Below are 57,361 nucleotides of genomic sequence, written 5' to 3'. Positions count from 1 at the left end.
GGTCCAGCAAAATATCGAGGGGCATAAGCGCTTCATTGAGGCTGTTAGACCTGACTTTATTAAGCTGATGAGTGATGGTTTTTTTACCTATCCGAATGGTCTGATTTCAACCAAGGTAAGATCTGTCAAAGAGCTTGCAGGCATTCAATCCATCGGTGCAGACCATCCTTGGTTTCAACAACAAGTGGATCTCATCAAGCATATCAAAAGTACCTTTGTTGAGGATATTTTAGCAATTTATAATATCTTCTCTCCAGCAACCTATCTCAAATGGCAGCTTTCAGGAAAAGTTGCTGACGGGGATCAAATATTGGCAGATTTTTTAAAAGAAGATGCCCAGCTGCTTAGACAGGTATTGCAAGTGATTGCCGATGACATCGCCATTCTTGTTAAGAAAGTCATCCAAGAAGCTGATATTGAGGGGATTTATCTGAGTGTTCAGTCTATTCAGGACAATCGTATAAGTTCCAAAGATTATAAAGAAATCATTGCGCCAAGTGATGTGGCATTGATTGAGGCTGCTGCAGAAGCTGGCGGTTTGACGGTCTTGCATATCTGCGGTTATGAAGGTGCAACCAATGATGTTAGTCTATTTAAAGATTATCCTGTTCAGGTTGTTAATTGGGCAGTTGTCCCAGAAGGTATTACATTGGCTGAAGGAAGGCAGCTTTTTGATCATAAAACTGTTTTAGGCGGTTTTGTCAACACAAAAGAAGGCCTATTGTATAAAGGCAATAAGGAAGCTATTCAAGCAGAAGTCCATCGTCTGATAAAGGAAGCAGGAGATGAGGGAATCATTATAGGAGCTGACTGTACTATCCCAAGCGATATTGATCCTCAGCGGATTCTCTGGGTCAAAGAAGCAGTAGCAGAATAAAAGGAGATTAGGATGACAAAGAAAAAATGGATTATTGCAGGCGGAGTACTTGTTCTTCTTGTTGGTGGTACCATCATTGGTCGGCAGCTGACCGGCAAATCAGGAGGAACAACAGATGTGAAAACCTTGAAGGTGGCGCATACACAAAATTATGTCCCTTATGATTTTGTCAATGACAAAGGGGAGAGCGATGGTTATGAGGTTCAGGTTTTAAAGGCTGTAGATAAAAAACTTAAAAACTATAAATTTGAATATACTGGAACAAGTGACGAAGACTTGCTGATTGGTCTTGAATCTGGCAAGTATGATGTCGGCACTAAAGGTGCCTGGTATACGGCAGAACGGGCTAAAAAATTTCTTATTCCTAAAGAAGCTGTCGGCGCCAGCGTTATCGGTTTTACCATCCGTAAAGACGAGGCACAAACGATAACAGACATTGACTCATTTGCAAAATCCGGCGGCAAATTAGTCCCGATTTCACCTCAGAATGCCCAATATAATGTCATCCAGGATTATAATAAAAAGCACCCCGATACCCCTATTGCCTTGGAAACAGCTGAAAGTTTCACAGTAGCAGATGCTTATGCTTGGGTATTGGAAGGGCGTTATGATGCTTATTTTGATATTAAATTGTCCTTTGAAGAAGCAGTTAAAAATGAGGGCGGTGCTTATCACAAGTATGCGGATAAGCTGACTTGGTTTCCTTACAAAGGTATCAAAACCTATCCCTTGATTCACCGTAATAAGAGCAATAAAGCATTTGCAGATGCTTACGATAAGGCAATCAAAGAACTTGAAAAAGATGGAACTTTAGAAAAGTTATCAAAAGAATATTTTGGGGAAGATGTCTTTACTTATGTGACAGATTAGGAGAGGGTTATGGTTTCTTATACACCATCTTATGTCTTAAAATTCTTGCCTCACATTCTCAGTGCCCTGCCTTTAACCTTGTGGATTATTGTTCTGACCGTCCTCTTCGGGTCTTTTCTGGGGCTAGGTCTTGCTTGGGCACAGTTGGGACAGGATTCATTTTTAATCAAGGCTGCAAGGGGCTATGTCTTTATCCTGCGCTGCACACCCCCTATTGTTCTCTTATTTATGGTTTTTTACGGATTGCCTGAATTTTTTTCCTGGTGGCTGGGTCTTGACTTGGACCATTGGTCTCGTACAATTTTTGTCGTTGTCACCATGGTTTTACTCTTTGCAGCATCAATCTCTGAAGTCTTCAAAGCGGCTTATCTAGCTGTTCCCAAAGGACAGACAGAAGCTGCTCTGAGTATCGGTCTTACAGATGTTCAGAGTTTTTACCGTATTGTGATGCCGCAGGCTTTTAAGATTGCTTTACCCAATATGACAACAGCGATTTTAAACCTTATGAAAGATACTGCTTTAGCCTATACCATTGGACTTGTTGATGTTATGGGAGCGGGCAATTTATTGATTGGAAAGAACCTAGGCAATTACTCTTTAGAGACCTACACAGCGGTAGCAGTTATTTACTGGGGCATAGCTATTGCGCTGTCACTGGTTTCGTATGTCCTAGAGGGCTATTTAGACAGAGGAAGGAGTTGAAGCAGAGCGAATGGCTATCGATTATATTATTAAGACCTTTGTTCTTTCGCTGAAAGGGATTCCTGTGACATTATCTATTATGGTTGTCTCTATCCTGCTCAGTTTGTTTCCTGCTCTTTTTCTTGCTTTGGGGAGAATCTACAAGATAAAAGGGGTGACGGGTTTTTCCTTGCTTTATCTTGCTTTTATGCGTGCGACACCGCCAATCCTCTTTATTCTCTTTTTCTATAGCCTTCTGCCAAGTGTTTTGAATACGATGTTAAAATCCAGCGGGTTAAATGTTTTTGAGCTTAATCCCATCTATTATGCCTTTATTATTTTTAGTCTGATGACTACTGGTAGTCTCTCGGAGATTATCCGATCGGCTATTCTGACCGTTGACAAAGGGCAGATGGAAGCAGCTCAAGCAATCGGACTTACTGCCAGTCAAGCCTATCGCCGGATTGTTTTTCCGCAGGCGCTGAAAGCTGCGCTTCCCAATCTATGCAATCTGGTCATCAACTTAATCAAAGGAACATCCTTAGTTTTTGTCATGACGGTCAGAGATATTACTGCAATTGCTAAGATAGAGGCGGCTTATGGCTATCAGTATTTTGAATCCTATCTGGTTATTTTTATGATTTATCTTGTCATTTGCGGTGTGATTCAGCTTTTGTTTTCGTACGCTGAACGCCGTTTGGCATAAGGAGGAGAGATGTTAACAGTAAAAGAATTAAGTAAGAGCTTTAATGGGAAATCCGTTTTAGAAAAAGTTAGTCTGGAAGTCAGCAAGGGGGATGTGATTGTTATTCTGGGCCCCAGCGGATCGGGAAAAACTACTTTTTTACGCTCTTTAAATCACTTAGAAAAAGCGGATTCGGGGATTTTGGAACTAGAAGGCAAGACTTATGATTTAGCTAAAATCGGACGCAAAGATGTTCTGGAACTCAGGCAGAAAACTGCTTTTGTTTTTCAGCACTATAATCTATTTGCCAATAAGACTGCCCTAGAAAATATTTTGGAGGGACTTGTCATTGCCAGAAAAATCCCAAAATCAGAGGCAGAAAAAATCGCTTTAGAAGCTTTAGAAAAGGTTGGCTTACTGAGCCATAAGGATTATTACCCTAATCAGTTATCGGGCGGTCAGCAGCAGCGTATTGGTATAGCCAGAGCTATTGCGGTTAAGCCCGAACTAATTCTCTTTGATGAACCCACTTCAGCGCTTGATCCAGAACTCATTGGTGATGTCTTGGGGGTCATGAAGCAGCTGGCAGAAGAGGGAGTCACCATGATTGTTGTAACCCATGAAATGGCTTTTGCGCGAGACGTAGCGACTCATATTGTTTTTATGGATGAGGGGCGTATTATTGAAGAAGGTAAACCCAAGGACTTTTTCTTACATCCCAAGGAAGAAAGGACACGGAAGTTTTTGGCGAGAATTCTTGTGGATGCTTCCTACACCGAAAATTATATTTTATAGAGAAAGACGGTCAGATAAGGTATTTTTCTGACCGTTCTTCTTGTCCAACCTATAATTTAAACTTATAGCCCAGCATAAATAAGATAGATTATGCAAGGGAGCTTGGAGGTGATAAGATGGTTTTATGCTTACGTTAAAGGAGAAAAAGATGAAAAAGATTTTATTGCTAAAAGGGTTTAGCCTCGTTAGTTTACTCTTACTGACCGTGATAGCTTTGGGGGCTTCTAAGACTGAGACAGTATTGGCAGACAAGAAAACGGTGACCATTACTGCAGCAACAGGCGGTGAACCTAAACCCTTTACTTATGTCAACAGCAAAAACCAGCTGACTGGCCACAATATTGAATTGCTAAAAGCCATCTTTAAAAAATTGCCTCAGTATAAGCTGAAAATTGAAAAGGCAAAGTTTGAGTCCATTTTTTCAGGTCTGTCATCAGATCGCTATCAAATCGGTGTTAATAATTTTGCCAAAAATGCCGAACGGGAGAAAAACTATCTCTTTACGGACCCCATCTTTAAGAATTCCTATGTTGTTGTTTATCCAAAGGAAAGTCAGCTTGCCAAGACCGTTAAGTCCTGGTCGGATTTGGAAGGTCTTTCGACAGTTGGCGCGACAGGGGTCAATACCACAACAGCCATTGAAGCTTATAATAAAGCCAATCCTAATCATAAAATTGATTTCAATTATTCGGCTGAAGACTTGGCCTCCCAGCTGAGGAGCATTGAAAACGGCAAATATGATTTTCTCTTAATGGATAAACCCATGTTTGATTATTATCAAAAAGAATTTCATTTCGACCTAGAAGCAAAGGCTGTGTCAGGCACTTTGAAAAAAGAACTGCTGCCAGAGCCTTACAGCTATTTGATTGTTTCGAAGGATAATGATGCATTGGTCAAGGACATCAACAAGGCACTAAAAGAAGTTGTTGATGAGGGGACGTCCAAGAAAATCAATCTGAAATATTTCGGGACAGATTACTCACCAACTTATGATTAAGAGGCGATTGGATTATGGCATTTAAATATACCATCAACAGCAATACAGAAACGATTGATTTTCAACAGGTGGCCGAACTTCTCGAAAAGGTCGGTTTAGTGAAGACGGTCGATGCTGACTTACAGGAAAAAGTCTTCAGAAATAGTGATGAAACGATTTTTGTTAAAGATGGCGACCGTATTATTGGTGTGGGACGTGCCTTGAGTGACGGCATCGCACAGGCTGCCATCTATAACATCGCAGTTGATCCGGACTATCAAAGACAGCAAGTCGGCCATACCATTATCAGTCTGCTTCTTGACCGTTTGCGAGGCCTAAATATTATCCTATACACACACCCTAAAACCCTAAGGCTTTATGAGAAATACGGTTTTAGACGCAACAAAACAGCCTTTGCCAATTTTCAGGCTGTTGATCAAGAGGGCTTTCAATGGATGGAAGACGAGGGCTTCTTTTTACCAGAACATTTTCGTTTTGACGATGAGAAAGGCCGCTACTAATGATAAGAATAATTCAGATTTTCAGAGGACAGACAGACTTGCCAAATCAGGCTGTTTGTCAGCGACTAAACTTCCTGCGTCTCAATGGCTTTCCCTATGAAAGCAGTGACTTCTATGCAGGTTTCGACTGGGAAGTGCAAAGAGAGGAAAAGTGATATGCCAACAGAATTCGTAGCACAAGAAATGGATCATAAAGGCCGGTTTATCCGTCAGAAAAATCGCTTTACAACACCTTTTGGTCATCGGGAAGGTCAGCTGCCCATTGAAAAGCATCGCTATCGTTTGCTGGTATCCTATGCCTGTCCTTGGGCTCATCGCCAGCTTATCGTGCTTAAGTTATTGGGTCTAGATCAGGTGATTTCGATTGGTTTTGTTGACCCAGTCCGACCGACGGGTCTAGGACGGACTGATTGGGCCTTTACCCTTGATAAGGATAAGAAAGATCCTGTTTTAGGGATTCCGTATCTTAGTGACATCTACCTTCAAACAGATCCTAATTATCAAGGACGCTTTACTGTTCCGGCAGTTGTTGACCTTAAGACAGGAAAGTTGGTCAATAACGATTACTTTAACTTAACCCGTTACTGGGAGACAGAGTGGACGTCTTTTCATAAGATAGGAGCTCCCGATTTATACCCGAAAGATTATCGGCAATCGATTGACGAATTAAATGAGATTATTTTTGAGGATGTCAATAACGGTGTCTATCAAGCAGGTTTTGCGACAGACCAAAAAGTCTACGAAGAGAATTTTGACAAGGTGTTTAATCGTCTGGAGGAGCTTGAAGATCGTCTTAGCAGGACGCGTTATTTATTGGGGAACCAGATAACAGAATCGGATATCCGTCTTTATGTCAGTTTGGTTCGATTTGACATCGCTTATTATAACGGTTTTAATCTGAATTGGAAACGGCTTGTGGACTTTCCCAATCTCTGGCATTATGCGCGAGACTTATACCAAATCCCCGCTTTTAAAGACACGACCCATTTTGATCATATCAAGAAACACTATCATCTCAGTGCAACCATTAACCCCCATCAAATCCTGCCCAAGGGGCCGGATACCAGCATCTGGCTAGAACCACATGATCGTGCCAAATTTGAAAAGAAGGAGAACTAAGATGACAAAGCCGAGATTAAGACCGAGAGAGACCAAGGTAGAAATTGACCAAACAGGAGCTTTCCAGCGTCAGCCGAATCATTTTACCACCCCTTTTGGACAGGGAGAAAAGGAGTTGTCAGCAGAGATTGGCCGCTACCATCTGATTTGGGCTAAGGGCTGCCATTGGTCAAATCGTGCTTCAATTGTTCGACAGCTTTTGGGACTTGAAGAGGTCATCAGCATTAACCTAGTCGGTCACAGTCGGGAAAATGAGAAGTACGGCTGGGAATTCGTCTACGATAAAGACCGCAGAGATCCTGTGACTGGAGATCAGTTTCTTAGTGAACTATATGATAGAGCCGATCCCGATTATAAGGGGCGTGCCACGGTCCCTGCATTAGTGGATACCCAAAGCCGGAAAGTGGTGAACAATGACTACCATAGGCTGACCAACTATTTGGAAGTGGCTTTTAAACCCTTTCACAAGATAGGCGCGCCAGATCTGTACCCTGAAGACCTGCGTGACCAGATTGATGATTATAATGACCATGTTCTTTTCCCAAACATCAATAATGGTGTTTACCGGATGATGTTTGCCCAGTCTCTGATAGCTTACCATCAAGCTTTTGAGGATTTTTATCGGACCTTGGACGAGATTGAAGAACGATTAGCCGACAGGCGGTTCTTATTCGGTGATTATGTAACGGATTCAGATGTCCGGCTTTTTGTCACCCTAGCACGCTTTGACACGCATTATTACCGAAACCTAGGTCCCATAAAACATCGGATAATTGATTATCCCAATATTTGGGGCTATGCACGTGATTTATATGCTATTCCTGCCTTTAAGGAGAATACCTATTTCCATTCCATTGCGCATGGGTGGGACAAAGACAAGCAAAAGCTTTTCCTTGATTTTAATTCCCGTTTTGCTGACCAAATTGACTATGATGCTATCTGGTCGCAGCCTCATCAGCGTGCCAAACTTTCAAAAACACCTGACCAAAAATTCTTGACTCCTAGCTAATTTTGTTTAGCTAGTTTTTTTTCTCTCAGTTTGACAGTCGCAATTTTTGAATAATTATATTAAAATAGGAAGGTGAATGAAACGTTTTTGAAAAGATTGAGTAAAGAATAATAACCTTATGAAGAAGATTGGAATTGGAAAGTCGCACAGCAAGATTATCCTAATGGGAGAGCATTCGGTCGTTTATGGGTATCCGGCCATTGCCCTTCCCTTAAAAAATATAGAGGTCACCTGTTCGATCAGACCGGCTCAGGAAAAGTTAAAGCTGGATATCAAGGATCCCTTGTCAACAGCTATTTTTGCAGCTCTGGAATATCTTGAGATCAAGGATCACCCGATTACTTATGCCATTGCATCAACGGTCCCTCAAAAGCGGGGGATGGGCTCCTCAGCAGCTGTCAGCATTGCTGCAGTTCGGGCTGTTTTTGACTACTTTGAGGCGGAATTGGATCAGGCAACGCTGGAAATGTTGGCCAATCAAGCTGAAATTATTGCCCACAATAATCCTAGCGGACTAGATGCCAAGACCTGCCTAAGTGATAAAGCCATCAAGTTTATTCGCAATATCGGTTTTTCAGAGCTTGACATGGACTTGAATGCTTTTTTGGTCATTGCTGATACAGGAATTCATGGTCATACCAGAGAGGCAGTAGCCAAGGTAGAAGCGCTTGAAGAAAAAGCCTTGATTTTGCTTCATCAATTAGGAAGATACACCAGTCAGGTGGAGGATGCTATTGCTGACAAAAACCTTGAAGTGATTGGCAATCGAATGCTTGAAGCGCATAAGGTTCTGATGCAGTTAGGCGTTTCCTGTCCGCAATCAGACCGCCTGGTCGATGCTGCAATGTCCTTTGGTGCCTTAGGGGCTAAAATGAGTGGCGGCGGTTTAGGTGGCTGTATTATAGCCCTTGTTAAGAAAAAAGAGCAGGCAGAACGGCTTGCCCAAACACTAAGAGAAGAAGGAGCCATCAATACATGGATCGAAAACCTGTGAGCGTTAAGTCCTATGCGAATATTGCTATCATCAAATATTGGGGGAAGGCAGATGCGGAGAAGATGATTCCTGCCACAAGCAGTATTTCATTGACCTTAGAGAATATGTTTACGCAGACACGTCTAAGCCCCTCAGAGGATGGTGAATCAGACCAATTTTATCTCGACGGCTCTTTGCAAAGTCCAGCGGAACACCAAAAGGTTAAACAGATTTTAGACCTTTTTCGTCAGGATAATCAAGAGTTTGTCAAAATTGAGACGACCAATAACATGCCAACGGCAGCAGGCTTATCATCAAGTTCAAGCGGTCTGTCTGCCCTGGTGAAAGCTGCTAATGACTACTTTGGCACTCATCTAAATCAAAAAGAACTAGCTCAGAAAGCAAAATTTGCTTCCGGTTCATCAGCCAGAAGTTTCTTTGGCCCTTTAGCTGCTTGGGATAAAGACAGCGGAGACATCTATCCCATTAAAACGGATTTAAAATTGGCCATGATTATGCTGATGATTGATGCCCATCAAAAACCAATTTCGAGCCGAGAAGGCATGAAGCGCTGTGCAGAAACGTCAAGCTCTTTCGACCAGTGGGTGATGCAGTCTGAGCTTGATTTCGAGGAGATGAAAACCTATTTGGCCGCTAATGACTTTGAAAAGATTGGGGAACTGACGGAGGCCAATGCGCTTCGGATGCATGCTGTTAATGAGGATGCCAATCCCCCCTTCACTTATTTGACAGATGCTACTTACAAGGCTATGGACGATGTGAGACAGCTTCGTGCTCGAGGTGAGCGCTGCTATTTCACCATGGATGCGGGTCCGAATGTTAAAGTCCTGTGCTTAGAGGAAGATTTAGAGAGACTTGGCGCCATTTTCCAAAAAGATTATCGGGTGATTCTTTCTAAAACCAAGGAGCTCTAGACATGTCTTTATCCGTTAAAACACCTGGAAAGCTTTATATAGCTGGTGAGTATGCTGTCCTTGTTCCTAAGCAGGGGGCCATTTTAAAAAATATCCCGATTTATATGACAGCCGAGATCAGCAGGAGTAGAGAGTATAATATTCGCTCGGATATGTTTGATTATGCTGTAGACCTGACACCAGACGGCAATTACAGGCTCATTCAGGAAGCGATTCAAACCTTCGCCTTATTTTTAGAAAGCCGGCAGCAGTCCTTGAGTCCTTTTCAGTTACTTATTTCTGGAAAAATGGAAAAAGATGGCAAAAAATTTGGTCTTGGTTCTAGTGGCAGTGTGCTTGTTTTGACTTTAAAAGCTCTATCAGCCCTTTATGAACTTCATTTGAGCGATGATTACCTCTTTAAATTGGCTGCTTATACGCTGATTCGGCTGGGAGATCAGGGATCTATGGGAGATATTGCCTGTATTGTTTCCGACCAGCTCATCTACTATCAGTCTTTTGACCGACAGCAAATCGCCCGCTGGGCAGAAGAGATGCCGCTAGATGACCTACTGGAGAAGGACTGGGGATATGTTATTGAGCCAATCCAGCCTGCTGTCTCCTTTGATTTTCTAGTGGGCTGGACCCAGCAGCCTGCCATCACTAGCCAGATGATTGATGAGGTTAAATCCTCAATGACACCTGCTTTTCTGAAAGAAACTCAAACAGAGGTAGTGCAACTCTGCCAGTCTTTGAAAAAAGGAGAAAAAGAAGCTGTCAAAAAGGCTCTTCATCGGATTACTTATTTGCTGGAAGACTTGCATCCGGCTATCTATACGAAACCTCTGAAGAGACTGAAGGCAGCGGCTGCAGATTTAGATGTCGTTTGCAAAAGCAGCGGTTCAGGCGGCGGTGACTGTGGCATTGCCCTCTCCTTTAGCGAGAAAGATAGTGCTGCCTTGATAGACAGCTGGCAGCAGGACGGAATTACCTTACTTTATCAAGAAAAAGGAATAAGAGATGACCAATCGTAAAGACGACCATATCAAACACGCCCTCTCCTACCAATCTGCCTACAATAGTTTTGACGATATGGAGCTAATCCATCACTCTCTTCCGGATTATGATGTATCGGAGATTGATTTATCGACTCATTTCGCCGGTCAAGATTTTGATTTTCCCTTCTATATCAATGCCATGACAGGTGGCAGCCAAAAAGGCAAAGCCATCAATCAAAAACTGGCTGAGCTGGCTGAAAGCTGCGGTCTCTTATTTATCACCGGCTCTTACAGTCCAGCCTTGAAAAATCCAAGGGATGACTCGTTTCACGTTAAAGACCGTCATCCCCAGCTCTTGTTGGGAACTAATATTGGTCTTGATAAACCCCTTCAAGCTGGTCTCAAGGCGATTGATGATTTGGATCCCGTCTGCTTACAGCTTCATGCCAACCTTATGCAGGAACTCTTAATGCCAGAGGGAGAGCGAGAGTTCAAATCTTGGAAAAGGCATTTAGCCGACTATGTTAAGGAACGCCCTTGCCCGCTTATCCTGAAAGAGGTGGGTTTTGGTATGGACCTTAAGACTATTCAGGAAGCCTATGAACTTGGTATCACCACTTTTGATATATCAGGACGTGGCGGGACTAGTTTTGCCTATATTGAAAATCGTCGGGGCGGCAATCGTCCCTATCTGGATGACTGGGGGCAGTCAACTGCTCAGGCCCTCCTTAACGCACAAGCTATGATGAACAAGGTTGAAATCCTAGCTAGTGGCGGTATCCGCCATCCGCTTGATATGATTAAAGCCCTTGTTCTTGGGGCGAAAGGCGTCGGTCTTTCCCGTACGATGTTGGAATTGGTCGAAAATCATCCACTGGAAGACGCCATCGCAATCGTTCAAGGCTGGAAGGAGGATTTGCGCCTCATTATGTGTGCGCTGAATGTCAAAAACATTGAAGAACTGTCGACGGTTGACTATCTGCTCTATGGACGGTTACGAGAAGGACAGAATCCATCTAGCCAAAAATAATAATACTCATAGCGCAAAGCGCTATGAGTATTTGTTTGCTCGTATTTTTTCCAGAATAGATTGAACCTTATCAAGATTAACGTGCTTTTCTTTGCTTAGGAGGGGCAGCAGCAAGGGGAGTTCAGACTCAGTTGCTCCTGCCTGAAGTGCCAATGATTTTGTTTGAAGTTTCATGTGGCCAGACTGGATGCCTGTACTGATTAGCGCTTTTAGGGCTGCGAAATTTTGCGTGAGTCCAATAGCTACAATGAGAGAAGCGAGTTCCTTAGCGTTAGGCTGCCCCAGAAGATCAAAAGCTACCTGAACCATAGGATTCAAGCCGATAGAGCCACCTTTCGTCGCGATTGGCATCGGTAAGGTTAATTGACCGATAATCTCATTCTGCTGGGAATCAAAAGTCCAAGTTGACAGTCCTTTATATCCTCCATCCTTACTGGCATAGGCATGACAGCCCGCCTCAATAGCCCGCCAGTCGTTGCCGGTTGCTAGGACAAGAGCGTCAATCCCGTTAAAAATACCTTTATTATGCGTGCTGGCCCGAAAAGGGTCGGCTTGAGCCAGTTGACTTGCTAAAACTAGCTTTTCCGCCAGTCGTTTCGCCTCTTTTTTATCTCGGCTAAGGATGCGGATTGGCAGCCGACAGCTGGCAGTGACAAGAGACTCAGTTGCATAATTGGATAAAATCGCCATGACACTTTGTCCGCCAGACAGTCTTTCTAATTCAGGCACCAAGGCTTCCATCATGGTATTGACCATATTGGCTCCCATAGCTTCCTGAGTATCAACGGAAAGATAGAAGACAAGAAAATGATTGTCTTCAGCGGCGAGCGGCTCAAGCCGGCAGCTGACGGCTCCCCCACCACGCTTGACAATGGAAGGGTAAGACTGATTGGCCAGAGCAAGCAGCTTAGCTTGCTGGTCTAAGATAGCCTTCGAGGCTTTTTCCATATCAGAAACGCCTGAGAGGGCAATTTGACCAATCATTTGCCGGCCATGAACAGTTGTTGTCAGTCCGCCGTAGCGTTTCATTAATTTTGAAGCATAGCTGCAGGCGGCAACGACAGAAGGCTCTTCGGTCACAAAAGGAACTTGATAGACCTTACCGTCCACCAAGACATCAGGAACTAAGGCAAATGGCAGCGAAAAGGTAGCCAAGACATTTTCGACCATTTGATTGGCTGTTTCAAGCGGCAGCTGCTGATTTTCCTTTAAGAGGCGGTCGGTGGCTGTTGATAGCAGGCCAGACCTGCTAATGTGTTCAAGTCTCTCCGGCAAGGTTTTTTTTGAAAAACCTGCCCAATTAAGTTTTGTCATGGTTTATCACTCTTTGATATTGTCTTTGGTGTTCTTTGATAGCCGTCAAGGCAAATGGTCCCGTCAGGTATTCCTGAAATTGGCAGTTCCCTGCGCTATCTAGTTGAGGTTCTTCATAGAATAACTTCTCATAGTCAGCAACACTAAGAGGCTGGCGCCGGTCTAAATCTTGCTGACGCTTGTCTTTTAGTTGGTCTTGGTAGCCTTCAACCAGCTGTCCACTGAAAATTTCGGAGACAGCACCGCTGCCATAGCTGAAAAAGCCAATTTTATCACCGGCATTTAAATCCGTACTGTTTTCCAAAAGTGAGAGGAAGCCCAAGTAAAGTGAACCGGTATAAATATTGCCGACCTGACTGCTGTAGCTGATAGAGGCATCAAAGTTTTCCAATAATTGAGCTTTTTTCTCAGCAGTCAATGACTTATCCATAATCTTGTTAAGCCCTTTTAAAGCCAGTTTAGGAAAGGGGATGTGGAAGCAGAAGGCTGCAAAATCGGAGAGATGCCCGTCAAATCGCTTTTGGTATTCAGCCCAAGTGGTTTTTAAGGAATCCAGATATTGCTTTGTGGAATACATTCCGTTGACAAAAGGGGTTGTTGAATAATTAGGCCGCCAAAAATCCATAATATCACGGGTCTGAGCAATATTGTCGTCGTTAAAGGTCAAAATTCTAGGCTCTTTGGTGACTAGGAGGGCAAGAGCGCCAGCCCCTTGAGTGGATTCTCCCGGAGTTCCAATGCCGTACTTAGCAATGTCGCTCGCCAGAACAAGGACACGGGATTCAGGGTGTTTTTCGATATGGAGTTTGGCATAATTCAGGGCAGCGGTAGCACTGTAGCAGGCCTCTTTGAATTCGAGACTGCGGGCGAAAGGCTGAATCCCTAAAAGGCTGTGAATATAAACGGCACCGGCCTTGCTCTGATCGACACTGGACTCCGTTGCCAGCAGGACCATGTCAATTTTCTCCTTATCCTCTTGGCTGAGGATCTGATCAGCAGCAGAAGCTGCCAGGCTAATAATATCTTCGGTGACTGGTGCAATACTCAACGCATTCAACAACAGTCCCTGACTGAATTTTTCGGGATCTTCTCCCCGTGCTTGGGCAAGATCAGACATGTTTAAAACGTATTGACTGGTTGTAAAACCGATTTTATCAATTCCAATGGGCATCATAAAATCATTTCTCCTTTGTTTATATGCCTAGGCATATTACCATTGCTATTCTATCATATTTTAGAACAAAAAATGACAATAAAACTTTGACTTCACAAATCTTTCGTCATGTCCTTGTTGTCTTATTGTAACAGATGAGATGCGAACGTTTCCGGCTTTTCTTTTTTCTTTTTTTTGGTTAAAATAAGAAAGAAACTTAATTCAGAAAGATGGTTAGAATGACAAAAGCAGATACGATTTTCAAAGAAAATATCAGACGTATTTTAGAAGAAGGGGTCTGGAGCGAGCAGGCTCGGCCTAAATATAAAAATGGGAAGACGGCTAATTCCAAGTATATTACAGGGGCTTTTGCAGAATACGACTTGTCAAAGGGAGAGTTTCCCATCACAAGCCTAAGGCCAATTGCGATAAAGTCAGCTATTAAAGAAGTTTTTTGGATTTACCAAGATCAGAGCAATGACTTATCGGTCCTTAATGACAAATACAAGGTTAAGTATTGGAATGATTGGGAAGTCGGTGAAACCGGAACTATTGGCCAACGCTATGGAGCCATCGTCAAAAAGCATGAGATTATCACTAAAATTCTGAAACAGCTGGAAGAGAACCCATGGAATCGTCGCAATATCATCAGCCTTTGGGATTATGAGGCCTTTGATCAGTCTCTAGGATTGCTGCCTTGCGCCTTTCAAACTATGTTTGATGTGAGACGGGTAGGTGACACTATTTATCTGGATGCCACCCTGACGCAGCGCTCCAATGATATGCTGGTCGCCCATCATATCAATGCCATGCAGTATGTGGCCCTGCAAATGATGATTGCCAAGCACTTTGGCTGGCAAGTGGGTAAATTTTTCTATTTTGTCAATAATCTTCACATCTATGACAATCAATTTGAACAGGCAGAAGAATTATTAAGACGTGAGGCACCTGCTTCTAATCCTCGCCTGGTGCTCAATGTACCAGACAAAACTAATTTCTTTGATATTAAACCAGAAGATTTTGAATTGCTGGATTACGAGCCTGTCAAACCGCAGTTGACCTTTGAATTAGCCATCTAAAGCAGCTGTCCTCACTTTTTTCAAGCTTTTTTTGAGAAAATCTGATAGAATACTTTAATAAACGTAAAGGCATTGCAAAAGAATGACAAAGAAACTCATTGCCATTTGGGCAGAAGACAAGAATGGTTTGATTGGCGTTGACGGCGGTCTGCCCTGGCGCTTACCAAAAGAATTACAGCACTTTAAAGAAACGACGATGGGACATGCACTCTTAATGGGGCGGGTTACCTTTGACGGGATGAACAGGCGTGTGCTGCCGGGACGAGAAACTCTGATTCTGAGCAAATCTTTGGATCAGTCAGATGCCAATGTGACTCTTGTTCATAGTGTAGAGGAAGCTTTAGACTGGTACCATAAACAGGATAAAAACTTATACATTGTTGGAGGCTCCAGTATCTACAAGGCCTTTGAAAACCATTATGATGAACTAATTCGGACGAAAGTACAAGGGGAGTTTGAGGGAGACACCTATTTCCCCAATCTTGATTTATCTGGTTTTGAACGCATTTCACAAACTGATTTTACTAAAGATGACAAGAATGCCTATGATTTTACGATTGAGGTTTTAAAAAAGAAGAACTAGGAGAAGAAATCAACTCATGCAGAGAAGTATTTTTGGAGTATTTACTGCCTTTTTATGTGCCATTTGTATTTTATGTGCCATTCCGGCGTTTAGAAAAAATCGTTATGGCTTGGGCATATTCTTTTTGCTGAATGCCTTCACGAATATTGTCAACACGATTCACGCCTTTTATGGCACCTTGTTTTAATGTATAGAAGAAAATAGAGGAAAAAATGACTGGAACAAGAACTAACGATGTCACTGTCCACTGCTCATTCTGTGGCAAAAGTCAGGACGAAGTAAGAAAAATCATTGCTGGTAACGGCGTTTTCATCTGTAATGAATGTGTCGAATTGTCACAAGAGATTATTCGTGAGGAATTGTCTGAAGAAGTCCTGTCAGACTTGGCAGAAGTCCCTAAACCGAAAGAACTACTGGATATTCTCAATAATTATGTCATTGGTCAGGATCGTGCCAAACGGGCTTTGGCTGTTGCTGTCTATAACCACTACAAGCGTGTCAGCTTTACTGAGAGCCGCGATGAAGAAGATGTTGATTTGCAAAAGTCCAACATCCTGATGATCGGCCCTACCGGTTCAGGCAAGACGTTCTTGGCGCAGACACTAGCTAAGAGCCTCAATGTTCCATTTGCGATTGCAGATGCGACAGCTTTGACCGAGGCCGGTTATGTTGGAGAAGATGTTGAAAACATTTTGCTTAAGCTGATTCAGGCTGCTGATTTTAATATTGAACGTGCGGAACGTGGCATTATCTATGTAGATGAGATTGATAAGATTGCTAAGAAAGGCGAGAACGTCTCAATCACCCGAGATGTTTCAGGTGAAGGTGTTCAGCAGGCCTTACTTAAAATTATTGAAGGTACGGTTGCCAGTGTTCCCCCACAAGGAGGGCGCAAGCATCCGCAGCAAGAGATGATTCAAATCGATACGAAGAATATCCTCTTCATCGTTGGAGGTGCCTTTGACGGGATCGAAGAAATCGTCAAACAGCGCCTCGGTGAGAAAATTATCGGATTCGGTCAGTCCAACCGCAAAATTGATGATCAGGCTTCTTATATGCAGGAAATTATCTCCGAGGACATTCAAAAATTTGGTCTTATTCCAGAGTTCATCGGTCGTCTGCCAGTTATTGCAGCTCTTGAGCAGCTGACAGTTGACGACTTGGTTAAAATTCTGACAGAGCCCAGAAATGCTCTGGTGAAACAGTATCAAACCCTCCTGTCTTATGACGGTGTAGAATTAGAATTTGACAGAGAGGCTTTAGAAGCGATTGCTCAGAAAGCTATTGAACGTAAAACAGGTGCTCGCGGCCTTCGCTCTATTATTGAGGAAACCATGCTGGATATCATGTTTGAAATTCCAAGTGAGGAAGATGTTACCTCTGTCCGTATTACCAAGGCTGCCGTTGATGGCCGTGATAAGCCTATTTTAGAAACAGCTTCTTAAGGGGGCTTCAATGGAATTAAATACCCATAAAGCTGATATTCTTCTGAGTGCCGCCTCTAAAGCTCATTATCCGCAGGATGATCTTCCAGAGATTGCTTTGGCTGGTCGCTCAAACGTTGGCAAATCAAGTTTTATCAATACGCTTCTGGGAAGAAAGAATTTAGCACGGACATCCAGTAAACCAGGGAAAACCCAGCTTCTGAATTTTTATAATATAGATGACAAGCTGCGATTTGTTGATGTCCCTGGCTATGGTTATGCCAAGGTTTCCAAGAGTGAACGCGCAAAATGGGGTAAGATGATAGAAGAATACCTAACCCAGCGTGAAAACCTGCGAGCTGTGGTCAGTTTGATTGATATGCGTCATGAGCCGACAGCAGATGACGTTCAGATGTATGATTTTCTGAAGTACTACGACATCCCAGTTATTCTAGTGGCGACTAAGGCTGATAAAGTCCCCCGAGGAAAGTGGAACAAGCAGGAGTCTCTCATCAAGAAAAAGTTAGCGTTTGACCAAGCAGACCAATTCATTGTCTTCTCTTCTGTTAGCAAGGAAGGTTTGGATTTATCATGGGAGACCATTTTATCTTATCTGTAAAGACCGCTCATAGGCGGTCTTTTTAGCTAGCTATAAAAAATAACTAATTATTGAGGCTTCTAAGTGTGGTATGATAGATTTATTACATTTTTGGAGGTCTTATGGAAAATCATAATTTTGAAGATGAGGGGAAATTTCAGCGAAAAATGACCAGCCGACATCTCTTTATGCTGTCTCTGGGGGGCGTTATTGGGACAGGTCTTTTTCTTAGTTCAGGTTATACCATTGCTCAGGCTGGTCCTTTTGGTGCTATCCTTTCTTACTTAGTGGGAGCTCTGGTGGTTTACCTGGTGATGCTGTCACTAGGAGAGCTAGCGGTGGCCATGCCTGTCACAGGTTCTTTTCACACTTACGCCACTAAGTTTATCAGTCCTGGGACAGGCTTTACTGTGGCTTGGCTCTATTGGATATGTTGGACGGTAGCTTTAGGAACGGAGTTTCTTGGGGCAGGGATGCTGATGGAGCGATGGTTCCCGCAAGTGCCGGCCTGGATTTTTGCCGCCTTATTTGCTGCGATTATCTTTTTGCTTAACGCTCTGTCGGTTCGTTCCTTTGCTGAGGCAGAATTCTACTTTTCAAGCATCAAGGTTATCACCATTATTTTATTTATTCTACTGGGCTTGTTAGCCATGTTTGGGGTAATTGATTTTAAAGGCAGTCAGGAGGCACCTTTCTTCAGCAATTTGACAGAGCATGGTCTTTTCCCCAATGGCGTTGTAGCTGTTGTTTCTGTTATGCTGGCCGTCAACTATGCTTTTTCTGGAACAGAGTTAATTGGGATTGCTGCTGGTGAGACGGACAACCCGCAGGAAGCTGTTCCGCAAGCCATTCGAACGACTATTGGCCGTCTTGTGATTTTCTTTGTTTTAACCATTATTGTATTGGCTTCTCTTTTGCCAATGAAGGAAGCGGGCGTATCTAAAGCACCCTTTGTTACGGTTTTTGACCGTATCGGAATTCCCTTCGCAGCTGATATCATGAATTTTGTGATTTTAACCGCCATCTTATCAGCTGGCAATTCTGGCCTCTATGCTTCAAGTCGGATGCTTTGGTCCTTGGCCAATGAAGGGATGATTTCTAAAAAGATTGTTCGGATTAACCAGCATGGTGTTCCCATGCGGGCTTTGCTGCTGTCAATGGTTGGTGCCCTTTTAGCTCTTTTTGCGAGTGTTTATGCAGCAGATACGGTCTTTCTGGCGCTTGTGTCTATTGCTGGTTTTGCTGTTGTAGCAGTGTGGCTGTCAATCCCCGTTGCTCAGATTAATTTTAGAAAAGAGTTCCTGAAAAGCCACTCCCAGGAGGAGTTGACTTATAAGACGCCTTTTAATCCCGTTCTTCCTTATGTCACTATCAGTCTTTTGCTGCTATCTATGATTGGGATTGCTTGGGATGCTTCACAGCGGGCAGGTCTCTATTTTGGGGTTCCTTTTGTGATTTGCTCTTATCTTTATTATTACCTGCGCTATAAGCGTTTCTAAGGAGGTTATATGGGACGTTTTAAAGGCTTATTAGGGGATCGGCCCTACTTGCTCTTACACGGTGCTTTGGGGACTGAATTGGAATTTAGAGGACAAGACGTTTCTGGGAAACTCTGGTCTGCCCGTTATTTGATTGAGCAGCCTGAGCTGATCCAAGACATTCATGAAGATTATCTCCGTGCAGGAGCTGATATCGTCACAACCTCCTCTTATCAGGCCAGCATACCGGGCTTTTTAGATTATGGTCTCTCCGAAGAAGAAGCCAGACAGATGATTACCACAACCGTTCACTTAGCTAATCAGGCTAGAGAAAGGGTTTGGAGCGACTTGCTTCCAAAAGAACGTGCTCGCCGTATTTACCCGCTGATCAGCGGTGATGTCGGCCCCTATGCGGCTTATCTGGCAGATGGTTCTGAGTACACGGGAGATTACGGTGTTATAGATAAGGAGCATTTGAAAAATTTTCATCGCTCTCGCATCAAGCTGCTCCTAGAAGCAGGCGTCGATTTGCTGGCATTAGAAACCATGCCGAATCTGCTAGAAGTCGAAGCGCTTGTAGAACTTCTGGCAGAAGAATTTCCGCAAACAGAGGCCTATCTTAGTCTAACCTCTCAGGATGGTCAGCACCTGACAGACGGCAGCGCTATTGAAGAAGTCGCAAGATTGGCGGAAACCTCACCTCAAATCCTTGCCATAGGTATCAATTGCAGTTCACCTTTGCTTTTCAATACTTTGCTGGAAAAAATCAGAAAGGTTTCTTCCAAGCCCTTGGTAACCTATCCCAATTCGGGTGAGATTTATGATGGCAAAACCCAGACCTGGCACAAGGGTAGTGCCTCCGACTCTTCACTGCTGGAAAATACTCAAACTTGGCTGGCTCTTGGCGCTAAAGTTGTTGGCGGTTGTTGTCGAACAAGACCGGCTGATATTGCCTGCTTAAAAGCAGGGTTAGAAGCTTAATGAAAAAGACACTTTCACGATGAGAAAGTGTCTTTTAATTGGCTTAATGTCTGATCAAGAGAGCCATCGTTTCGAAGAGAGAGATAGCGATAGGGATTGTCACCAATATAAGAGGAGGTAAGAAAATCCCAATCTTTAACAGATAGGTGGTGGGTTTCGGGTAATTTCAAAACAAGGCTGTCAGTCAGGACGCGCCCCTCTAAGGCCAACTGATGATGTGTAAGAGATGTTTTCAGCTGCTGCCTTTTTTGTCGATGGAGCTGTCGAAGTTTTTCCGTATTGACCGCAAACATGCCATTATCAATATAAATCGAGAGAGCCTTTTGCATAATGAGATTGGTATCATAGTCAATCAGACTTTTATAAGCTAAAAACGCTTCTAAGAGCGCCTTAGGCAAAACCAGACTTCCCAGACGTAAGGCAGGAAACAGCGTTGTTGAGAAGGATTTAAGATAAATAACTTTTTCATGAGTATCTAAGTAATGAAGGGGGACATTACTTGGCCGGTCAAAATCAGCCATGTAATCATCTTCAACCAGATAAACATCGTATTTGTCAGCCAGCTCAACCAGAGTCTGCTTTTCTCGGTGGGAGTAGGAGAGTCCTAATGGATTGGAGAGGCGGGGGATGGTGTAGAAAAATTTGATGTCATGCTGCTGAAAGAGTTCTTCCAGTCTGTCAAAATCAAGCCCTTCAAATCCCCTTTGGATTGTTAAATAGGGAATTCCTTGACTGTTGACGATTCTGTTCATCCTGTGATAAGTAGGCTGTTCAAGCAGAATTGTTTTTTTATGGTTTGGAAAATGCATCCGGCTGAGAATATAGAGTGCCTGCTGGGTTCCAGACGTCACAACGATACGCTCTTCTTTACTGTAAATATCATTTTCTGAAAACAAGCGATGGAGCGAACGGATTAACTCGCTCAGTCCTCTCTGATCGTGGTAATAGTTGAAGAGGTAATCTTCTCGTCCCACCAAGGTTTCGCTAAGACATTTTTTAAAGTCATCAAAGGTGAAGCTCTGTTCAGACGACGACAGCTCAGGCAAGTCCAGTTCTTCTTGGTTGTTATCCAGGACATAGTAACCACTCTTAGCGACGGGGTAGATATAATTCTGGTATTTTAATTCGAGCAGTGCTTTCTGAACGGTGTCCTTGCTGCAAGAATAGGTCTGGCTGAGTTTTCGGATAGAGGGTAGACGCTCCCCACGTTTAAGTTGGCCTTGTTCAATAGCCTCTATTAGATGACTGACGATTTTTTGGAATTTACTAGGCATTTTTTGTCCCCATACAGTTTAAACTTAAGCCTATTGTACTATATTTGAAAATGTCTTACAATATTTTCATAGTTTTTGAGAGAAAAGGAGCCTTCATAATGAAACGAGTCATTATCGCCAATGATTTACCTGGTGTGGGAAAAGTTGCCTTGGCGGCAGCGATGCCTCTGATGGCTGCCTGTCAGATTGAGGCAGCTCCCTTGCCGACAGTTTTATTATCTTCGCATACGGCTGGCTTTAGTCCCTTGTTTTCTGATGATTACAGCAGAGGAATGGCAGAGATTCTCAAAATTTGGCAGGACAGTAGCTATTCTTTTGATGGTTTGGTGGCGGGATATCTCAGAAGCAAGGAGCAGATAAGGCTTTTGCTTGATTTTCTTGAGCGAAAACCCTTGCCACTATTTCTGGATCCGATTATGGCAGACAATGGCAGCTTATATCAGGGTTTCACCAATGATCAGGTATCTGAAATGCGGCGCCTGTCAAGACAGGCAGACCTTATCATCCCCAACTTAACAGAAGCAGCCCTTCTGACAGAGACCCCTTATTTAGAAGAAGGCTACCAGCCCCAAGAGATTGAAGATCTCTTGGGGAAGCTCAGCCAGCTTGGTCCTTCCATCGTGATTTTAACGGGTGTTTCATTTGAAAGCGGGAAAATCGGCCTCGCCATCTCTCAAAAAGGACAGGTGACTTACCTGATGTCTCCTGCCTATCCCGATCACTTTTACGGCACAGGAGATGTCTTAACCAGTATTCTGGCGGCAGCTTATTTTCAGGGAGTGGAGCTGATTGCTGCAGCTAAACTTGCCTTAGCTTTTTTGAACAAGAGTCTCCAGACGACTTTGGCCTTAAACAGAGATTTGAAATTCGGTCTTTGTTTTGAGCCGCATTTAGGAGATTTCATTAGAGATTATCAACGACTATTGGAGGAGAGAGATGAAAAAAGAGCATTTACGTCAGTCTATTGAAATTAGTTTATTCGCAGCCCTGATTATGGTGTCTGTTCAGTTTTTAAGGATACCAGTAGGAGCACAATTTATTCATCTTGGAAATGCTCTTGTTGTGATTGGGGTTTTAATTTTTGGAGCTCGGAAAGGCGCCATAGCAGCTAGTATTGGTTTAGGACTCTTTGATATTCTTAATGGCTATGCCGCAGAGGTATGGATAACCATTCTTGAAGCGCTTTTGGTCTGCTACGTGATTCATCTGGTCTATGAAAAAGGGCTAAAGGCAGACGACAGACCGAGCCATATCCTTCTGGTTGGTCTTGTGGCGGCGATTTCTAAAATCATCATGAATGCTTTTAAATACACGCTGATTAATATGACGATTGGCAGTCTAAACCTAACCCCAGCTTTTCTGGCTGCCCTTGTGAAGATAACAGGCACCTTCGGCACCTCTCTGCTCACCGTCTTAGCTGTTCCTATTCTCTATCCCATCTTCAAAAAAATATACCAAAGAGCAAACTAAAAACGGCTTGGGAGAAAAGCATCCCAAGTCGTTTTAAGCTTTTGTTTTAAGCCTCATGAGCTTCAATGATTAACACATCGTCCTGCATGTCAGCTTTTAAGTGTTTCACATCGGTGTGGTCAAGGTAAAAGTCAGTAACCTTATCACGGATTTCTTGTTCAATAACCCGGCGGAGCGGGCGAACTCCCATTGCCTCATCGTATCCTTTTTCAATGAGATGAGCTTTCGCAGCATCGCTGACAATTAAATCAATGCCTTTTTTGGCAAGTGTCTGATTAACTTCTGTCAGCATCAATTCTACGATTTCATTGAGGTCTTCCTTGGTCAGGTGAGAAAATTCAATCACGGCATTGAAACGGTTGAGAAATTCCGGACGGAAGTAAGGTGCAATCCGTTTCATGATATCCTGATCGTGCTGATCGTCACCAGTGAGTGCTTCGTTTCCAAAGCCGGCATTAGAAGTCGCGATAATTACGGTATTCTTGAAATTGATGGTATTCCCCTGACCGTCCGTTAAGCGGCCATCGTCAAGAACTTGAAGCAGAAGTGTGATGACCTGAGGGTCAGCTTTTTCGATTTCATCAAGCAGAATGATAGAGTAAGGATTGCGGCGGACACGTTCGGTCAGGGTATTGCTGTTGTCATCATAGCCAACATAGCCTGCGGTTGTTCCGATCAGCTTAGAAACAGCTGTGCGGTCGCTGTACTCGGACATATCAAGCCTGATGATAGCATCTTTGGAGCCGAACATATCCAGAGCCAACTGTTTGGCTAATTCTGTTTTACCGACTCCGGTAGGACCGACAAAGAGGAAGCTGCCAATAGGACGGTTGCCTTCGTCAAAACCAGCACGGTTACGGCGGATAGCTCGAGAAACAGCTTCGACAGCTTCATCTTGTCCGATAACTTTGCCCTTCAAACGTGAATTCATTTCCTTGAGACGTTCGATATCGCTGGTTCCCATTTTAGAAACAGGAATCCCAGTTAGCCTTTCCACTGCCTCAGCGACATCATTAACGCTGGCAGTTACCTTATGACCTTCAGTGTGATTGTCAATTTGACTTTGAAGCTGATCGATCTTTGTCTTGGCCTTGAGGGCTTCTTCGTAGTCCTCTTTATCGGCAGCTGCCTGCTGTCTGTCCTTTTGCTCTTGAATTTCTTTTTCAAGCGTTTTGACATCTGTCACAGGATGCTGGGCCGCCAAATGAGCAGCAGTCATATCAACCAAATCAATAGCCTTGTCCGGAAGACTTCTCTGTGGAATATACTGGACAGATAAGTCCACGGCGGCTTTCAGGACATCATCTGGTAAGACAACGTTGTGGTGCTTTTCGTATAAATCCCGAATTCCCATTAGGATATTGAAGGTATCCTGAGCAGAAGGAGCATTGACCTTAACCTCATTAAAACGGCGGGCAAGGGCTGCATTTTTCAAGATAGTATTGCGGTATTCATCCTGAGTGGTTGCCCCAATAACTGTCAGTTCTCCGCGAGAAAGAGCAGGTTTCAAGATATCAGCGAGCCCTTTGGAACCACTGTCGCCTCCCATTCCTCCGGCACCGAGAATCTGATGGATTTCGTCAAAGAAGAGGATAATATTGCCCGCTTCCTTCACTTCTGTCACCAAATTTTGAATGTTTTCTTCGAAAGAACCACGGTACTGCGTACCTGCTTCGAGTCCAGAAATGTCAATCGAAATGATTTCCTTGTTCTTAATAGCGGCCGGAACATCTCCGTTGATGATAGCCTGAGCCAATCCTTCCACGACAGCTGTTTTACCAACCCCGGCATCACCGACAAGGACAGGGTTGTTTTTGGTACGACGAGCCAAAATTTCTGCTGTTTCCTGAATTTCCTTGTTTCGTCCAATGACGGGATCAAGGTTGCCTTGGCGGGCTTCATCAGTTAGGTTGCGACCTAATTTTGCTAAAATACCATCTTGTTTAGGGGCTTGAGCTTTGCCGTCCTGATAGTGCTGAGCAGCTGCGCTGCCAGGAAGTTTTCCTGTTTGGCGGTAGTGAGCAAATTCTTCGGGCGTCACCTCACGACCGTTAATCAGGTAACGGCGATTTTCGCTATTATAGCCTCCCATATTCCCCATTAATTGATTGAAAATATCGTCCATGTTATCAAAATGATCAAAATTTGCCATAATCATTACCTCGTATTTCTTAAAAGTAGCTGTAGCAGAAAAACTTTCTGCTGTGTGGTAGTACAGATGGTGATTTCAGTAGGGTAGAAAAGCCCTAATGCTCTGTATGACCATCTATGCTATAATTATACCTCTCTAACTGTTATATGTCAATACAAAAGTGTTATATAATAAAAAATAATTTAGAGTGATTTCTTTAGAAAGAATAGCTTGACAATAAGCTTAAATATGGTATGATAAATAAGGTTTTGAATAAAACTGACCTAAGACAGCAGGGGAGCTAGACTCATAAGATTCCTGCCGAGGCACAAAACGTCAATTTTAAACGTATTGTACTTTCGTGTCTGGGTTCGGGTGCGATTTTTTTATTGTACCCAGCCAAAAATAAAAACGGAGGTTAAACACTGATGAGTGAAGCTAGTATTGCTAAAAAAGCGGAATTAGTTGATGTAGTCGCTGAGAAAATGAAAGCTGCTGCAAGTATTGTAGTCGTTGATTCTCGCGGTCTTACAGTAGAGCAAGACACTGTTCTTCGCCGTTCACTTCGTGAAGCGGGTGTTGAGTTTAAAGTAATTAAAAACTCAATTTTGAGCCGTGCTGCTGAAAAAGCAGGTCTCGAAGGTTTCGGAGATGTCTTTACTGGACCATCTGCTGTAGCATTTTCAAATGAAGATGTTGTAGCACCGGCTAAAATCATTAACGATTTTGCGAAAACAGCTGAAGCACTTGAAATCAAAGGTGGTGCTATTGAGGGTGCTGTTTCTTCTAAAGAAGAAATCAAAGCTCTTGCAACATTGCCAAGCAGAGAAGGACTTCTTTCTATGCTCTTGTCTGTACTTCAAGCGCCCGTTCGCAACGTTGCATACGCAGTTAAAGCTGTTGCAGAAAACAAAGACGAAGACGCTGCATAAGTCTTCAAGGCGTCGTTTTGAACGACAGATTATTTAATTAAAAACATTTTTGGAGGAAAATCACAATGGCATTGAACATTGAAAACATTATTGCTGAAATTAAAGAAGCTACTATTCTTGAGCTTAACGATCTTGTAAAAGCAATCGAAGAAGAATTTGGTGTAACTGCGGCTGCTCCTGTAGCTGTAGCTGGTGCAGCAGGTGGAGAAGAAGCTGCTGCTAAAGATTCATTCGATATCGAATTGACTTCTGGCGGCGACAAGAAAGTTGCTGTTATCAAAGTTGTTCGTGAAATCACTGGCGAAGGCCTTAAAGAAGCGAAAGCTCTCGTTGACAACGCACCATCTGTTCTTAAAGAAGGTGTTGCAGCAGCAGAAGCTGAAGAACTTAAAGCGAAACTTGAAGAAGCTGGTGCTTCAGTTACACTTAAATAATCATTTAATGGTAAAAAAGGATGACTTCGCTTGAAGCCCCTTGGAAACACCCCCGCAAATCTTGTGGGGGTGTTTGTTTTTTATCCCTATCTGACGAGTCAATAGAAAGTGGAGATAAACTGTGGTAAAAACACAGTATCGCCTATGACATTGTCTTTCCTTAGTTTCGGTGTTATACTGATAAGGCTAACCTATACGCATTTATTTTAGAGGAGGTTTTATGTCACTTATTAAACATAAAAAGGTAGAGCTTACGGAGCTTTTTTATGATTTAGTTTACGTCTATACCATAAGTCAGCTAACCTCTATCATTCATCATGTTCATCACGGCTTCGTAACGCCCTATGCTTTTTTCACGTTTGTTATCGCCCTGATTATTTTTATCAATTCTTGGATGGTGCAAACGGTTTTTACCAATCGTTTTGGTCAAAACAGTTTGACCAATATTCTGTTTATGTTTGCGCAAATGCTCTGTCTTTTGATTGCCTCAACGGCGGTGACAGAAGAATGGTCGAAGAGTTTTGTTCCATTTATCCTACCAATGGCTTTTATTTCCTTAATTCTTTTGGTGCAGTATATCGTTGAGTATTTTAAGGCTGAGGCGGAAGCAGATCGCGGCTTAATTCGCCAATATTTTTATATCTTGGGTATTCGTTCACTGACCTTGTTGGTGTCAATCTTTTTACCCTATCAGCTTGGTTTGATTGTGGCTGTTGCTGGAGTTTTGCTGACATGGATTTTGCCAGGGGTTCTAACCAATCCAAAACAGGGATATGTGTCAGAGGATGTACGTGCGATTAATTTTCCGCACTTGATTGAGCGCTTATCGCTTCTTGTCATTATCACTTTTGGTGAAATGATTATTGGGATCGCGCCTTACTTTTCAACAGAACGTTTATCAGTAGCATCTTTTTTGATTTTTATTATCGTGACTAATTTGTTTATGATTTATATTGTTGAAATCGATCATATGATTGAAGTTAATCAGGAGGGGGTGACAGGAAATGGTGCTATTTATTGCCATTATCCAATTCTGCTGGGACTTAGCCTTATTACGGTTTCTTTAAGTTTTTTAGGAGACCAAACAGCGGATAATCTTTTCTCGGTCAGTCTTCTATATCTTGGTATTGGCATCTTGATGGTCGGGGTTTTGGCGCATCAGCCTTACAATAAACGCAGCCATCAATTTACAGCAGGTCTTTATTGGATGGCATTTGGTCTGCCTCTAGCAGGCTTTCTTATCAGCTCCTTAATGCTCCAGTTTTCTCTGGCCTTAATTGTGATAGCCTTTTTGGTTACTTTAGTTATGATGATGAGCATTATTTCTTTCCATCTAAAACGTCTTTAGAAAAAGTTTCAAGTAGAGATTATCGCGATCCGTTTCCCCACGGTTGGGTAAGGTCGTAAGTGATTTTAGATGAATAGACTGTTTTGACTTGACTTAGAGTTAACTCCAAGGTATATAATGAGACCGTTTCAAACTAAAAATTGAGGGGGATCTCTTATGGAGTACACAAAATTAGGAAATACTGGTCTTGAAGTGTCAAAATTATGTCTGGGTTGTATGAGTTTTGGGGATGCCAGTCTTGGTTTTCATTCGGGCTGGCTGCTGGATGAAGAAAAATCACGTGTTATCCTTAAAAAAGCACTTGATTTGGGGGTTAATTTTTTTGACACCGCTAATGTTTATGGAAATGGAACCAGTGAGGAATACTTGGGGCGTGCCTTGCGTGACTTTGCTGATCGTAATGAAGTGATTATTGCCACCAAAGTTTTCTTTGGGGATGGTCTGCATGAGGGCAGAAATACAACCGGCTTGTCGCGTAAGGCCATTTTTAGTCAGGTAGAGGCCAGTCTGAAACGCTTAGGAACAGATTATATTGATGTGCTTTATATTCACCGCTGGGATTACAAGACACCGATTGAAGAAACCATGGCTGCCCTTAATGATTTAGTTCGTTCGGGTAAAGTACACTATCTTGGGGCGTCAGCCATGTACACTTGGCAATTCCAAAAAGCACAGTATGTAGCGGAGAAAAATGGCTGGACAAAATTTTCTGTCATGCAAAATCATTACAATATGCTTTATCGTGAGGATGAACGGGAAATGATTCCTTTCTGTAAGGATACCGGTGTGGGCTTAGCACCCTATAGTCCTTTCGCAGCAGGGCGCGTAGTACGTGATTGGAACGCAGATACGGCGCGCAGTAAGACAGATGAAATTGCTAAATCTAAGTACGACAGCACAGAAGCACAGGATAAAGTTATTGTTGAGCGTGTTGCAGAAATAGCCGAAAAGTATGGGGTAACACGAGCGCAAGTTGCGCTTGCTTGGCTCTGGGAAAAAGGTATTGATTCACCGATTGTAGGAGTGACAAAAGAAAAATACTTAGATGATTTCATGGGAGCTTTTAATGTGACTCTGACAGATAAAGACATGGCCTTTCTGGATGAAAATTATTTACCGCATAAAATCGTCGGTGCTTTGTGAGACATCGACAAGTCTTTAGCATACTCCAATAAGTCCGATGTTTCTAAAGCGCTTGCAAATGCTTTCTCTTTTTGGTATTATAGGCCTAAAGGATTGTTACTGGTAAGCAGGCAAAACCTAAGCAGATAGGAGGAGTGCAACCTTTTGGTACACTTCTTAGCTGTTTAGGTTCTTTTTTATAAAATCATCGGAGAAAATGATGCTAAAGATTGATAAAGTCTACAACAACAATGTAGTTCAGGCCAGCAATACGGAAGGGGAGGAACTAATTGTTATGGGACGGGGGCTCGGTTTCCAAAAGAAACCGGGAGACATTCTCGACTCTGATAGAATCGAAAAAACCTTTATTTTACAGAATGATCAGCAGTTGATAGACCTTAAGCAAATTTTTGATGCCTTGTCGCATGATGAGATACAACTGATTAATCAGCTCATTCGTCGGGCAGAGGTCGTTTTGGATACCAGTTTTGAACTCTCTCTTTATGTGGCACTGGCAGATCATCTGCATTTTGCGCTGGAAAGGACTGAGCAGGGCTTGACGATTGAAAATCCCCTAGCTTGGGAAATTCGCAAGTTTTATCCAAAAGAGTATCAGCTTGGTCTCGAGGCACTGGTCCTGATAGAAGAGCGTTTGGGACAGAAACTGGGGCATTCAGAAGCTTCTTCGATTGCTCTGCATTTTGTGAACGCTCAGAATAATAGAGCTATTGATAAGGAATCTTACGCTATCAGCAGACTTGTGACTCAGATTTTAGATATTGTCCGTCTCCATTTTAGTTTTGAAATGGACGAAGAAGACACAAGTTACCATCGCTTTGCGACTCATGTTCAGTACTTTGCCCAGCGAGTCATCAATGGTTTGGTTCAAGGGGGCAATGATGCTTTTCTCTACGAACAAGTGAAGGATAATTATCCGCAATCTTTTGCCTGCACGCAGAAGATTAAACGTTTCATCAGTGAATCCTACCAATTTGAAATGAGCAAAGATGAGCAAGTTTATTTGACCATTCATATCCAGCGATTGAAACGAAGATAATTTTTTGAAGAAAACGCTTGCAACTTTGATGAATCTATGCTATCCTAATAACATCATAAAGGATTGTTACTGTCAGGCAGGCAAAACCTAAATATATACACAATACTCTTTTTGGTTATCTCCAAAGGGCAGTATTAGGTATATGTTTAGGTTTTTTCTGTTTTTGCAGTAAAAGAAAGGAGCCGTATAGATGGCAAAGGATTATACAGATTTGGCTGCAGATATTGTTGCTCATGTGGGTGGCAAGGATAATATCAGCAACCTTAAGCATTGTGTGACACGTCTGCGTTTTACACTCAAGGATGAAGGTAAGGCGGATACAGACTACCTGAAGCGCCGTGATGGAGTCGTGACAGTAGTGCAGGCAGGGGGACAGTATCAGGTGGTGATTGGAAACCATGTTCCAGATGTCTATGCTGCAGTACAGCAAGTGGCTGGTATTTCAGGAGATGGCAGTCTTGATATTGATGAAGGTGATCTGCCCAAGGGCAATCTCTTTGATCGCTTCATTGACTTGGTAGCAGGCGTTTTCCAGCCTTTCCTAGGTCCTTTGGCGGCAGCCGGTATCATCAAGGGCTTGATCGCTATTTTGGGAACAGCTCTTGGCTGGAATAGTACCAACAGTGCCCTCTATGCGATTCTTGAAGCGGCTGGCGATGGTTTCTTCCAGTTCCTTCCAATCTTTATTGCACTGACAGCAGCCCGTAAGTTCAGAATGAACGAATTTACAGCGATTGCCATTGCGATGGCGCTTGTTTACCCAACCTTACCAGGAACCTTGGAAGTGCTGACAAAAGCAGGCTTGGATAATGTCTTTGGTATAATTCCATTTGCTCTTCCAAGTTCGGGCAGTTATTTATCCACTGTGATGCCGGCTATCCTAGCGATTTGGCTTGCTTCTCATATCGAGAAATGGATGAAGAAGATAACGCCAGATGTCGTCAAAGTTTTCGTGGTACCATTTGTGACTATCTTGGTGACGGTTCCATTGACCTTCTTGGTTGTAGGGCCTGTCGCAAACTTCCTTTCTGACCTTTTGTCTGGTGCTTTTACAGCCATTCAAAGCTTCAGTCCGCTGCTTTATGGTTTGATTTTAGGGGTCTCATGGCAAGTCTTGGTGATGTTCGGTTTGCACTGGGCAATTGTTCCGTTGGCCATTTTGGACGTTGCGACCAATGGTTTCTCAACAATCCTTGCACCAGCTCTCTTACCAAACTTTACGCAGACAGGTGTTCTGTTAGCCATTATTTTGAAGACAAAAGAACAAAAGGTAAAGTCCGTGGCAATGCCTGCCTTTATCTCTTCCATTTTCGGTGTCACAGAGCCAGCTATTTATGGTGTGACCCTTCCAATGAAAACGCCGTTCTACATCTCATGTGCCGTTTCTGGTCTGATTGGCGCAGCTATGCAGGTTTTAAATATCGGTGGATACAGTATTGGCGGTATGGGTGTCTTCCTTTATCCATCATTGGTAAACCCCAAAACCGGCAATTTAATGCCGATGTACATCGCTATTGGTTTGACAGTCGTAGCCATTCTGGTTTCATTCGCGCTTCAAATGATGCTACCCGTTCCTTATCTCTACGGAGATCCTAGTGAGAAAAAGGCTGATGATCAGCATAACGAAGTCACAGAACTGAAAGAAATCAAACAGGAAATTATTGCCTCACCACTCATTGGTAATGTGGTGAAACTTGAGAATGTGCCTGATCAAGTTTTCGCTTCTGGCGCTATGGGGAAAGGAATTGCTATCGATCCTTCTGACGGAATTTTGGTAGCACCTGCCAAAGCTAAGGTAACCCTAGTCTTTCCAACCAAGCATGCCGTTGGTCTTCAGACAGAAAATGGCGCTGAGATTCTCATTCACATCGGTATGGATACGGTCTCTTTGGCCGGTAAAGGTTTTGAATCTTTTGTTCAAGTTGGTGATCAGGTCGAGGCAGGGCAAAAATTGATGGCCTTTGATCTTAATGCCATCAAGGAGGCTGGTCTGCCAGTGATTACCCCAATCGTGGTGACGAATACGGATGACTTTACAGATATCCTAGTAACTCAAGAAAGTCAAGTCAATAGCGGTGATTACCTATTGACAGCAGTTAAGTGATTAGTAATTAGTAAAAGGAGTTGGACTTAAGTCAACTCCTTTTACCGTTCGTTTTTCAAATAGTCCCTATCATTCTCAGGAATTCCTGCCGCATCTGAAATGTAGCGCTCAGCTTGGACATTTAACTGATACTTTTGACGCAAGTCCAGAATATCCTGCATCATAGGGGAAGCATGATGGTCGTCTAAAGCTGCCTGATCTTTCCAGCTATCGACCAAGAGGATGGTTTCTGGATCAGTCAGTGACTGGTAGTAGCGATAGGCTAAGTTTCCCTCAGCCGCCCGAATCTTATCGGCGATACCGTCTTTTTCCATTTCTTGAGCGAATTTCAGGGCGTTCCCGTTTTTCCCAGTATAGTAGAGTTGCATTGTAATCATCACGTTGTGGTCCTTTCTAATTGATTGTCAGTAAAGTGGGTGTTTCCTCTATTAAGTTGCTTTCTAAGCCAGAAAAGCAGAAGATCAAGTCTTCACTTTTTGAAATCAGATGATAGTATCAGTATATCATATTATTGGCTAAGAAAAGGGCTTTCAATCCATTTATACTATATTTATAACAAAAAGACAAGCAAGGAGGGGAGAGGGATGAAAATCGAGCATCTGGCTCTCTATGTCAGGGACTTGGAGGGGGCGAAAGCCTTCTTTGAGACCTACTTTGAGGCCCAGTCCAACAACCTCTACCACAATCCTAAGACAGGCTTTTCTTCTTACTTCCTGAGCTTTACGGATGGGGCCCGTTTGGAAATCATGACCAAGACCAGCCTTGACCAGAGCCAGTTGCCTCTCGAGCGCCTCGGTTTTATCCACTTGGCTTTCTCTCTGGGGAGCAAGGAAAGGGTAGACCAGCTGACCCAGCGTTTGGTAGCTGATGGCTATGAGCTACTTTCAGGTCCCAGAACAACAGGGGATGGCTACTACGAATCCTGTCTGCTAGGTTTTGAAGACAATATGATTGAATTAACTGTTTAGGCTGGACCTAGACAAGAAAACTAAAAAAGGAGCATGTTACATGACACAATTTCCAAAGAATTTCCTCTGGGGTGGCGCCATTGCAGCCAACCAGGCAGAAGGTGCTTATAACGAAGATGGCCGTGGCCTTGTCCAAACTGACGTGACAACGGGTGGCACTGTGGACAGCCCCCGCTATACGACCTATATTGATAAGGATGGCAAGCCAGGAAAGGCTGGTGGAATGGGCCACAATGCCCGTATTCCAGAAGGGGCAACCTTTGCGGTCCTGGATGATTATTACTATCCTAACCACAAGGCGGTTGATTTTTATCATCGTTACAAGGAAGATATCAAGCTCTTTGCTGAAATGGGTTATTCCATTTTCCGCCTGTCCATTTCCTGGGCTCGGATTTTCCCAAATGGAGATGATGCGGAGCCAAATCAGGCTGGACTGGACTTTTACCGGTCGGTCTTTGAAGAGTGCCATAAGTACAATATCGAACCCCTGGTTTCCATCTGGCATTTTGATACCCCTTTGGCCCTAGAGCAAAACTACGGAGGTTGGAAAAACCGTAAACTCATCGGTTTCTATGTCAAGTATGCCGAAACTATCATGAAGGAATACAAGGACTTAGTCAAATACTGGCTAACCTTCAACGAAATCAACAATACCACCATGTTCCTAGACATGATGGGCGGCCATGGGACAGATGCAGATTACCAAGAGGGCTACCAAGTTCTCCATAACCAATTCGTTGCCTCTGCCAAGACAGTCCGCCTTGGAAAAACCATCAATCCAGACTTTGTATTTGGAAATATGATTTGTGGCATTACCTTCTACCCAGCAACCTGCGACCCAGCTGATATCTTAGCGGCAGAGCACAAGTGGCAGTCGGGTATCTACTATTGCGGAGATGTGCAGGTCAAGGGGGCCTATGGTACCTATGCCAAGAAACTATGGACTGAGCACAATGTGGAATTGGAGATAACAGAAGAAGATTTGGATGACCTAAAAAATGGTACGGTAGACATCTATACCTTCTCTTACTATATGTCCAACAATGTCACCACCCATGAAATCACAGATAAGGTGGCAGGTAACTTCTCAGCAGGGGTCCGCAATCCTTATCTGACCTATTCTGATTGGGGATGGGCTCATGATGCTATGGGTCTCCAATACTATCTTGAAAAAATCTATGACCGCTACCAAGTGCCTTTGATGGTAGTAGAAAATGGTCTGGGAGCCTTCGATACCGTCGAAGCAGATGGTTCTATCCATGATGACTACCGCATCGACTACCACCGGGCCCACATCAAGGCCATGTCAGATGCCATCGCCAACGGGGTGGACCTGATTGCCTACACCACTTGGGGCTGTATTGACCTCGTTTCAGCAGGTACAGGTGAAATGCGCAAACGCTACGGTTTCATCTATGTGGACATGGACGATGCTGGAAATGGAACCCTTGAGCGGACTCCGAAAGATTCCTTCTACTGGTATCAAAAAGTCATTGCCAGCAACGGTCAGGATTTGGAATAATCAAAAGATGCCTAAGATTTATCTAAGAATGGTCTGCCTCCAGCGGCCATTCTTTTTCAAGGGAGGAAAAATATGACCATCAAACTGATTGCGACCGATATGGACGGGACCTTTTTAGATGAAAAGGGGACCTATGACCGCCTGCGATTTGAAAGGCTCTTGAAGGAGATGAAGGCCAGGGGCATTCACTTTGTGGCTGCCAGCGGCAATAACATGACCCGCCTCAATCGTATCTTTGAGGGATTTGAGAAAGAAGTGACCTTCGTATCTGAAAATGGGGCCCGCCTGGTGGAAAAGGGAGTGACCCTTATTCATCAGACCATGCCCAGGTCGGAATTGAATGCCCTACTGGCTTATTTTTCAGACAAATTGGTCGACTACAGGGCAGTGGTTTCGGGACTGAACAACTCCTACCGCCTCAAGGAGTCAAGTTTTCATTACCGGCCGGGCTTGATTGAACCCAAGGAATTTGAAGTGTTTATCAGCCATATCTTGCCTGTGGATGATTTCTCCCAGATTCCAGCAGATGAGCCAGTCAGCAAGCTAACCATGATGATTCCGGAGGACCATGAGAGGATTGCCGCAGACTTTAATCAGAACTATCCTGGCAATCTGGTGGCAGTCGGCAGTGGTTATGGGGCCATTGATTTTATCCAAAAAGGGATTCACAAGGCTTGGGGGATTCGCCAGCTCATGGACCGCTATGGTCTGAAAGCAGACCAAGTCATGACCTTTGGGGACGGAGGCAATGACATTGAAATGTTGGAGTTGACTCCTCACTCCTATGCAGTAGCCAACGCCTCTGGTCCTGTTCAGGCGGCTGCTAGGCATGTGATTGGCCACCCTTGAAGAATGGCTGGGTTTAGACTGAGGCCTTTGAAAAAAAGAGGAAAGTATCAGAATCTCCTGCAAAAAGACTAGTTCAGATCTCCTTGCTTATGATAGACTAACTAGTATATATCGTATAGAAATGAGGTAGCCAATGGCAGCATTAACCACCCTAGTACCCGTATTTTTCATGTTGGGACTGGGCTATCTATCCCGTGTCAAGGGCTGGATTAGTCCAGACCAGAAGGCAGGAGCCAATACTATTGTCTTCACCGTCCTTTTTCCCATTCTGATTTTTAACCTATTAGGCTCTGCACAATTACAGCTGGAGACGGCTGTGGTGATTGTCTATGTCACCCTTGCTTTCTTTTTGGCCATGATTGTGGGTAGGAAGCTGGCGGGCTTTACTGGTAAGGGACAAGGCCATTTTTCACCCTATCTCCTGACAACAGTCGAAGGGGGCTCGGTCGCTCTTCCCCTTTATCTTTCTATCGTGGGCCAGTCCAGCAATACGGTCATCTTTGACTTAGCTGGCTCCATCATCGCTTTTTTAGTCATTCCCATCATGGTGGCAGGGGCTTCTGAGGAGAAAAAACCAAGGCTGCAACTGGCCAGGGAAGTCGTCTCCCATCCCTTTGTCATCGCGATTCTTCTGGGGTTGGTCTTCAATTTTTCAGGTCTTTATTCCTGGCTTATCCAATCACCATTTGCTCCCCTCTACTCGGGGATTATGAATACGGTGACGGGGCCCATTTTGGGCATGATTCTCTTTGTCTTGGGCTACGATTTCAAGGTTGACTTTCATACTCTCAAGGCCATGTTGCGGCTGATGTCTGTCCGCGTGGTCTACTATGTGCTGGTTATCCTCGGCTTCTTCCTCCTCTTTCCGAACTACATGGCAGACCAGACTTTCCTGATAGCTGTCTTGCTATACTTTATGTGTCCAACAGGATTTGCCATGCCTCTCTTGATTGAGGAGACCTTTAAAGGTGAGGAAGACCGGACCTATGCTGCCACCTTCATCTCCCTCTACATGCTGGTGACCATTGTCGTCTATACCGCCCTTGTTCTCATCTTTGTATAAATTCTGAGAGTGGGACAGAAATCGGTAATTTCGGAGAAATTCGATTTCGTCGTCCCACCTCCGCACAGTTGAGTAGGGCTGTAAAAGCTGATTTATCAGCGCATTAGAGCCCACTCAACCACTGCGCTATAAGTATCAAAAACGAAAAAATAGAGTTTGGAACTACTTTTGTCCCAAACTCTTTTAATCACTAAGAAAACAGATAATAGTATCAGTTTTTCATGATATAAGACAGGAAAAGGCTTACATTTCCTGCTAAAATGAAGAGAAAGCGTGTGTAGCCTCTTGCATGTGAAAAGTGCAGGCCGCACAGGACAAAAATTTAATAGTGAGGTAAGAAGATGGCAGAAAACAAACGATTTCCAGATGGCTTCCTCTGGGGTGGAGCAACCGCCGCCAACCAGTTTGAAGGGGGCTTTGGTGAGGGAGGCCGCGGCTTTGCGACCTCTGATACAGCCAGGGCAGTCAATCCAGAAGAGCGCAGGTCCATGACTGGAGAATTTACAACACCCATGAACCGTGAAAGACTGGATTTTGCCCTTCAGGACACAGAAGGACTCTATCCAAAACGCTGGGGTTCTGATTTTTACCACCGTTACAAGGAAGACATCGCCCTCTATGCCGAAATGGGCTTTAAGACCTTCCGTCTCTCCATTGCCTGGCCAAGGATTTTTCCAAAGGGAGATGAGTTGGAGCCCAATGAAGAAGGACTGGCTTTCTATGATAAGGTCTTTGATGAGCTCAACAAGTATGGTATCGAGCCCTTGGTGACCCTGTCCCACTATGAATTTCCCATTCATCTGGTGACCGAGTACGGTGGCTGGAAGAACCGCAAGGTGATTGATTTCTTTGTTCGCTATGCGGAAACGGTCTTCAAGCGTTACAAGGGTAAGGTTAAGTACTGGCTGACCTTCAATGAAATCAATATTCTCGGTCTGACAGGCTACTTGTCAGGCGGCCTCCTCTTTGAAGATGGCAAACTCCATTTGGATGAAATGTATCAAGCAGTTCATCATCAGTTTATCGCTTCAAGCTTGGCGACCAAGGCTGCCCATGAGATTGACCCAGAAAACAAGGTGGGCTGTATGTTGGCTCGGATGGAGGCTTATCCAGCAACCTGCCATCCAGATGACATCCTCCATGCGGTACAAAAGGACCAGGCCAACCTCTTTTATTCGGATGTCCAAATTCGGGGAGCCTATCCTCGTTACATGAATCGTTTCTTCAAGGAAAACAATATCCAGATTCAGTTTGAGCCAGGAGATGAAGCCATTCTCAAGCAGTATCCTGTTGACTTTATGAGTTTTTCTTACTATATGACTTCTGTGACCCGTCACCCCAACAACCAAAGTCCTGAGCAAAAAGCCGCTGCAGGAAATCTGATTTTGGGCGAAGCCAATCCTTATCTGGAAGCTTCTGACTGGGGATGGCAAATTGACCCAGTCGGACTTCGGACCACCCTCAACAAACTCTATGACCGCTATCAGGTGCCCCTTTTCATCGTGGAAAATGGCCTGGGTGCCCTGGATGTGGTCGAAGAAGATGGCGCTATCCATGACAGCTACCGGATTGATTACTTGGAAAAACATGTCCAGCAGATGTACGAAGCTATTGAGGACGGAGTGGAGCTCATGGGCTACACCTGGTGGGGCTGTACGGATTTGGTTTCAGCTTCGACTTCTGAAATGTCCAAACGCTACGGCTTTGTCTATGTCGATGCGGATGATCAAGGTCAGGGAACCTTTGACCGCTCTCGCAAGGATTCCTTCTTCTATTACAGGGACTTGATTGCAAGTAATGGAGCTAGTGCGCTCAATAATGGGTGAATGAGAGGAAATGGGACAGCCTCTTTTAGTGCTATACCTTGGTATATGGCTGCCAATATGTTATAATTGATAAGATATGACATTATCGGGGAGGCCATGTTAAACAAACTAATGAAACGTTCTAAACCAAGTTCCAAGACAGGTAATTATCTTTTAATTGCAGGGACATCGCTTTTAATTATCCTTGTTTTTTGGATTTATTTTATCACGCATACCAGTCTTACCCTTTTTTCTCAGGAAGCCACAAGATCTGCGCTGATTGCCAAAAGAAAAGCACAGGTGAAAGCGGCTGAGGAGGCCGTCAAGAAATTGGAGTCAGATCGCTCAGATGAGAACCTCACCGCAGCTCAGACCTTGGTTGATCAGTTGGCGGCAGGGGAAAAGAAGAAGGCTCTGCAAGATCGAATTGAAGCAGTTAAGTTAGATATTGCCAATCAGGCGTCCATAGCAGAAGCGGAAGCTGCTGTTAAGTTTCTAGAAGATAACCAGGCTGATGAAAATCTGACAAAAGCACAGGAAGCGACGGACAAAGTTATCAATGCTGATGCTAAAGCACAGTTTCAGGCTCGAATTGATGCTGTTAAACGTGCTATGGCTGCCAAAATAGCGGCTACTGCCGCAGCGGCAGCGGCTGAAAGTGATACAGCCAGCGCCAACGTTTCGGAGTCGGGAAGCTCCTCGTCATCAAGTCAAGCTAGTGGCAGCAGCCAAACGGTACCGAGTCAGCAGTATCAAGCACCCGATCAAAACTCATCAGCTTCTGTCCCAGAGGCTTCCGTCACAGAAGCGCCGTCTGCAGATACAGGGCAAGCCGTTGATCCTGCTACCCCGAGTCAGGGGGCTTCAGATGCTTCGGCTTCAGAATAAAAGAAACAGCTTATGCTGTTTCTTTTTAATTTTTCTTGGCCTCACTACAAATGAAGTAAGAGCAAGATTAAAATGCTTTATCAATTCCATTACAAGCCTCCTTTTTATCTTGTTGATTGATTTTGCCTATGTTATAATCTCAATAAAGTATCCTAAATGGGAGAAATTATGAAATCTAAACTAATGTCATTTTTTCAAGGAAAATCGCGCGAACGGCTGTTAATGCTACCTACCATTGTTTTGATTTTTTTGAGTTTATGGATTTATCTGGCTAATCAATCAGGAAATACACCTTCTAATAAGATTACTCGTTCTTTGCCCTATCTGTCTAGGAAAAATAGTAGCTTAGTAGAGGCGCAAAAGGCTGTTGAGACTTTGAAAACCAGTTACAACAGTGAGAATTTGACAAAGGCACAAAAGTTAGTAAACAAGGTAACAGACACCAACAAGCAAAAAGAATTGCAGCAGCAAATTGATGAAGTGAAAATCGCTAAGGTTATTGAAATCAAGAATAAAGAAGCAGAAGCGGCTGTTAAATCTCTAGAAAATCAACAAAACCTGGATAATTTAACCAAGGCACAGGCGGCGGTTGATAAGATTAGTGTTCAGAAAGATAAAGAGAAATTTCAATTGCGGATCAATGCGATTAAAGCAGAGGTGGTCTCTGATACCAGTGATACCGCTGCGGATACTGGTCAGCAGTCTTCCTCTGACAATCAGGAAAACTCAGGTTCGGCATCGAATAATGCTTCGACGGATACTTCTAATGATTCGCCAAGCCAGGAAAACACAAGCAGTCAGCAGCAAACGGATTCTGCTTCAGATAATACGAAACAGTCTGAAGCAGAAACCAATGCACAAGACAATGCGTCTGCTTCCGGTACTTCAGCTAAGAACCAAGATGCCAGCAGTAATAGTGCTTCAGAGTAAATCTTGATGAGAGATGAACCGACAGTTTTAGGGCTGTCGGTTTTTTCGTGGAAAGTATCTGGGAAAAATCGGACGCTTTTGCTATAATAGAGCTACTAATGATGAAGGAGTCAAAGATGACCGACCGAGAAACAAAAACAGCTAACTTCATGTCTCTCCTCTTTATTTTGTTATATAGTTTGGGCTTTTTCACAAACTTAGTAAAAGGTAATGTCCTCTATACCATTATTTGGGGAACCCTACTGTTCATTAACCTTGTCCTCTTACTCAGGAGAAATCTAAAGAAAAAAAGAAGTTAGTCGAGAGGCTAACTTCTTTTTTAAGAGGTCATACTGGCAATTAAGGTATCAGGGTCGGTATTGGGCAAGATTCTAATCCGCTTCAGAGACAAAAGTCCATCATCAGCAGAAGCAATGCCTTCGTTTGTTGTGACACCAAGTTTGTAGGAGTGTTCTGCCAAACTTAGCGTTGTTTGGCTGTATCTCCCTGCGGGGTAAGCGATAGCTGTGGTTTCCTGCTTGAGGACTGTATCCAGATAGGATTTTGACTGGCTGAGCTCGCTCTCCTGCGTTTCTTGAGCAGACATCTCGAGATCTGGGTGATTAACGGTATGGGATTGGAAAGACATTCCGTTTTTGGCCATCTCTTTGATCTGATCAATACTTAGATGACCGGCTTTACTGCTTTCGGTATAACCAGTAATCACATTATTGGTAGCTTTGACCTTGTATTTAGTCATGATAGGATAGGCAATGGTGTAAAAATCAAGCAAACTATCATCAAAGGTCAGCCAGACGACCTTTGATGAAGGTAAACTGTTTTCTGTCAAGGCCCGGTAGGCTTCTTCGGGACTTAAAAAGTAGTAGCCCTCATCCACCAGCCGTTTAATCTGACTTTCAAAGGTGGTTGGTGAGACAATCAGATTCGCGTTTGCAGCCTCTTCAGGAGCCATTTCGTGGATGGCATGGTACATCAGAATAGGAATCTTAACAGGCTGATCTTGAACCGTCCAGTTTACCTGCTCTGAGGATGCTTTTTCTTCTTGTTTGGTCACTTGTTGGCTGCTTGCTGATTCCAACTGATTTTCTTTGCTTTGCTCCGGCTGTCTGAGCAAGAAAAAAAGAGCTAATAGCGCCAGCAAACTCGAAAACAACAATGAGAGATTAATGACCGTTAAAAGTGTTTTTCTACGTTTTCTTCTTGATTTCATAAAATATCCTTCTTAATTGATTATAACACAATGAAAGGAGATATTATCTGTAAATTCTGATAAAATTTTGATATAATGAAAAAAACATTTTGACAAGGAGTAGATATGTCTATAAAAATTGGTTTGCTTGGTTTTGGAACGGTTGCCAGCGGAATCCCATTCCTTTTACATGAAAATAGTTCTAAGATTCTTGATGCATCTCGTGACCAGCTTGAAATTGCCAAGGTCTTGGTTAAGGATGAAGAAGAGAAGGAGCGTTTATTAGCGGCAGGCAACAACTTTAATTTTGTCACAAATATTGATGATATTCTTCAGGATGAGTCGATTGCGATTGTTGTTGAATTGATGGGACGCATTGAACCGGCTCGTACCTTTATTACCAAAGCTCTGGAAGCGGGAAAACATGTCGTTTCTGCCAATAAAGATTTAATTGCAACACATGGTAAAGACTTAATCGCTCTTGCTCAAGATAAAGGACTTGCTTTCTATTATGAAGCGGCAGTTGCTGGAGGGATTCCAATTTTGAGGACTCTGGCCAATTCCCTGACCTCTGATAAAGTAACCCGTATTTTAGGCGTCTTAAATGGTACGTCTAACTTTATGATGACCAAGATGGTGGACGAAGGCTGGACTTATGAAGCCGCTTTGGCAGAAGCTCAGGCGCTAGGTTATGCAGAGAGTGATCCAACCAATGATGTCGAGGGAATTGATGCCGCATATAAAGCCGTTATTCTAAGTCAGTTTGGCTTCGGTATGGCTATTGATTTCGAACAGGTCTCTCACCAAGGTATTTCTAGCATTACACCTGATGATGTCGCTGTTGCACAGCAATTAGGCTATGTCATCAAATTGGTAGGTTCTGTCGAGGAAACGGCTTCTGGTATTTTTGCAGAAGTTTCGCCAACCTTCCTCCCTAAATCACACCCCTTGGCTAGCGTCAATGATGTCATGAACGCGGTGTTTGTCGAATCGATTGGCATTGGTGAGTCCATGTATTATGGACCGGGGGCCGGACAAAAGCCAACGGCGACTTCAGTTGTTGCTGACATTATCCGCATTGCTCGCCGTATCAAAGATGGCAATGTTGGCAAACCGTTCAATGAATTTAGCCGCGAAACTAAGATTGCAGATCCTGCTGATGTGACTAGCAATTATTACTTCGCGATCAATACCTCCGATGAAAAAGGGAAAATGCTTCGTTTAGCTGAAATTTTCAATTCCGAGGATATTTCCTTTGAACAAGTCCTTCAGCAAAAGGCTAACGGCACAACAGCCCGTGTCGTTATCATCACGCATGAGCTCAGCAAGACGCAATTGGCTAATGTTACCGAAAAATTAACAGCAGTATCTGACTTTGAATTGCTGAATACTTTCAAAGTTTTGGGTGAATAAGATGATGAGAATTACGGTACCGGCAACATCAGCTAATATTGGACCCGGTTTTGATTCTGTTGGTGTTGCTCTGTCAAAATATTTAACCATTGATATCTTGGAAGCAGCTGACAGCTGGTTTATTGCGCATGATTTAGAAGATATCCCTAGTGATGAAACTAATTTATTGCTTCAAACGGCCTTGCAGGTCAAACCTGATTTAGCTCCACATCGCCTGAAGATGACCAGTGATATTCCATTGGCGCGCGGTCTTGGTTCTTCCAGTTCTGTTATTGTGGCTGGTATAGAACTGGCTAATCAGCTAGGGAAACTTGACTTGTCTAACGAGACCAAATTGGAGATCGCAACAGAAATTGAAGGGCACCCAGATAATGTCGCCCCCGCTATCTATGGTAATCTTGTCGTTTCAAGTTATCTCAATCATGAATTGAATCACGTTGTTGCTGATTTTCCAGAAGCCTCTTTTGTCGCTTTTATTCCAGACTATGAACTAAAGACAAGTGATAGTCGAGGTGTTCTGCCGGATAATCTTTCTTACAAAGAAGCAGTAGCGGCATCTTCTGTAGCCAATGTTGCTGTGGCAGCTTTGCTGACAGGGGATTTGGAGACAGCTGGAAGAGCCATTGAAGGGGATCTTTTTCATGAGCGTTTTCGCCAACCTCTGGTTAGTGAGTTTTCAGAGATAAAAGCAATCGGCGCCCAAAAAGGAGCTTATGCGACCTACCTCTCAGGGGCCGGCCCAACGGTCATGCTATTAACCGCCAAGGGTCAAGAGGCGGCTTTAAAAGAAGCGATAGATAGCTTAGTTCTTAGCGGGGAAACTCATATTTTATCGGTTGATACAAAAGGTGTTCGATTTGAAGAAGACTAAAGAGGGGCTGCTATTTGCCCTGTCGGCATATCTTTTATGGGGAGTTATCTCCCTTTTTTGGAAACAATTGTCCGGTGTTAATGCTTATAATGCGCTTTCTTATCGTGTTTTATGGACCGTAGTCACCATGTTGCTATATATGCTGATTTCGGGAAGGACGAGGCTTTACAGTCGGTATTTAAGGGAAATGATGGCTGATAAACGGCTGTTTTGGACTATGGTTATGGCCGGTTTTTTGATCGCCCTGAATTGGCTGACCTATATCTATGCTGTAGGACACGGCCAAGCAACAGAAGCCAGTCTTGGTTACTATGTTATGCCTCTGGTGTCAGTTGTCTTAGCTCTTATTTTTTTGAAAGAATCTCTAAGTCGATGGATGGTTTATGCTGTCTGTCTAGCAGGAGCAGGTGTCTGTATCCTAGTGGCAAATACTGGAAAAATCCCTCAGATAACGATTTTGCTGGCTTTCAGTTTTGCTTTTTATGGACTACTTAAGAAAAATGTCCGCTTGCCGAGTGACTTGGCCATGTTGGTAGAGGCAGCTGTTATTGCACCTTTGGCCATTGTTTATCTCGTCTTTTTTAGCAAAGAATCATTGTCTGATTATTCCCTGCGGGAAAATCTGCTTTTAGCAGCGTCGGGAATAGTCACTTCCCTTCCTTTGCTGTTATTTGCTGAAGGGGTTAAAAGAGCTCCGCTTAATTTAATTGGGTTTATCCAGTATATCAATCCGACAATGCAGTTGCTTATTGCTGTGCTAGTCTTTAACGAGACGATCGGTCGGGGAGAATTATTGGGGTTTGCCTTGATTTGGCTGGCGGTTTTTCTTTTCGTCATCGGTCAGCTAATCGTTTTTAAGACGAAAAAAGCCTAGTGATGAACTAGGCTTAAGTTTTGAGAGGAGAAAAATGGATTATCAAGAAGCTCTGTCCTGGATTCATGGAACTTTAAAATTCGGGATTAAACCAGGTGTTAGACGGATGGAGTGGCTGCTCAGCCAATTGGGTAACCCCCAAGACAAGATTTGCGGCCTCCATATTGTCGGTACTAACGGTAAGGGATCAACGGTTAATTATTTACAGACCATTTTTACAAAAGCTGGCTATCAAGCCGGAACGTTCACATCACCCTATATCATGGATTTTAGAGAGCGCATCACGGTTAATGGGCAGATGATTTCGAAAAATGACCTCGTTGACCTGGTTCAAAGAGTGAAACCTGTTGTGGAGCGTTTACCCGAGGAAACTGACCTTGGTTCTGCGACCGAGTTTGAAATCATCACAACCATGATGTTTCTCTATTTTGGTGAACGACATCTAGTAGATATTGTACTGGTTGAGGCTGGTTTAGGTGGACTTTACGATTCGACCAATGTCTTCAAGCCCCAAGCTGTCATCTGTACCTCTATTGGTCTTGATCATCAAGATATTTTAGGGCAGTCTTATCAGGAAATTGCCAGTCAAAAGGCAGGTGTCTTAAAAAAAGGGATCCCCTTTATCTTTGCAGAAGATCATCCAGATGTTAAAGCGGTTTTTGACCAAAAAGCCAAGGAAATCGGCTGTCCAACTTATGAGCTGGGAAGAGCATTTCAGCTTAACATCAAGGGAGATAGGTTTGATTTTTGTTATGACAATGTTTGTCTGGAAAATCTTAAGTCTGGAATGCCAGGCAGACATCAGATAAACAATGCAGCCTTGGCTGTTATGGCTTGTNTTTTATTGCAGGATAAGTTTCCAAATGTGAGCAAAGATCTTATGAAAGAAGGCCTTCTGGAAAGTCACTGGCTGGGACGAACAGAATTATTAAAGCCCAATCTTATGATTGATGGTGCCCACAATAATGAGAGTATTTCTGTCTTGGTTGCTTTGCTCAAGGAGAGGTATCCTGATAAACAGATACATGTCCTTTTTGCAGCTATCAATACCAAACCGATTGACAGTATGCTGGAGCAGCTTGATCAGTTTCAGAGTCTGAGTGTGACCAGTTTTGATTATCCCAAAGCCTTCGAACTTGATGATTACCCAGAAACTTACCAGCGTGTCAGCAGTTACAAAGATTGGCTTAAACATTATCAACCTCCTGAGACCGATCAGTTTTATCTCATCACAGGATCCCTTTACTTTATTTCAGAAGTGCGAAAATGGTTTTTGAAAAGCGTAGCCAATTAGGCTATAATAGTCAGTATCTCTAGAATGATAGGAAATGATATGTTAAAAGAAGAAAAAATTGAGCAGGCTGTTTATCAGTTGTTAGAAGCTATTGGAGAGAATCCTAATAGAGAAGGGCTCTTAGATACACCCAGCCGAGTTGCCAAAATGTATCAGGAAGTTTTTTCTGGATTAGGGGAAAACCCCAAGGAAGAATTTACAGCTGTTTTTTCGGAGTCCTATGAAGAAGTGGTTCTAGTGAAGGATATCCCTTTTTACTCCATGTGTGAGCATCACTTAGTGCCTTTTTATGGAGTAGCCCACATTGCCTATCTCCCTGATGGAGGCCGTGTGACCGGCTTGAGCAAGTTGGCCAGAGCGGTAGAGGTTGCCAGTAAGCGACCTCAGCTGCAAGAACGACTGACTGGTCAGGTGGCGGCTGCTCTAGATGAAGCCCTGTCTCCTAAAGGTGTCTTTGTTATGGTAGAAGCAGAACACATGTGCATGACCATGAGAGGCATTAAAAAACCGGGAAGCAAAACGGTGACCAGTGTGGCTAAAGGTGTTTATCAGACAGATACTGCCTTGCGTCAGGAAGTATTGGCCATGATTCAGAGATAGGAGAAGTGCATATGAAAATCGGCAAGCATAGATTGGATCACAATGCCGCTATCATGGGGATTCTTAATGTGACCCCAGATTCCTTTTCTGATGGAGGCCGTTATACGCTTATCGAAAAAGCGCTTGAACAAGTCAGCAGAATGTTGGCAGAAGGGGCCACTATTATTGATGTCGGAGGGGAATCGACACGGCCGGGTGCAGAGTTTGTGTCTGCGCAGGAGGAGATTGACAGGGTTGTTCCTGTGATTAAGGCTATCAAGGAAAACTTTGACTGCCTTGTCAGTATTGATACCTACAAAACAGAGACGTCCAGAGCTGCCGTTGAAGCTGGAGCGGACATTTTAAATGATGTCTGGGCAGGCTTGTATGATGGACAAATGTTTAATCTGGCTGCAGAATATAACCTTCCTATTATCCTGATGCACAATCAAAAAGAGGAAAGCTATCAGGATGTCACCGAAGACGTTTGCCGTTTTCTTCTCCAAAGAGCGCAAGCGGCCGAGAACGCGGGTATCCGTAAGGATTATATTTGGATTGATCCTGGTTTTGGCTTTTCCAAAACCATTGAGCATAATCTTTCTCTGCTTAAAGGTTTGGATAAGGTGACCAGCATCGGCTACCCAGTTTTATTTGGGATTTCTCGCAAACGTGTTGTCGATTATCTGTTAGGAGGCAATACGGCCCCTAAGGAACGTGATCAGGCAACGGCTGCCTTATCAGGTTTCGCCCTTGAAAAAGGCTGTCAAATAGTCCGGGTACACAACGTTGCAGCCAACAGAGATATAGTCAGGGTGATTGAACAAGTAAGGTAAAGGAATATGGATAAGATCTTTTTAAAAGGCTGCCGTTTTTATGGCTACCATGGTGTTTTTTCAGAGGAAAAACAGTTAGGACAAATTTTTACGGTGGATCTTGAATTGGAGCTTGACCTAAGCAGGGCTTCGGAGTCCGATCGACTTGAAGATACGGTTCATTACGGACTTATCTTTGAGACCGTTAAAAAGCAGGTGGAGCATCAGACCTATGATTTGATTGAGAAACTGGGTGGTGCAATCTGTGATAACATCCTTGAACATTTTCCAGAAGTTCAGACGGTCAACATTAGCATCGCCAAGGAAAATCCGCCTATTGCTGGTCACTATGATGCTGTTGGCATCAGCCTAGAGAGAGGCCGAAAATGACAGTGGTTTACCTATCCCTGGGATCCAATATAGGAGACAGAAGCGCTTATTTAGAGGCTGCCTTAAAGGCTCTAAAGCAAGTTCCAAAGACAGAGCTACAAGGACAATCCTGCTTTTATGAAACGAAGGCTTGGGGAAAAACAGACCAGGCGGATTTTCTAAATATGGTTTGTCAATTAGAAACGGATTTATCCGCTCAGGAAGTCTTGACCTATTGTCAGGAAATTGAAAATGCCTTGGGTCGGACTCGTTTAGAACATTGGGGACCTCGAACCATTGATATTGACCTTTTGTTTTACGGAAAGCATAGCCTTAATACGAAGTCTTTGACCATTCCTCATCCTTACCTGCATGAGCGCGCTTTTGTTTTGGTGCCGCTATCAGAACTAGCAGCAGATTTAAAACATCCTGTCTTAAACAAGACCATAAGGGAATTACAGTCTCAAGTGGATATCGCCGATGTTGAAAAATGGTCTCAGGATTAGTCTTACTTTTTAAACATTTGGGCTAATGGTATCGTCAAAAGGTCTAAAATTTGTTATAATGAAATCGGTCCTGTGCCGATTTTTTAGTATGTAATGAGAAGAGAAAATTAATGATAGATGAAATGAAAATCAGCCTGGAAGGCATTGATATTCGTCGAGACGAACCCCTGAAAAATTATACTTATACAAAGGTTGGCGGCCCGGCAGACTTTCTTGCTTTTCCGAGAAATGGCTATGAGCTATCGCGCATTGTTAAGTTTGCCAACAAGCATGGCCTGCCTTGGCTTGTATTAGGAAATGCCAGTAATTTGATTGTTCGTGATGGCGGTATCCGTGGCTTTGTCATCATGTTTAACAAACTAAATATGGTAACCGTGAACGGCTATACCATCGAAGCAGAGGCAGGAGCCAACCTGATTGAAACGACTAAAGTCGCTCAGTTTCATAGTTTGACAGGCTTTGAGTTTGCCTGTGGCATTCCCGGCAGCGTCGGCGGTGCTGTTTTTATGAATGCAGGTGCCTATGGCGGGGAAATTGCGCATGTTTTAGTTTCGGCAAAAGTATTAACCAAAGCCGGAGAAATTAAAACAATTGACGGCAAAGATATGCATTTTGGTTATCGCCATTCAATCCTTCAAGATGAAGAAGAAGTGGTTATTTCTGCTAAATTTGCCTTAAAACCAGGTGATTATCAGCAGATTACACAGGAAATGAAACGTCTCAACCATTTAAGAGCGTTAAAACAGCCACTGGAGCATCCATCTTGCGGTTCGGTTTTTAAGCGTCCGGTGGGTCATTTTGCCGGTCAGCTGATTACGGAGGCTGATTTAAAAGGCTATCGTATTGGTGGGGTGGAAGTCTCAACTAAGCATGCCGGTTTTATGGTTAATGTTGCCGATGGTAATGCGAAGGACTATGAAGATTTAATTGCAGCTGTTATTGCAAAAGTAAAGGCGCACTCTGGAATTACACTAGAACCAGAAGTGCGGATTATTGGTGAAAAAGAAAAGTAGCGGAGGATTTATGACCATTGACCAAGCCCATTATTGCATTTAAAAATGTGTCTAAAGTTTTTGAGGACAATGGAACAGTTGTTCTCAAAAATATCAATTTTGAACTCGAAGAAGGCAAATTTTATACCTTGCTCGGAGCCTCAGGTTCAGGGAAATCAACGATTCTTAATCTTATCGCCGGACTCTTAGAGGTGAGCTCTGGCGATATTTTTCTGGATGGAAAACGCATTAACGATGTGCCGATCAATAAACGGAACGTCCATACCGTCTTTCAGTCTTATGCGCTTTTTCCTCACATGACAGTCTTTGATAACGTTGCTTTTCCTCTGAAGTTACAAAAAATAGCCAAAAGCGATGTTGAAAAACGTGTGACAGAAGTCCTGAAGCTAGTGCGCTTAGAGGGCTTTGAGAAACGCTCCATTCAGAAATTATCGGGCGGTCAGCGCCAGCGGGTAGCTATTGCGAGAGCCATTATCAATCAGCCCAAGGTTGTTTTGCTGGATGAACCCTTATCAGCCTTAGATCTGAAATTACGGACAGAAATGCAGTATGAGCTGAGGGAGTTGCAGCAAAGACTGGGAATCACCTTTGTTTTCGTCACACATGATCAGGAAGAAGCATTGGCCATGTCTGATTGGATTTTTGTTATGAACGAGGGCGAAATCGTTCAGTCTGGGAGCCCCGTTGATATCTATGATGAACCGATTAACCATTTTGTTGCCACTTTTATTGGTGAATCCAATATTGTTCCTGGTATTATGATTGAGGACTATCTGGTAGAGTTTAACGGGAAACGTTTTGAAGCGGTAGATGGTGGTATGCGTCCCAATGAACCCGTCGAAGTGGTTATCCGTCCGGAAGATTTACAAATCACTCTTCCTGAAAACGGAAAACTTCAGGTAACAGTTGATACCCAGCTGTTCAGAGGGGTCCACTACGAAATTATTGCCTATGATCACTTGGGGAATGAGTGGATGATTCATTCGACGCGCAAGGCTATTGAAGGTGAAGTTGTAGGACTCGACTTTACTCCGGAAGATCTTCATATCATGAGGCTTAATGAAACCGAAGAAGAATTTGACGCCCGTATTGAAGAGTATGTCGACACTGAAGCAGCTGAAGAAGGCTTGCTTCAAGCCATTGAGGAGGAGCGCCATGAAGAAAATTACTAACTGGTACTCGATTCCTTATTTTCTCTGGGTATTTTTATTTGTTCTGGCACCGGTCAGTCTGATTCTCTACCAGTCTTTTTTTGATATTGAAGGTCAGCTGACCTTAGACAATTACAAGACTTTTTTCGGTAATCGGACTTACTTGCGGATGAGTTTTAATTCGGTCATCTATGCCGCTGTGATTACCTTTGTAACCCTAGTCATTTCTTATCCGACAGCATTTATCCTAACCAAAATGAAACACAAGCAGCTCTGGCTGATGCTGATTATTTTACCGACTTGGATTAACCTGCTTTTAAAAGCCTATGCCTTCATGGGGCTTTTTGGTCAGCAAGGCAATATCAATAGTTTTTTGTCTTTTCTAGGAATTGCTCCCCAGCAAATTCTGTTTACCGACTTCGCTTTCATTTTTGTGGCTTCCTATATTGAAATCCCTTTTATGATTCTGCCGATTTTCAATGCTCTGGATGACCTAGATACAAATCTGACAAATGCAAGCAGAGACTTAGGGGCGACCGAGTTTCAAACCTTTTGGAAGATTACCTTCCCTTTGTCGCTTAATGGTGTTAGGAGTGGCGTTCAGGCTGTTTTCATTCCCAGTCTCAGTCTCTTTATGCTGACCCGTCTTATTGGTGGTAATCGTGTTATCACTTTGGGGACAGCGATTGAACAACACTTCCTGACTACACAAAATTGGGGGATGGGGTCGACCATTGGTGTTATTTTAATTATAGCTATGGCGACTATTATGTGGATGACAAAGGAGAGAAGCAAATGAAAAAAATAGCCAACCTCTATCTCTCACTTGTTTTTTTAATTCTCTATTTCCCGATCTTCTACCTCCTTTTTTATTCCTTTAACAAAGGAGGAGATATGAATGGTTTTACAGGTTTTACTCTAGAGCATTATCAAGCCATGTTTGATGACAGCCGACTGATGCTTATCGTGGTTGAAACCTTTCTATTAGCTTTTTTGAGTTCTCTGTTGGCGACGATAATAGGAACGATTGGCGCCATTTTTATCTATCGGACCAAGCAGAAATATCAAAATCGCCTCCTGTCTCTCAATAATGTCTTGATGGTTGCACCAGATGTGATGATTGGTGCCTCCTTTCTCATCTTATTTACCATTATCGGATTTAAACTGGGTGCTTTGTCTGTTCTCTTAAGTCACATCGCCTTTTCTATTCCTATCGTGGTACTCATGGTTTTGCCAAGATTGAAAGAAATGAATGACGATATGATTAGTGCTGCCTATGATTTGGGGGCAAGTACATTTCAAATGGTTAGAGAAGTCATGCTGCCTTATCTGACCCCAACTATTATTGCAGGGTTCTTTATGGCCTTTACCTATTCCTTGGATGATTTTGCAGTGACCTTCTTTGTCACAGGAAATGGTTTTTCTACCCTTTCGGTTGAAATTTATTCGCGTGCCCGCCAAGGGATTTCTTTAGAGATTAATGCCCTGTCAACCATCGTCTTCCTCTTTTCCATACTCTTAGTATCTGGCTACTATGTTATTTCTCAAGAAAAGGAGGACAAGGATGCGTAGACTCTATTCCTTTTTAGTCGGTGTTCTGGCCATTATTGCGCTTCTTGCGGGCCTCTCTTTTTACATGACTCAGCAGTCAAATGGCGGCGGCTCCTCCAATAAATTGGTCATTTACAATTGGGGAGATTATATTGATCCAGCTCTTTTAAAGAAATTTACGAAAGAGACGGGCTACCAAGTTCAATATGAGACCTTTGACTCCAATGAGGCTATGTACACCAAAATCAAGCAAGGTGGTACAACCTACGACCTAGCTGTTCCTAGTGACTATATGATTGACAAAATGATTAAGGAAAATCTTCTTGTCAAACTAGATAAAAAGCAGTTGAAAGGCTTAAACAATATAGGGTCTGAATTTCTAGGAAAAAGTTTTGATCCAAATAATGATTATTCGATTCCCTATTTTTGGGGAACGGTAGGTATTGTTTACAATGTTGACATGGTACAAGACACTCCAGAACATTGGTCAGACCTTTGGAAAGAAGAATATCGCGGTGATATCATGTTAGTAGATGGTGCACGCGAAATCATGGGGGTGGGCCTTAACAGTATGGGCTACAGCCTGAACAGCAAAGATATCGGTCAATTGAAACAGGCTGAAAAACATCTCAGTCAGCTGACATCAAATGTCAAAGCAATCGTTGGAGATGAGATGAAGGGCTATATGATTCAGGGAGACGCAGCAATCGGTATTACCTTTTCTGGCGAAGCCAGTGAGATGCTGGATGCTAATGATAAGCTTCGTTATATCGTTCCCAGTGAAGGATCCAATCTCTGGTTTGATAACTTGGTTATCCCTAAAACCGCTCGCCACTCAAAAGAAGCCTATGCCTTTATCAATTTCATGTTAGAACCTGAAAATGCAGCGCAAAATGCGGAATACATCGGTTATGCGACACCAAATATTCAGGCTAAAAAACTTCTCCCTGCCGAGATTCGAAACAATAAAGCCTTCTATCCGAGCAATGCCACGATTCAAAATCTGGAAGTCTATGATAATTTGGGCCAAAAATGGTTGGGGATTTACAATGATTTGTACCTGCAATTTAAAATGTATCGCCACTAAAAAAGTAACCTGAACGGTTACTTTTTCTAATGTCTCAAGAATTAAGGGGAAATTGAGCTGTTTTTCGAAACTGTTTGCGGTAATGGCTTGGGGTAATTTTATAATAGGTCTTAAACTGCCGGTTAAAGTTAGAGAGGTTATTGAAACCCACTTCAGTTGCAATTTCAAGAATCGGTTTTATGGAATTGGCCAATAAATCACAAGCCTTGCTGAGTCTATACTGAATGATAAATTCGGTGCAGGAGGTTCCGGTATGCTGCTTAAAGACGGTCATGAAGTGTGTTTTGCTGTAGCCGATTCTTTGAGCCAGATGTTCAATGGTCAACTCCTCTTGATAGTGGTGGTGGATATAATCAATAAGTTCACGAATTTTCTCATTTTTCCGGTACATATCATCAGAATGCTTACGCATAACGTATTGGTGAAAATAGAGGAGATAGATAAATTCCTGCAATTTGGCTTTTAGCAAAAGTTCCCAATGACGTCCCTGTTTTTCATACATCTCGAAGATACTAAAAAGACAGTCCTTTATTTCCTGATAACCCGACATACCTGGTTTGATACAGGGAACCAGCTTAAATCCCGAATTTTGAAGCGGCTGCAAATAGTGAAGGCTGATTTGATCCAGCAGGGAATAACCAACCATATCTAAATGGAAGAGGAGACTTTTGGAGTGTTGGTAATGATCATCAATCGGGTGAATTGAGTGCATTCCATTTGGACGAATTAGGATAATGTCGCCACTCTGGCTGTTAAAATAATCGTAATCAATATGATATTGTGCAGTTCCTTCAACGATATAGGAAATTTCGACCTCAGGATGCCAATGAAATAAAGTATCCGGAAGACGGTTGATAATATGGGTCTCATATATCTTGTAGGGCAGTAGTTGGTTATCAAAATCAATTTTATGCTTAAAGTTTTCATCTGTCAAAAAGTCTTTCATACAAGGACCTTTCAAAATCATAGGATAGTATCATTGTAACATAAAGGCTTTTTAAAGTGAGAAAAATGCCTAATAAGAATTTTTAAGAAATCTTTTTGTTACATAAATGAAATAATACGTTGATATTTGTAACATTTAGCGTTATAATTTAAGTGTAAAAAAGAAATATTTTGCGAATAATTTAATAAAGGCTACTGCCTAGAATTAAATGAGGTGATTTTGATGAAAAAGATAAACAAAAGTTTCCTACTTTGCGCAACATTATTGGCTTCTGTGAGTATCGCTCAGGCTGTTTCGGCAGATGAAGCAGCTTCTAATCAGGCTGAAACTAGTCAACTGGTAGCAGGCCAGATATCAAGTACTGAACAAGGTGATCATCAAGTAACTGCAGCAGATCAAAACATTTCTGAAAATGAAAGACTTAATCAGCCAACGCCCAGTGCAGAAGAATCAAGCGAAGAAAATCCTTCGCAAGCATCTCCTTCCGAAATCCCTCAGCAACCGGCCGGAGATAGTACGAACGACTCAGGCACCGATAGCAAAGCAAGTGCAGAAGGAACTGAGCAGGCTGTTGCGACCTCTGTTGAAGAGGGTCAAGCCAGTGTGACCCTTTCAGCCATTGATCAAGAAAAAGGTCGTTTTGATGTTGTCGTTTCTGAAACCAATTCATCTAAGACCATTGAACACGTTGATGTTGCTATCTGGTCCCAAGAAAATGATCAAGATGACTTACGCTGGTATAGTTCTTCTCAGGTAAGAGAAGGTAAGGTGGTTCTCAACTTTGATATTGCAAACCATCATAATCAAGCTGGCCTCTACCATATTCATGCTTACACGACTTTTATGGATGGCAGCAGGCAGGGAACTAATGCCGGCAGTGTCATGATTCATCAGGCAAAACCTACGATTGCCGTGACCGCAGATGCTTTTTTGGTAGACTTCAAGCGTCCGGCTCCCGATAAAGGTCGTTATAAAGTGGCCGTTTGGTCAAAAGATAAAGAGCAGGATGATCTCATTTGGTACGATACAGACAAGGCAGGAAAACTGACAGTACCTTTCAGTCATCACTCTGGATATGGTAGTTATCTTATCCACTCTTATCTTAACATGGGAAATCGAATGATTGGGCTTGATGCCAGCCTTATAGAACGCCCAAAACCAAAAGAGATTGCAGTCAAGATTGAGGGAGATAATATCCTTGTTGATTTTGGGCATGGAGCTCCTAAGGGTGTCTCTTTAGCTGCAGCAATATGGTCTGAAAACAAGGGTCAGGATGATTTGGTCTGGTATACTGCCGATAAGACAGGTCAGATAAAGGCTCCTTTGAAAAATCATCGAGACTATGGCAACTACAATGTCCATGCTTATTTGTTCGACAGTGGCAAACCTTACGCAATCAGTGGCCGTCAGATTGAGGTCACTAAACCAAAAATGTCCAGCGTTAACATTACGAAGAAGTCTGATAGCCAGTACAGCCTTGAGATAACAGGTGTTTCCGAAACCATTCAATCGCTTCTGGTACCTATCTGGTCTGAAGAAAAAGGACAGGATGATCTCATTTGGTATCCAGCAGCTAAAAAAGGAGATGACCTTTATAAGCTGGAGCTTTCTTTAGCAAGGCATAACTATGCAACCGGTACCTATAATATCCATGTCTATGGCAAAGATTATCGCAATCAGATCGTTGGATTGGGGACAAGAACTTTAACTGTGACCTCTATCAAGGAAGTGACCAACCTTAACCAGGATAAGGGAACCTTTGATGTGATTATTTCTCAAAGAGATGATCAGCGGAAAGTCGTTTCAATAGCAGTTGCAGTATGGTCTCAAGACAAGCAGGAAAATATTTATTGGTACAAGACTGATAAGGTTAACAATGGCAGTCTGACGATTACAGCAGACATCCGAAATCATAAAAACGTCAGCGGAGATTACTATGTCCATGCTTACCTGACAGATGATAAGGGAGAAACTCATGGTTATGTCTTGCCAAGTCAGACTTTGAAAGCAGTAGCTCAAGCTCTTCCATCAAAAGCAGATATTCGATTATCCGGATTCTATAATGTGCGTCTAACAGATCAGCAGGCAGCTGCTTTGACCTATGCTTTGCCGACAGATAAGACCCTTAAAGAAGGCTACGCTGGCAATCGCTACGGTAAAGGTTATAGTCCTTGGTACGTCTACAACCGTGCTGTACAGACGGGTCATAGTATCAGTGCAAGCTTAGGAAATGCCTCTGAATGGGTGGATAGAGCTAAGGCTCAAGGTTATTCCGTTGGAACCAATCCTAGAGTTGGTTCAGCAGCTTGTTTCAGCCCAGGCGTGGCAGGAGCAAGTGCAAATGGTCAGGTCGCTTTTGTGGAACATGTTAATTCAGATGGCAGCTTCCTCATCAGCGAAATGGTTAATCAGAACGTCTTTAACTGGCGTCTTGTTACCCCGCAGTCAGGCGTTCGATTCATCTATCTGTAAAAAACGTTGCTCATTATTTGAAGATGACGACAGAAAAGAGCCAGAACAATTTTCTGGCTCTTTTTAGTAGGATAATACCAGTTCTTCAAAGGATAGTGTTGGTTCTTTGAAGGAAACTTTTATATAATTCCCCTAAACAAGAGAAATCAGCCTTGATTTTTTCTTATTTTGTTTCTAGACAGCTTGCCTTTATAATCTCCAAAGGGAAGTTGTTTTTTTGATATAATAAAACGTAAGAGAGGCGGGCAGCACATAACAGACGTAAAACTCTGATTTTGGTTTTTCATGAACCGTTTGCGATGGACAAAAAAGACATTGTCGATTGTTTAGAAAGGGGAGCGAAATGACACTTAAAGTGATTGCAACAGATATGGACGGTACTTTTTTGAAAGGTGACCGCTCTTATGATAAAGAACGCTTTACTAAGTTATTGGAACGCCTGGCTGAGCGTGATATCCGTTTTGTTGTGGCTAGTGGCAACCAGTACCGACAGCTAAGAGGTTTTTTCCCAGAATGTCACCAGAAGTTGACCTTTATCGGGGAAAATGGTGCTAACATTATTCATAGAGACATCCCCTTATTTGAAATGTTTCAGAGCAAGGAAGATCTTGAGGATATCATTGCTTTTATCGAAAAAGAGTTTCCCCATGCGATTATCTCCTTGTCAGGTCAGAAAAAATCTTATCTCAAGAAAAACCTTCCTAAGGATGTTTTTGATGCATTGAAACCGTATCTCATCAATTTAGAACAAGTAGCCAGTTTTTTGCCGCTTCCCAATGATTCTTTCTTCAAGATGACCTTAGACGTTCCTGAGGAGGAAACCTGGGAGATTATGGCAGCTCTTGAAAAACGAGACACAGGTAAGCGGATTGTTGGAACGACGAGCGGTTTTGGCTGTATTGATCTCATTTCTAAGGGAATTCATAAAGGATGGGCTCTCTCGAAGCTGCTTGATGAGTGGGGCTATACCAGCGATAATTTAATGGTTTTTGGTGATGGTGGAAATGATCTAGAGATGCTGAGCTTAGGTAACTATTCCTATGCTATGGCCAATGCGCCTCAATATGTCAAGGAGGCTGCGCGTTTTGAAGCAAAATCCAATGAAGAGGACGGCGTCCTAGAGGCGATTGAAGCTTATCTAGATGGGCATTGATGACTTAAACTAGGATCTAGGAAAGAGAGGATATCATGGCAGGTCAGAAAGAAGTGATTACCAAAGATTTAGAACGATACCAATTAGCGCGCCTGGAAGGTTTTAAGCAGGAGAATGAGAGATTTA

General features: G+C 43.1%; 57 protein-coding genes, 1 pseudogene and 1 other annotated feature (2 of these 59 running past the window's edge). Of the genes and pseudogenes, 51 read left to right on the top strand and 7 right to left on the bottom strand.

From position 1 onward, the window contains the following. The 14 genes from A3GY_RS0102905 to fni form a co-directional block, all read left to right on the top strand. Nucleotides 1-877 carry the 3' portion of a uroporphyrinogen decarboxylase family protein gene (locus tag A3GY_RS0102905; RefSeq protein WP_018029907.1) on the top strand. 128 nt of this gene lie to the left of the window's left edge, so only the last 877 of its 1,005 coding nucleotides appear in the window; its start codon lies off the left edge, out of view; the stop codon is at nt 875-877. 12 nt (nt 878-889) lie between these two features. Further along, entirely contained in the window at nt 890-1,747 is an 858-nt protein-coding gene (locus tag A3GY_RS0102900) for a transporter substrate-binding domain-containing protein (RefSeq protein WP_018029906.1), read from the top strand. A 9-nt stretch (nt 1,748-1,756) separates the two neighbouring features. Continuing rightward, nucleotides 1,757-2,449 carry an amino acid ABC transporter permease gene (locus tag A3GY_RS0102895; RefSeq protein ID WP_018029905.1) on the top strand — a complete coding sequence of 231 codons (693 nt, stop codon included), beginning with the start codon at nt 1,757-1,759 and terminating at the stop codon, nt 2,447-2,449. 10 nt (nt 2,450-2,459) lie between these two features. Next, nucleotides 2,460-3,134, top strand: coding sequence for an amino acid ABC transporter permease (locus A3GY_RS0102890; protein WP_018029904.1), 675 nt, complete (start codon nt 2,460-2,462; stop codon nt 3,132-3,134). A gap of 9 nt (nt 3,135-3,143) precedes the next feature. After that, on the top strand, nt 3,144-3,908 hold the full coding sequence (locus A3GY_RS0102885) for an amino acid ABC transporter ATP-binding protein (protein ID WP_018029903.1): 765 nt from the start codon (nt 3,144-3,146) through the stop codon (nt 3,906-3,908). 148 nt (nt 3,909-4,056) lie between these two features. Beyond that, nucleotides 4,057-4,905 carry a transporter substrate-binding domain-containing protein gene (locus A3GY_RS0102880; RefSeq protein ID WP_018029902.1) on the top strand — a complete coding sequence of 283 codons (849 nt, stop codon included), beginning with the start codon at nt 4,057-4,059 and terminating at the stop codon, nt 4,903-4,905. Between the two features lie 14 nt (nt 4,906-4,919). After that, complete coding sequence (locus A3GY_RS0102875; protein ID WP_018029901.1) at nt 4,920-5,405, top strand: GNAT family N-acetyltransferase; 486 nt, start codon at nt 4,920-4,922, stop codon at nt 5,403-5,405. Then, nucleotides 5,405-5,560 (top strand): hypothetical protein, encoded by a 156-nt coding sequence (locus tag A3GY_RS10220; RefSeq protein WP_018029900.1) that lies wholly within the window; start codon nt 5,405-5,407, stop codon nt 5,558-5,560. Before A3GY_RS0102875 ends, A3GY_RS10220 begins: the two co-directional genes overlap by 1 nt. Before the next feature lies 1 nt (nt 5,561). After that, nucleotides 5,562-6,524, top strand: coding sequence for a glutathione S-transferase family protein (locus A3GY_RS0102865; RefSeq protein WP_018029899.1), 963 nt, complete (start codon nt 5,562-5,564; stop codon nt 6,522-6,524). 1 nt (nt 6,525) lies between these two features. Beyond that, nucleotides 6,526-7,533, top strand: coding sequence for a glutathione S-transferase C-terminal domain-containing protein (locus tag A3GY_RS0102860; protein ID WP_018029898.1), 1,008 nt, complete (start codon nt 6,526-6,528; stop codon nt 7,531-7,533). A gap of 118 nt (nt 7,534-7,651) precedes the next feature. Continuing rightward, nucleotides 7,652-8,527, top strand: a complete 876-nt coding sequence (mvk, locus tag A3GY_RS0102855) for a mevalonate kinase (RefSeq protein WP_018029897.1) — start codon at nt 7,652-7,654, stop codon at nt 8,525-8,527. Further along, a complete protein-coding gene (mvaD, locus tag A3GY_RS0102850) occupies nt 8,509-9,441 on the top strand; it encodes a diphosphomevalonate decarboxylase (RefSeq protein WP_018029896.1) in 933 nt (310 codons plus the stop codon). Before mvk ends, mvaD begins: the two co-directional genes overlap by 19 nt. Before the next feature lie 2 nt (nt 9,442-9,443). After that, a complete protein-coding gene (locus A3GY_RS0102845; RefSeq protein WP_018029895.1) occupies nt 9,444-10,454 on the top strand; it encodes a phosphomevalonate kinase in 1,011 nt (336 codons plus the stop codon). Continuing rightward, on the top strand, nt 10,441-11,448 hold the full coding sequence (gene fni, locus A3GY_RS0102840; protein WP_018029894.1) for a type 2 isopentenyl-diphosphate Delta-isomerase: 1,008 nt from the start codon (nt 10,441-10,443) through the stop codon (nt 11,446-11,448). Before A3GY_RS0102845 ends, fni begins: the two co-directional genes overlap by 14 nt. A 21-nt stretch (nt 11,449-11,469) precedes the next feature. On the opposite strand, the gene A3GY_RS0102835 is transcribed toward fni, so the two are convergent. Both A3GY_RS0102835 and A3GY_RS0102830 read right to left on the bottom strand, forming a co-directional pair. After that, nucleotides 11,470-12,762: a hydroxymethylglutaryl-CoA reductase, degradative gene (locus A3GY_RS0102835; protein WP_018029893.1), complete on the bottom strand. Its 1,293-nt coding sequence runs from the start codon at nt 12,760-12,762 to the stop codon at nt 11,470-11,472. Further along, nucleotides 12,749-13,933 (bottom strand): hydroxymethylglutaryl-CoA synthase, encoded by a 1,185-nt coding sequence (locus A3GY_RS0102830; protein WP_026161894.1) that lies wholly within the window; start codon nt 13,931-13,933, stop codon nt 12,749-12,751. The genes A3GY_RS0102835 and A3GY_RS0102830 overlap by 14 nt, the downstream gene beginning before the upstream one ends. Before the next feature lie 221 nt (nt 13,934-14,154). On the opposite strand from A3GY_RS0102830, the gene A3GY_RS0102825 reads away from it, so the two are divergent. From A3GY_RS0102825 to mmuM, 6 genes are all read left to right on the top strand, one after another. Continuing rightward, complete coding sequence (locus A3GY_RS0102825; RefSeq protein WP_018029891.1) at nt 14,155-14,994, top strand: thymidylate synthase; 840 nt, start codon at nt 14,155-14,157, stop codon at nt 14,992-14,994. 82 nt (nt 14,995-15,076) lie between these two features. Beyond that, complete coding sequence (locus tag A3GY_RS0102820; RefSeq protein WP_018029890.1) at nt 15,077-15,577, top strand: dihydrofolate reductase; 501 nt, start codon at nt 15,077-15,079, stop codon at nt 15,575-15,577. A gap of 212 nt (nt 15,578-15,789) precedes the next feature. Further along, nucleotides 15,790-17,022 carry an ATP-dependent Clp protease ATP-binding subunit ClpX gene (gene clpX / locus A3GY_RS0102815; RefSeq protein WP_018029889.1) on the top strand — a complete coding sequence of 411 codons (1,233 nt, stop codon included), beginning with the start codon at nt 15,790-15,792 and terminating at the stop codon, nt 17,020-17,022. 10 nt (nt 17,023-17,032) lie between these two features. Continuing rightward, on the top strand, nt 17,033-17,620 hold the full coding sequence (gene yihA, locus A3GY_RS0102810) for a ribosome biogenesis GTP-binding protein YihA/YsxC (protein WP_018029888.1): 588 nt from the start codon (nt 17,033-17,035) through the stop codon (nt 17,618-17,620). Nucleotides 17,621-17,721: 101 nt separating this feature from the next. After that, complete coding sequence (locus A3GY_RS0102805) at nt 17,722-19,098, top strand: amino acid permease (RefSeq protein ID WP_018029887.1); 1,377 nt, start codon at nt 17,722-17,724, stop codon at nt 19,096-19,098. A gap of 9 nt (nt 19,099-19,107) precedes the next feature. Then, nucleotides 19,108-20,058, top strand: coding sequence for a homocysteine S-methyltransferase (gene mmuM / locus A3GY_RS0102800; protein ID WP_018029886.1), 951 nt, complete (start codon nt 19,108-19,110; stop codon nt 20,056-20,058). Nucleotides 20,059-20,072: 14 nt separating this feature from the next. Here the strand turns inward: mmuM and A3GY_RS0102795 are convergent, their stop codons facing one another. Further along, on the bottom strand, nt 20,073-21,332 hold the full coding sequence (locus A3GY_RS0102795; RefSeq protein ID WP_018029885.1) for an aminotransferase-like domain-containing protein: 1,260 nt from the start codon (nt 21,330-21,332) through the stop codon (nt 20,073-20,075). Nucleotides 21,333-21,427: 95 nt separating this feature from the next. Here A3GY_RS0102795 and A3GY_RS0102790 point away from each other — a divergent pair, with 95 nt between their 5' ends. Then, a complete protein-coding gene (locus A3GY_RS0102790) occupies nt 21,428-22,300 on the top strand; it encodes a pyridoxamine kinase (protein ID WP_026161893.1) in 873 nt (290 codons plus the stop codon). Beyond that, complete coding sequence (locus tag A3GY_RS0102785) at nt 22,269-22,802, top strand: ECF transporter S component (protein ID WP_018029883.1); 534 nt, start codon at nt 22,269-22,271, stop codon at nt 22,800-22,802. Before A3GY_RS0102790 ends, A3GY_RS0102785 begins: the two co-directional genes overlap by 32 nt. 46 nt (nt 22,803-22,848) lie before the next feature. Here A3GY_RS0102785 and A3GY_RS0102780 read toward each other — a convergent pair whose 3' ends face one another. Further along, nucleotides 22,849-24,954 (bottom strand): AAA family ATPase, encoded by a 2,106-nt coding sequence (locus A3GY_RS0102780; RefSeq protein ID WP_026161892.1) that lies wholly within the window; start codon nt 24,952-24,954, stop codon nt 22,849-22,851. 244 nt (nt 24,955-25,198) lie between these two features. Beyond that, nucleotides 25,199-25,329: a sequence feature (ribosomal protein L10 leader region), on the top strand. Nucleotides 25,330-25,361: 32 nt separating this feature from the next. Between A3GY_RS0102780 and rplJ the strand changes: the two genes are divergently transcribed. From rplJ to A3GY_RS0102750, 6 genes are all read left to right on the top strand, one after another. Then, on the top strand, nt 25,362-25,865 hold the full coding sequence (gene rplJ, locus A3GY_RS0102775; RefSeq protein ID WP_018029881.1) for a 50S ribosomal protein L10: 504 nt from the start codon (nt 25,362-25,364) through the stop codon (nt 25,863-25,865). 65 nt (nt 25,866-25,930) lie between these two features. Continuing rightward, nucleotides 25,931-26,299, top strand: coding sequence for a 50S ribosomal protein L7/L12 (rplL, locus tag A3GY_RS0102770; protein WP_018029880.1), 369 nt, complete (start codon nt 25,931-25,933; stop codon nt 26,297-26,299). Nucleotides 26,300-26,519: 220 nt separating this feature from the next. Beyond that, nucleotides 26,520-27,647: a low temperature requirement protein A gene (locus tag A3GY_RS0102765; RefSeq protein ID WP_018029879.1), complete on the top strand. Its 1,128-nt coding sequence runs from the start codon at nt 26,520-26,522 to the stop codon at nt 27,645-27,647. Nucleotides 27,648-27,803: 156 nt separating this feature from the next. Then, nucleotides 27,804-28,790, top strand: coding sequence for an aldo/keto reductase (locus A3GY_RS0102760; RefSeq protein WP_018029878.1), 987 nt, complete (start codon nt 27,804-27,806; stop codon nt 28,788-28,790). Between the two features lie 199 nt (nt 28,791-28,989). Next, nucleotides 28,990-29,826, top strand: coding sequence for a BglG family transcription antiterminator LicT (gene licT / locus A3GY_RS0102755; RefSeq protein ID WP_018029877.1), 837 nt, complete (start codon nt 28,990-28,992; stop codon nt 29,824-29,826). Between the two features lie 190 nt (nt 29,827-30,016). Beyond that, nucleotides 30,017-31,930, top strand: a complete 1,914-nt coding sequence (locus tag A3GY_RS0102750; RefSeq protein WP_018029876.1) for a beta-glucoside-specific PTS transporter subunit IIABC — start codon at nt 30,017-30,019, stop codon at nt 31,928-31,930. Between the two features lie 41 nt (nt 31,931-31,971). On the opposite strand, the gene A3GY_RS0102745 is transcribed toward A3GY_RS0102750, so the two are convergent. Next, nucleotides 31,972-32,310 carry a putative quinol monooxygenase gene (locus A3GY_RS0102745; RefSeq protein ID WP_026161891.1) on the bottom strand — a complete coding sequence of 113 codons (339 nt, stop codon included), beginning with the start codon at nt 32,308-32,310 and terminating at the stop codon, nt 31,972-31,974. A gap of 204 nt (nt 32,311-32,514) precedes the next feature. On the opposite strand from A3GY_RS0102745, the gene A3GY_RS0102740 reads away from it, so the two are divergent. From A3GY_RS0102740 to A3GY_RS0102705, 7 genes are all read left to right on the top strand, one after another. Next, nucleotides 32,515-32,898, top strand: a complete 384-nt coding sequence (locus A3GY_RS0102740) for a VOC family protein (protein ID WP_018029874.1) — start codon at nt 32,515-32,517, stop codon at nt 32,896-32,898. 40 nt (nt 32,899-32,938) lie between these two features. Next, nucleotides 32,939-34,420 (top strand): glycoside hydrolase family 1 protein, encoded by a 1,482-nt coding sequence (locus A3GY_RS0102735; protein ID WP_018029873.1) that lies wholly within the window; start codon nt 32,939-32,941, stop codon nt 34,418-34,420. 72 nt (nt 34,421-34,492) lie between these two features. Next, a complete protein-coding gene (locus A3GY_RS09610) occupies nt 34,493-35,269 on the top strand; it encodes a Cof-type HAD-IIB family hydrolase (protein ID WP_018029872.1) in 777 nt (258 codons plus the stop codon). 133 nt (nt 35,270-35,402) lie between these two features. Next, the gene (locus A3GY_RS0102725; RefSeq protein ID WP_018029871.1) at nt 35,403-36,332 is read left to right on the top strand and encodes an AEC family transporter; all 930 of its coding nucleotides are present in this window, start codon (nt 35,403-35,405) and stop codon (nt 36,330-36,332) included. Nucleotides 36,333-36,673: 341 nt separating this feature from the next. Further along, entirely contained in the window at nt 36,674-38,158 is a 1,485-nt protein-coding gene (locus A3GY_RS0102720; protein WP_018029870.1) for a 6-phospho-beta-glucosidase, read from the top strand. A 96-nt stretch (nt 38,159-38,254) separates the two neighbouring features. Beyond that, nucleotides 38,255-39,025: a hypothetical protein gene (locus A3GY_RS09880; protein ID WP_018029869.1), complete on the top strand. Its 771-nt coding sequence runs from the start codon at nt 38,255-38,257 to the stop codon at nt 39,023-39,025. Between the two features lie 168 nt (nt 39,026-39,193). Next, nucleotides 39,194-39,955: a hypothetical protein gene (locus A3GY_RS0102705; RefSeq protein ID WP_018029867.1), complete on the top strand. Its 762-nt coding sequence runs from the start codon at nt 39,194-39,196 to the stop codon at nt 39,953-39,955. A 319-nt stretch (nt 39,956-40,274) separates the two neighbouring features. Here the strand turns inward: A3GY_RS0102705 and A3GY_RS0102695 are convergent, their stop codons facing one another. Beyond that, on the bottom strand, nt 40,275-41,165 hold the full coding sequence (locus A3GY_RS0102695) for a polysaccharide deacetylase family protein (RefSeq protein ID WP_018029865.1): 891 nt from the start codon (nt 41,163-41,165) through the stop codon (nt 40,275-40,277). A 105-nt stretch (nt 41,166-41,270) separates the two neighbouring features. Here A3GY_RS0102695 and A3GY_RS0102690 point away from each other — a divergent pair, with 105 nt between their 5' ends. From A3GY_RS0102690 to A3GY_RS0102630, 13 genes and pseudogenes are all read left to right on the top strand, one after another. Next, a complete protein-coding gene (locus A3GY_RS0102690) occupies nt 41,271-42,557 on the top strand; it encodes a homoserine dehydrogenase (RefSeq protein ID WP_018029864.1) in 1,287 nt (428 codons plus the stop codon). Between the two features lie 4 nt (nt 42,558-42,561). After that, the gene (gene thrB / locus A3GY_RS0102685) at nt 42,562-43,428 is read left to right on the top strand and encodes a homoserine kinase (protein WP_026161890.1); all 867 of its coding nucleotides are present in this window, start codon (nt 42,562-42,564) and stop codon (nt 43,426-43,428) included. Next, nucleotides 43,415-44,302, top strand: a complete 888-nt coding sequence (gene rarD / locus A3GY_RS0102680) for an EamA family transporter RarD (RefSeq protein WP_026161889.1) — start codon at nt 43,415-43,417, stop codon at nt 44,300-44,302. Before thrB ends, rarD begins: the two co-directional genes overlap by 14 nt. Nucleotides 44,303-44,336: 34 nt before the next feature. Beyond that, nucleotides 44,337-45,619, top strand: a pseudogene (locus A3GY_RS0102675) (bifunctional folylpolyglutamate synthase/dihydrofolate synthase). 16 nt (nt 45,620-45,635) lie between these two features. Next, nucleotides 45,636-46,196, top strand: coding sequence for a GTP cyclohydrolase I FolE (gene folE, locus A3GY_RS0102670; protein ID WP_018029860.1), 561 nt, complete (start codon nt 45,636-45,638; stop codon nt 46,194-46,196). An 11-nt stretch (nt 46,197-46,207) separates the two neighbouring features. Next, complete coding sequence (gene folP / locus A3GY_RS0102665; protein WP_018029859.1) at nt 46,208-47,008, top strand: dihydropteroate synthase; 801 nt, start codon at nt 46,208-46,210, stop codon at nt 47,006-47,008. A gap of 6 nt (nt 47,009-47,014) precedes the next feature. Continuing rightward, the gene (folB, locus tag A3GY_RS0102660; protein ID WP_018029858.1) at nt 47,015-47,377 is read left to right on the top strand and encodes a dihydroneopterin aldolase; all 363 of its coding nucleotides are present in this window, start codon (nt 47,015-47,017) and stop codon (nt 47,375-47,377) included. Beyond that, nucleotides 47,374-47,862 carry a 2-amino-4-hydroxy-6-hydroxymethyldihydropteridine diphosphokinase gene (folK, locus tag A3GY_RS0102655; protein ID WP_018029857.1) on the top strand — a complete coding sequence of 163 codons (489 nt, stop codon included), beginning with the start codon at nt 47,374-47,376 and terminating at the stop codon, nt 47,860-47,862. The genes folB and folK overlap by 4 nt, the downstream gene beginning before the upstream one ends. A gap of 110 nt (nt 47,863-47,972) precedes the next feature. Further along, complete coding sequence (murB, locus tag A3GY_RS0102650; RefSeq protein ID WP_018029856.1) at nt 47,973-48,875, top strand: UDP-N-acetylmuramate dehydrogenase; 903 nt, start codon at nt 47,973-47,975, stop codon at nt 48,873-48,875. A 17-nt stretch (nt 48,876-48,892) separates the two neighbouring features. After that, nucleotides 48,893-50,047: an ABC transporter ATP-binding protein gene (locus A3GY_RS0102645; protein ID WP_018029855.1), complete on the top strand. Its 1,155-nt coding sequence runs from the start codon at nt 48,893-48,895 to the stop codon at nt 50,045-50,047. Further along, nucleotides 50,031-50,825 (top strand): ABC transporter permease, encoded by a 795-nt coding sequence (locus tag A3GY_RS0102640; protein WP_018029854.1) that lies wholly within the window; start codon nt 50,031-50,033, stop codon nt 50,823-50,825. Before A3GY_RS0102645 ends, A3GY_RS0102640 begins: the two co-directional genes overlap by 17 nt. After that, on the top strand, nt 50,822-51,598 hold the full coding sequence (locus A3GY_RS0102635; RefSeq protein ID WP_018029853.1) for an ABC transporter permease: 777 nt from the start codon (nt 50,822-50,824) through the stop codon (nt 51,596-51,598). Before A3GY_RS0102640 ends, A3GY_RS0102635 begins: the two co-directional genes overlap by 4 nt. Continuing rightward, nucleotides 51,591-52,664, top strand: coding sequence for an ABC transporter substrate-binding protein (locus A3GY_RS0102630; protein WP_018029852.1), 1,074 nt, complete (start codon nt 51,591-51,593; stop codon nt 52,662-52,664). Before A3GY_RS0102635 ends, A3GY_RS0102630 begins: the two co-directional genes overlap by 8 nt. Before the next feature lie 34 nt (nt 52,665-52,698). Here A3GY_RS0102630 and A3GY_RS0102625 read toward each other — a convergent pair whose 3' ends face one another. After that, nucleotides 52,699-53,610 carry an AraC family transcriptional regulator gene (locus tag A3GY_RS0102625; protein WP_018029851.1) on the bottom strand — a complete coding sequence of 304 codons (912 nt, stop codon included), beginning with the start codon at nt 53,608-53,610 and terminating at the stop codon, nt 52,699-52,701. 222 nt (nt 53,611-53,832) lie between these two features. Here A3GY_RS0102625 and A3GY_RS0102620 point away from each other — a divergent pair, with 222 nt between their 5' ends. The 3 genes from A3GY_RS0102620 to A3GY_RS0102610 all read left to right on the top strand — a co-directional run. After that, the gene (locus tag A3GY_RS0102620; RefSeq protein WP_018029850.1) at nt 53,833-56,082 is read left to right on the top strand and encodes a GBS Bsp-like repeat-containing protein; all 2,250 of its coding nucleotides are present in this window, start codon (nt 53,833-53,835) and stop codon (nt 56,080-56,082) included. 343 nt (nt 56,083-56,425) lie between these two features. Continuing rightward, nucleotides 56,426-57,235: a Cof-type HAD-IIB family hydrolase gene (locus tag A3GY_RS0102615; protein ID WP_018029849.1), complete on the top strand. Its 810-nt coding sequence runs from the start codon at nt 56,426-56,428 to the stop codon at nt 57,233-57,235. Nucleotides 57,236-57,270: 35 nt separating this feature from the next. Continuing rightward, nucleotides 57,271-57,361: the beginning of an SGNH/GDSL hydrolase family protein gene (locus A3GY_RS0102610; protein ID WP_018029848.1), read on the top strand. It continues 533 nt past the right edge of the window; 91 of the gene's 624 nt are visible here — the first part of the coding sequence; its start codon is at nt 57,271-57,273; its stop codon lies off the right edge, out of view.

The sequence above is a fragment of the Streptococcus ferus DSM 20646 genome (assembly GCF_000372425.1).
Classification (GTDB): Bacteria; Bacillota; Bacilli; order Lactobacillales; family Streptococcaceae; genus Streptococcus; species Streptococcus ferus.
The sequence above is the reverse complement of the archived record's forward strand: the minus strand, read 5'-3'. Positions and strand labels throughout refer to the sequence as shown.

Bases quoted from the DNA above. Each gene is read 5' to 3' on its own strand.
- A3GY_RS0102900 (WP_018029906.1), top strand. From the start codon at position 890: ATGACAAAGAAAAAATGGATTATTGCAGGCGGAGTACTTGTTCTTCTT.
- A3GY_RS0102895 (WP_018029905.1), top strand. From the start codon at position 1,757: ATGGTTTCTTATACACCATCTTATGTCTTAAAATTCTTGCCTCACATT.
- A3GY_RS0102890 (WP_018029904.1), top strand. From the start codon at position 2,460: ATGGCTATCGATTATATTATTAAGACCTTTGTTCTTTCGCTGAAAGGG.
- A3GY_RS0102885 (WP_018029903.1), top strand. From the start codon at position 3,144: ATGTTAACAGTAAAAGAATTAAGTAAGAGCTTTAATGGGAAATCCGTT.
- A3GY_RS0102880 (WP_018029902.1), top strand. From the start codon at position 4,057: ATGAAAAAGATTTTATTGCTAAAAGGGTTTAGCCTCGTTAGTTTACTC.
- A3GY_RS0102875 (WP_018029901.1), top strand. From the start codon at position 4,920: ATGGCATTTAAATATACCATCAACAGCAATACAGAAACGATTGATTTT.
- A3GY_RS10220 (WP_018029900.1), top strand. From the start codon at position 5,405: ATGATAAGAATAATTCAGATTTTCAGAGGACAGACAGACTTGCCAAAT.
- A3GY_RS0102865 (WP_018029899.1), top strand. From the start codon at position 5,562: ATGCCAACAGAATTCGTAGCACAAGAAATGGATCATAAAGGCCGGTTT.
- A3GY_RS0102860 (WP_018029898.1), top strand. From the start codon at position 6,526: ATGACAAAGCCGAGATTAAGACCGAGAGAGACCAAGGTAGAAATTGAC.
- mvk (WP_018029897.1), top strand. From the start codon at position 7,652: ATGAAGAAGATTGGAATTGGAAAGTCGCACAGCAAGATTATCCTAATG.
- mvaD (WP_018029896.1), top strand. From the start codon at position 8,509: ATGGATCGAAAACCTGTGAGCGTTAAGTCCTATGCGAATATTGCTATC.
- A3GY_RS0102845 (WP_018029895.1), top strand. From the start codon at position 9,444: ATGTCTTTATCCGTTAAAACACCTGGAAAGCTTTATATAGCTGGTGAG.
- fni (WP_018029894.1), top strand. From the start codon at position 10,441: ATGACCAATCGTAAAGACGACCATATCAAACACGCCCTCTCCTACCAA.
- A3GY_RS0102835 (WP_018029893.1), bottom strand. From the start codon at position 12,762: ATGACAAAACTTAATTGGGCAGGTTTTTCAAAAAAAACCTTGCCGGAG.
- A3GY_RS0102830 (WP_026161894.1), bottom strand. From the start codon at position 13,933: ATGCCCATTGGAATTGATAAAATCGGTTTTACAACCAGTCAATACGTT.
- A3GY_RS0102825 (WP_018029891.1), top strand. From the start codon at position 14,155: ATGACAAAAGCAGATACGATTTTCAAAGAAAATATCAGACGTATTTTA.
- A3GY_RS0102820 (WP_018029890.1), top strand. From the start codon at position 15,077: ATGACAAAGAAACTCATTGCCATTTGGGCAGAAGACAAGAATGGTTTG.
- clpX (WP_018029889.1), top strand. From the start codon at position 15,790: ATGACTGGAACAAGAACTAACGATGTCACTGTCCACTGCTCATTCTGT.
- yihA (WP_018029888.1), top strand. From the start codon at position 17,033: ATGGAATTAAATACCCATAAAGCTGATATTCTTCTGAGTGCCGCCTCT.
- A3GY_RS0102805 (WP_018029887.1), top strand. From the start codon at position 17,722: ATGGAAAATCATAATTTTGAAGATGAGGGGAAATTTCAGCGAAAAATG.
- mmuM (WP_018029886.1), top strand. From the start codon at position 19,108: ATGGGACGTTTTAAAGGCTTATTAGGGGATCGGCCCTACTTGCTCTTA.
- A3GY_RS0102795 (WP_018029885.1), bottom strand. From the start codon at position 21,332: ATGCCTAGTAAATTCCAAAAAATCGTCAGTCATCTAATAGAGGCTATT.
- A3GY_RS0102785 (WP_018029883.1), top strand. From the start codon at position 22,269: ATGAAAAAAGAGCATTTACGTCAGTCTATTGAAATTAGTTTATTCGCA.
- A3GY_RS0102780 (WP_026161892.1), bottom strand. From the start codon at position 24,954: ATGGCAAATTTTGATCATTTTGATAACATGGACGATATTTTCAATCAA.
- rplJ (WP_018029881.1), top strand. From the start codon at position 25,362: ATGAGTGAAGCTAGTATTGCTAAAAAAGCGGAATTAGTTGATGTAGTC.
- rplL (WP_018029880.1), top strand. From the start codon at position 25,931: ATGGCATTGAACATTGAAAACATTATTGCTGAAATTAAAGAAGCTACT.
- A3GY_RS0102765 (WP_018029879.1), top strand. From the start codon at position 26,520: ATGTCACTTATTAAACATAAAAAGGTAGAGCTTACGGAGCTTTTTTAT.
- A3GY_RS0102760 (WP_018029878.1), top strand. From the start codon at position 27,804: ATGGAGTACACAAAATTAGGAAATACTGGTCTTGAAGTGTCAAAATTA.
- licT (WP_018029877.1), top strand. From the start codon at position 28,990: ATGCTAAAGATTGATAAAGTCTACAACAACAATGTAGTTCAGGCCAGC.
- A3GY_RS0102750 (WP_018029876.1), top strand. From the start codon at position 30,017: ATGGCAAAGGATTATACAGATTTGGCTGCAGATATTGTTGCTCATGTG.
- A3GY_RS0102740 (WP_018029874.1), top strand. From the start codon at position 32,515: ATGAAAATCGAGCATCTGGCTCTCTATGTCAGGGACTTGGAGGGGGCG.
- A3GY_RS0102735 (WP_018029873.1), top strand. From the start codon at position 32,939: ATGACACAATTTCCAAAGAATTTCCTCTGGGGTGGCGCCATTGCAGCC.
- A3GY_RS09610 (WP_018029872.1), top strand. From the start codon at position 34,493: ATGACCATCAAACTGATTGCGACCGATATGGACGGGACCTTTTTAGAT.
- A3GY_RS0102725 (WP_018029871.1), top strand. From the start codon at position 35,403: ATGGCAGCATTAACCACCCTAGTACCCGTATTTTTCATGTTGGGACTG.
- A3GY_RS0102720 (WP_018029870.1), top strand. From the start codon at position 36,674: ATGGCAGAAAACAAACGATTTCCAGATGGCTTCCTCTGGGGTGGAGCA.
- A3GY_RS09880 (WP_018029869.1), top strand. From the start codon at position 38,255: ATGTTAAACAAACTAATGAAACGTTCTAAACCAAGTTCCAAGACAGGT.
- A3GY_RS0102705 (WP_018029867.1), top strand. From the start codon at position 39,194: ATGAAATCTAAACTAATGTCATTTTTTCAAGGAAAATCGCGCGAACGG.
- A3GY_RS0102695 (WP_018029865.1), bottom strand. From the start codon at position 41,165: ATGAAATCAAGAAGAAAACGTAGAAAAACACTTTTAACGGTCATTAAT.
- A3GY_RS0102690 (WP_018029864.1), top strand. From the start codon at position 41,271: ATGTCTATAAAAATTGGTTTGCTTGGTTTTGGAACGGTTGCCAGCGGA.
- thrB (WP_026161890.1), top strand. From the start codon at position 42,562: ATGAGAATTACGGTACCGGCAACATCAGCTAATATTGGACCCGGTTTT.
- folE (WP_018029860.1), top strand. From the start codon at position 45,636: ATGTTAAAAGAAGAAAAAATTGAGCAGGCTGTTTATCAGTTGTTAGAA.
- folP (WP_018029859.1), top strand. From the start codon at position 46,208: ATGAAAATCGGCAAGCATAGATTGGATCACAATGCCGCTATCATGGGG.
- folB (WP_018029858.1), top strand. From the start codon at position 47,015: ATGGATAAGATCTTTTTAAAAGGCTGCCGTTTTTATGGCTACCATGGT.
- folK (WP_018029857.1), top strand. From the start codon at position 47,374: ATGACAGTGGTTTACCTATCCCTGGGATCCAATATAGGAGACAGAAGC.
- murB (WP_018029856.1), top strand. From the start codon at position 47,973: ATGATAGATGAAATGAAAATCAGCCTGGAAGGCATTGATATTCGTCGA.
- A3GY_RS0102640 (WP_018029854.1), top strand. From the start codon at position 50,031: ATGAAGAAAATTACTAACTGGTACTCGATTCCTTATTTTCTCTGGGTA.
- A3GY_RS0102635 (WP_018029853.1), top strand. From the start codon at position 50,822: ATGAAAAAAATAGCCAACCTCTATCTCTCACTTGTTTTTTTAATTCTC.
- A3GY_RS0102630 (WP_018029852.1), top strand. From the start codon at position 51,591: ATGCGTAGACTCTATTCCTTTTTAGTCGGTGTTCTGGCCATTATTGCG.
- A3GY_RS0102625 (WP_018029851.1), bottom strand. From the start codon at position 53,610: ATGAAAGACTTTTTGACAGATGAAAACTTTAAGCATAAAATTGATTTT.
- A3GY_RS0102620 (WP_018029850.1), top strand. From the start codon at position 53,833: ATGAAAAAGATAAACAAAAGTTTCCTACTTTGCGCAACATTATTGGCT.
- A3GY_RS0102615 (WP_018029849.1), top strand. From the start codon at position 56,426: ATGACACTTAAAGTGATTGCAACAGATATGGACGGTACTTTTTTGAAA.